49 protein-coding genes (2 of these 49 only partly in view) are annotated in these 56581 nt (G+C 67.9%); 12 read left to right on the top strand and 37 right to left on the bottom strand.

Going from position 1 to position 56581, the window contains the following annotated elements; translation table 11 throughout:
• Positions 1 to 158, bottom strand: partial view of a cysteine hydrolase family protein gene (locus tag AC1RTO_RS17715; RefSeq protein WP_493162130.1) — the 5' portion only. Its footprint begins 451 nt before the window's first position; the window shows 158 of its 609 coding nt (coding positions 1-158); the start codon lies at positions 156 to 158; its stop codon lies off the left edge, out of view.
• Positions 158 to 778: a cysteine hydrolase family protein gene (locus tag AC1RTO_RS17710; protein WP_493162129.1), complete on the bottom strand. Its 621-nt coding sequence runs from the start codon at positions 776 to 778 to the stop codon at positions 158 to 160. Before AC1RTO_RS17710 ends, AC1RTO_RS17715 begins: the two co-directional genes overlap by 1 nt.
• Positions 779 to 884: 106 nt before the next feature.
• Between AC1RTO_RS17710 and AC1RTO_RS17705 the strand changes: the two genes are divergently transcribed.
• Positions 885 to 1469: a TetR/AcrR family transcriptional regulator gene (locus AC1RTO_RS17705; protein WP_493162128.1), complete on the top strand. Its 585-nt coding sequence runs from the start codon at positions 885 to 887 to the stop codon at positions 1467 to 1469.
• Positions 1470 to 1921: 452 nt separating this feature from the next.
• Here the strand turns inward: AC1RTO_RS17705 and AC1RTO_RS17700 are convergent, their stop codons facing one another.
• From AC1RTO_RS17700 to AC1RTO_RS17655, 10 genes are all read right to left on the bottom strand, one after another.
• A complete protein-coding gene (locus tag AC1RTO_RS17700) occupies positions 1922 to 2257 on the bottom strand; it encodes a TfoX/Sxy family protein (protein WP_493162127.1) in 336 nt (111 codons plus the stop codon).
• A gap of 280 nt (positions 2258 to 2537) precedes the next feature.
• Positions 2538 to 3641, bottom strand: coding sequence for a helix-turn-helix transcriptional regulator (locus AC1RTO_RS17695; protein WP_493162126.1), 1104 nt, complete (start codon positions 3639 to 3641; stop codon positions 2538 to 2540).
• Between the two features lie 219 nt (positions 3642 to 3860).
• Complete coding sequence (locus AC1RTO_RS17690) at positions 3861 to 4001, bottom strand: entericidin A/B family lipoprotein (RefSeq protein WP_493162125.1); 141 nt, start codon at positions 3999 to 4001, stop codon at positions 3861 to 3863.
• A gap of 66 nt (positions 4002 to 4067) precedes the next feature.
• Positions 4068 to 4949 carry a hypothetical protein gene (locus AC1RTO_RS17685; RefSeq protein WP_493162124.1) on the bottom strand — a complete coding sequence of 294 codons (882 nt, stop codon included), beginning with the start codon at positions 4947 to 4949 and terminating at the stop codon, positions 4068 to 4070.
• 34 nt (positions 4950 to 4983) lie between these two features.
• Positions 4984 to 5178 (bottom strand): CsbD family protein, encoded by a 195-nt coding sequence (locus AC1RTO_RS17680; protein WP_493162123.1) that lies wholly within the window; start codon positions 5176 to 5178, stop codon positions 4984 to 4986.
• The gene (locus AC1RTO_RS17675) at positions 5175 to 6695 is read right to left on the bottom strand and encodes a PAS domain S-box protein (protein ID WP_493162122.1); all 1521 of its coding nucleotides are present in this window, start codon (positions 6693 to 6695) and stop codon (positions 5175 to 5177) included. The genes AC1RTO_RS17680 and AC1RTO_RS17675 overlap by 4 nt, the downstream gene beginning before the upstream one ends.
• A gap of 7 nt (positions 6696 to 6702) precedes the next feature.
• Entirely contained in the window at positions 6703 to 7068 is a 366-nt protein-coding gene (locus AC1RTO_RS17670; protein WP_493162121.1) for a CsbD family protein, read from the bottom strand.
• A gap of 36 nt (positions 7069 to 7104) precedes the next feature.
• The gene (locus tag AC1RTO_RS17665; protein WP_493162120.1) at positions 7105 to 7425 is read right to left on the bottom strand and encodes a hypothetical protein; all 321 of its coding nucleotides are present in this window, start codon (positions 7423 to 7425) and stop codon (positions 7105 to 7107) included.
• 175 nt (positions 7426 to 7600) lie between these two features.
• A complete protein-coding gene (locus tag AC1RTO_RS17660) occupies positions 7601 to 9184 on the bottom strand; it encodes a glycerophosphodiester phosphodiesterase family protein (protein WP_493162119.1) in 1584 nt (527 codons plus the stop codon).
• Positions 9184 to 11883 (bottom strand): TonB-dependent receptor, encoded by a 2700-nt coding sequence (locus AC1RTO_RS17655; RefSeq protein WP_493162118.1) that lies wholly within the window; start codon positions 11881 to 11883, stop codon positions 9184 to 9186. The genes AC1RTO_RS17660 and AC1RTO_RS17655 overlap by 1 nt, the downstream gene beginning before the upstream one ends.
• Before the next feature lie 113 nt (positions 11884 to 11996).
• Between AC1RTO_RS17655 and AC1RTO_RS17650 the strand changes: the two genes are divergently transcribed.
• Entirely contained in the window at positions 11997 to 12896 is a 900-nt protein-coding gene (locus AC1RTO_RS17650) for a DUF6528 family protein (protein WP_493162117.1), read from the top strand.
• On the opposite strand, the gene AC1RTO_RS17645 is transcribed toward AC1RTO_RS17650, so the two are convergent.
• Positions 12893 to 13138 carry a hypothetical protein gene (locus AC1RTO_RS17645; RefSeq protein ID WP_493162116.1) on the bottom strand — a complete coding sequence of 82 codons (246 nt, stop codon included), beginning with the start codon at positions 13136 to 13138 and terminating at the stop codon, positions 12893 to 12895. The genes AC1RTO_RS17650 and AC1RTO_RS17645 overlap by 4 nt on opposite strands.
• A gap of 232 nt (positions 13139 to 13370) precedes the next feature.
• Between AC1RTO_RS17645 and AC1RTO_RS17640 the strand changes: the two genes are divergently transcribed.
• From AC1RTO_RS17640 to AC1RTO_RS17630, 3 genes are all read left to right on the top strand, one after another.
• Positions 13371 to 14048 carry a hypothetical protein gene (locus AC1RTO_RS17640; protein ID WP_493162115.1) on the top strand — a complete coding sequence of 226 codons (678 nt, stop codon included), beginning with the start codon at positions 13371 to 13373 and terminating at the stop codon, positions 14046 to 14048.
• 5 nt (positions 14049 to 14053) lie between these two features.
• Positions 14054 to 15286, top strand: a complete 1233-nt coding sequence (locus AC1RTO_RS17635; RefSeq protein ID WP_493162114.1) for an ROK family protein — start codon at positions 14054 to 14056, stop codon at positions 15284 to 15286.
• Between the two features lie 340 nt (positions 15287 to 15626).
• The gene (locus AC1RTO_RS17630; protein WP_493162113.1) at positions 15627 to 15956 is read left to right on the top strand and encodes a DMT family transporter; all 330 of its coding nucleotides are present in this window, start codon (positions 15627 to 15629) and stop codon (positions 15954 to 15956) included.
• 406 nt (positions 15957 to 16362) lie between these two features.
• Here the strand turns inward: AC1RTO_RS17630 and AC1RTO_RS17625 are convergent, their stop codons facing one another.
• The 9 genes from AC1RTO_RS17625 to AC1RTO_RS17585 form a co-directional block, all read right to left on the bottom strand.
• Positions 16363 to 17682 carry an LLM class flavin-dependent oxidoreductase gene (locus AC1RTO_RS17625; protein ID WP_493162112.1) on the bottom strand — a complete coding sequence of 440 codons (1320 nt, stop codon included), beginning with the start codon at positions 17680 to 17682 and terminating at the stop codon, positions 16363 to 16365.
• A gap of 20 nt (positions 17683 to 17702) precedes the next feature.
• A complete protein-coding gene (locus AC1RTO_RS17620) occupies positions 17703 to 18632 on the bottom strand; it encodes an ABC transporter substrate-binding protein (RefSeq protein WP_493162111.1) in 930 nt (309 codons plus the stop codon).
• 32 nt (positions 18633 to 18664) lie between these two features.
• Positions 18665 to 21055, bottom strand: a complete 2391-nt coding sequence (locus tag AC1RTO_RS17615; RefSeq protein ID WP_493162110.1) for a TonB-dependent receptor — start codon at positions 21053 to 21055, stop codon at positions 18665 to 18667.
• 152 nt (positions 21056 to 21207) lie between these two features.
• Entirely contained in the window at positions 21208 to 21852 is a 645-nt protein-coding gene (locus AC1RTO_RS17610; protein ID WP_493162109.1) for a glutathione S-transferase family protein, read from the bottom strand.
• Positions 21853 to 21863: 11 nt separating this feature from the next.
• Entirely contained in the window at positions 21864 to 23111 is a 1248-nt protein-coding gene (locus AC1RTO_RS17605; RefSeq protein WP_493162108.1) for a rhodanese-like domain-containing protein, read from the bottom strand.
• Positions 23108 to 23692: a cysteine dioxygenase family protein gene (locus AC1RTO_RS17600; RefSeq protein ID WP_493162107.1), complete on the bottom strand. Its 585-nt coding sequence runs from the start codon at positions 23690 to 23692 to the stop codon at positions 23108 to 23110. The genes AC1RTO_RS17605 and AC1RTO_RS17600 overlap by 4 nt, the downstream gene beginning before the upstream one ends.
• Positions 23689 to 24801: an LLM class flavin-dependent oxidoreductase gene (locus AC1RTO_RS17595; RefSeq protein ID WP_493162106.1), complete on the bottom strand. Its 1113-nt coding sequence runs from the start codon at positions 24799 to 24801 to the stop codon at positions 23689 to 23691. Before AC1RTO_RS17595 ends, AC1RTO_RS17600 begins: the two co-directional genes overlap by 4 nt.
• Before the next feature lie 27 nt (positions 24802 to 24828).
• A complete protein-coding gene (locus tag AC1RTO_RS17590; RefSeq protein WP_493162105.1) occupies positions 24829 to 25587 on the bottom strand; it encodes an ABC transporter ATP-binding protein in 759 nt (252 codons plus the stop codon).
• Entirely contained in the window at positions 25584 to 26393 is an 810-nt protein-coding gene (locus AC1RTO_RS17585; protein WP_493162104.1) for an ABC transporter permease, read from the bottom strand. The genes AC1RTO_RS17590 and AC1RTO_RS17585 overlap by 4 nt, the downstream gene beginning before the upstream one ends.
• 115 nt (positions 26394 to 26508) lie before the next feature.
• On the opposite strand from AC1RTO_RS17585, the gene AC1RTO_RS17580 reads away from it, so the two are divergent.
• Positions 26509 to 27366, top strand: a complete 858-nt coding sequence (locus tag AC1RTO_RS17580) for a LysR substrate-binding domain-containing protein (RefSeq protein ID WP_493162103.1) — start codon at positions 26509 to 26511, stop codon at positions 27364 to 27366.
• Between the two features lie 454 nt (positions 27367 to 27820).
• Here AC1RTO_RS17580 and AC1RTO_RS17575 read toward each other — a convergent pair whose 3' ends face one another.
• From AC1RTO_RS17575 to AC1RTO_RS17555, 5 genes are all read right to left on the bottom strand, one after another.
• Entirely contained in the window at positions 27821 to 29122 is a 1302-nt protein-coding gene (locus tag AC1RTO_RS17575; RefSeq protein WP_493162102.1) for an APC family permease, read from the bottom strand.
• Entirely contained in the window at positions 29119 to 30582 is a 1464-nt protein-coding gene (locus AC1RTO_RS17570) for a S10 family serine carboxypeptidase-like protein (RefSeq protein WP_493162101.1), read from the bottom strand. The genes AC1RTO_RS17575 and AC1RTO_RS17570 overlap by 4 nt, the downstream gene beginning before the upstream one ends.
• 1 nt (position 30583) lies before the next feature.
• Complete coding sequence (locus tag AC1RTO_RS17565; protein ID WP_493162100.1) at positions 30584 to 31786, bottom strand: pyridoxal phosphate-dependent aminotransferase; 1203 nt, start codon at positions 31784 to 31786, stop codon at positions 30584 to 30586.
• Positions 31783 to 34854: a TonB-dependent receptor domain-containing protein gene (locus AC1RTO_RS17560; protein ID WP_493162099.1), complete on the bottom strand. Its 3072-nt coding sequence runs from the start codon at positions 34852 to 34854 to the stop codon at positions 31783 to 31785. Before AC1RTO_RS17560 ends, AC1RTO_RS17565 begins: the two co-directional genes overlap by 4 nt.
• Positions 34855 to 35021: 167 nt before the next feature.
• Positions 35022 to 36428, bottom strand: a complete 1407-nt coding sequence (locus AC1RTO_RS17555; RefSeq protein WP_493162097.1) for a S10 family serine carboxypeptidase-like protein — start codon at positions 36426 to 36428, stop codon at positions 35022 to 35024.
• A gap of 167 nt (positions 36429 to 36595) precedes the next feature.
• Here AC1RTO_RS17555 and AC1RTO_RS17550 point away from each other — a divergent pair, with 167 nt between their 5' ends.
• Both AC1RTO_RS17550 and AC1RTO_RS17545 read left to right on the top strand, forming a co-directional pair.
• Positions 36596 to 37831 (top strand): aminotransferase class V-fold PLP-dependent enzyme, encoded by a 1236-nt coding sequence (locus AC1RTO_RS17550; RefSeq protein WP_493162096.1) that lies wholly within the window; start codon positions 36596 to 36598, stop codon positions 37829 to 37831.
• Between the two features lie 23 nt (positions 37832 to 37854).
• Complete coding sequence (locus AC1RTO_RS17545; protein WP_493162095.1) at positions 37855 to 39390, top strand: S10 family serine carboxypeptidase-like protein; 1536 nt, start codon at positions 37855 to 37857, stop codon at positions 39388 to 39390.
• An 83-nt stretch (positions 39391 to 39473) separates the two neighbouring features.
• Here the strand turns inward: AC1RTO_RS17545 and AC1RTO_RS17540 are convergent, their stop codons facing one another.
• Entirely contained in the window at positions 39474 to 41540 is a 2067-nt protein-coding gene (locus AC1RTO_RS17540) for an amidohydrolase family protein (RefSeq protein WP_493162094.1), read from the bottom strand.
• The gene (locus tag AC1RTO_RS17535; protein WP_493162093.1) at positions 41540 to 42493 is read right to left on the bottom strand and encodes an ornithine cyclodeaminase family protein; all 954 of its coding nucleotides are present in this window, start codon (positions 42491 to 42493) and stop codon (positions 41540 to 41542) included. Before AC1RTO_RS17535 ends, AC1RTO_RS17540 begins: the two co-directional genes overlap by 1 nt.
• Before the next feature lie 130 nt (positions 42494 to 42623).
• Between AC1RTO_RS17535 and AC1RTO_RS17530 the strand changes: the two genes are divergently transcribed.
• Together AC1RTO_RS17530 and AC1RTO_RS17525 are read left to right on the top strand one after the other, a co-directional pair.
• Positions 42624 to 43097 carry an Lrp/AsnC family transcriptional regulator gene (locus tag AC1RTO_RS17530; protein WP_493162092.1) on the top strand — a complete coding sequence of 158 codons (474 nt, stop codon included), beginning with the start codon at positions 42624 to 42626 and terminating at the stop codon, positions 43095 to 43097.
• 124 nt (positions 43098 to 43221) lie between these two features.
• Positions 43222 to 44895 (top strand): M61 family metallopeptidase, encoded by a 1674-nt coding sequence (locus tag AC1RTO_RS17525; protein ID WP_493162091.1) that lies wholly within the window; start codon positions 43222 to 43224, stop codon positions 44893 to 44895.
• Between the two features lie 194 nt (positions 44896 to 45089).
• On the opposite strand, the gene AC1RTO_RS17520 is transcribed toward AC1RTO_RS17525, so the two are convergent.
• Both AC1RTO_RS17520 and AC1RTO_RS17515 read right to left on the bottom strand, forming a co-directional pair.
• Positions 45090 to 45806, bottom strand: coding sequence for a hypothetical protein (locus AC1RTO_RS17520; RefSeq protein ID WP_493162090.1), 717 nt, complete (start codon positions 45804 to 45806; stop codon positions 45090 to 45092).
• Positions 45803 to 47008 carry a glycosyltransferase family 4 protein gene (locus AC1RTO_RS17515; protein WP_493162089.1) on the bottom strand — a complete coding sequence of 402 codons (1206 nt, stop codon included), beginning with the start codon at positions 47006 to 47008 and terminating at the stop codon, positions 45803 to 45805. Before AC1RTO_RS17515 ends, AC1RTO_RS17520 begins: the two co-directional genes overlap by 4 nt.
• A 182-nt stretch (positions 47009 to 47190) precedes the next feature.
• Here AC1RTO_RS17515 and AC1RTO_RS17510 point away from each other — a divergent pair, with 182 nt between their 5' ends.
• Together AC1RTO_RS17510 and AC1RTO_RS17505 are read left to right on the top strand one after the other, a co-directional pair.
• Positions 47191 to 47865, top strand: a complete 675-nt coding sequence (locus tag AC1RTO_RS17510; protein ID WP_493162088.1) for a response regulator transcription factor — start codon at positions 47191 to 47193, stop codon at positions 47863 to 47865.
• Positions 47862 to 49205, top strand: a complete 1344-nt coding sequence (locus tag AC1RTO_RS17505) for an ATP-binding protein (protein ID WP_493162087.1) — start codon at positions 47862 to 47864, stop codon at positions 49203 to 49205. Before AC1RTO_RS17510 ends, AC1RTO_RS17505 begins: the two co-directional genes overlap by 4 nt.
• A 51-nt stretch (positions 49206 to 49256) precedes the next feature.
• Here AC1RTO_RS17505 and AC1RTO_RS17500 read toward each other — a convergent pair whose 3' ends face one another.
• The 6 genes from AC1RTO_RS17500 to AC1RTO_RS17475 form a co-directional block, all read right to left on the bottom strand.
• Positions 49257 to 49955: a FadR/GntR family transcriptional regulator gene (locus tag AC1RTO_RS17500; protein ID WP_493162086.1), complete on the bottom strand. Its 699-nt coding sequence runs from the start codon at positions 49953 to 49955 to the stop codon at positions 49257 to 49259.
• Entirely contained in the window at positions 49952 to 50695 is a 744-nt protein-coding gene (locus AC1RTO_RS17495) for a helix-turn-helix transcriptional regulator (protein WP_493162085.1), read from the bottom strand. The genes AC1RTO_RS17500 and AC1RTO_RS17495 overlap by 4 nt, the downstream gene beginning before the upstream one ends.
• Positions 50696 to 50757: 62 nt before the next feature.
• Positions 50758 to 52047, bottom strand: a complete 1290-nt coding sequence (locus tag AC1RTO_RS17490; RefSeq protein ID WP_493162084.1) for an MFS transporter — start codon at positions 52045 to 52047, stop codon at positions 50758 to 50760.
• A 54-nt stretch (positions 52048 to 52101) separates the two neighbouring features.
• A complete protein-coding gene (locus tag AC1RTO_RS17485; RefSeq protein WP_493162083.1) occupies positions 52102 to 53502 on the bottom strand; it encodes an FAD-binding oxidoreductase in 1401 nt (466 codons plus the stop codon).
• Positions 53503 to 53506: 4 nt separating this feature from the next.
• The gene (locus AC1RTO_RS17480) at positions 53507 to 55681 is read right to left on the bottom strand and encodes a TonB-dependent receptor (RefSeq protein WP_493162082.1); all 2175 of its coding nucleotides are present in this window, start codon (positions 55679 to 55681) and stop codon (positions 53507 to 53509) included.
• 136 nt (positions 55682 to 55817) lie between these two features.
• Positions 55818 to 56581, bottom strand: the 3' portion of a protein-coding gene (locus tag AC1RTO_RS17475; protein WP_493162081.1) for a carboxylesterase/lipase family protein. The gene runs 742 nt beyond the window's last position; the window shows 764 of its 1506 coding nt (coding positions 743-1506); the start codon falls outside the window, past its right edge; the stop codon is at positions 55818 to 55820.

The following is a 56581-nucleotide window of genomic DNA, read 5'->3' as shown; positions in this document are numbered from 1 at the left end:
ATCTGTCGATCACGTGCCGCCTCAAGAAGGGATCGTGCCTTTCCGATCATACCATTCGATAGCGCGACGTCTTTCGTCATCAGCCAGGCTTGGCCGCGGCGGGCCAGAAAATCGTTATGAGGGTCCACCAGGACCAGCGCCGTGCTGCTGACGTCCATCACTGCTGCCCCTCGAGCTGCGCGATCAGTTCCTCGGTCGTGAAGATCGCATGGGCGTAGGTGGGGCCGTTTATTGCGTGTGCTGCGTGCATGGCCTCGTGGCTGAATGCCGCGGTCGCATCCTTCACCAGCGTGACGTGATAGCCAAGTTCGCTGCCGAACCGGCCCGTTGCCTCGATACAGGTATTCGCGACCATGCCGATCAGCACGATACGACGGATGCCGTGCTGCTTGAGCTGCTGGTCGAGGTCCGTATTGGCAAAGCCGCTGGACTGCCAATGCTCGTGGACCACGACATCGCCCGGCTGCGGCTGAAAGTCGTCATGGAAAGTACCGCCCCAGCTTCCCTTGGCAAATGTCTGATGGAGCGAGATGTTCTGCTGGTACGGCGTGGCGTGCAGCCAGTCGGCGATGTCGCCCGGCTCGGCGCGGTGATGGGGTACGAAGAAGATCCTGACGCCGCTGGCCCTGGCCGTGGCGACAAGGCTGCGAAGGTGGTCCAGCAGGTGGACCTCTTGCGCCACCGCCTTGGCCAGGGGCCATGCCTTACCCTCTTCGCTCAGGAAGTCGTTATACGGGTCCACCAGCAGAATAGCGGTCGTCGACGGATCATAGGCCATGCGTTGAATCCAACATCACCGTGGCTTGCACCGTGCAGCCTATAGCGGTTGACCAACCTCTAAATGGCGCATAGATGTCGGTCAACCTCAATAACAAGGATCGCCCGTGGCGCGTTCGAGCAAGGAACAGGCAGCGTCGAACCGGCAGCGGATCGTGAAGGTGGCCAGCGAGCTGTTCCGCAGCCGTGGCTATGATGCCGTAGGCATTGCCGATGTGATGCAAGCTGCGGGCATGACGCAGGGCGGGTTCTACAAGCATTTCGCGAACAAGGAGGCGTTGGCCTGCGAAGCCTGGGCCGCAGGATTCTCGAGCGTCGACGCCACGTGGGCACCGCCTGAGGGGCAAGCCACGGGCGATAACGGTCCATCAATCGAGGCGATCGTTCAATATTACCTCTCAGCTCAACGACCCGAAGATCGCTGCCCGATGCAGGGACATGGTGAGGATGCAGCTCGGAGCGATAATGGAGGAGGGCTGCGTGCCGTCTATGCGGCCGGCGCTGGTACGCTTTATCGCACCTTCTTAACAAAGGTTGACGACGCCATGGGGGAGGATCGAGCAAAACTCCTATTTGCGGCAATGGTGGGAGCAAATATGCTTGGACGCGCATCCGGCGAGGCCGATTGGGTTCAGGATATCAAGCATGCTGTCGACGGCGCGGTCAGGATGTTTGGTCAAAAACTTGGTTAAGCACGGTTCCGGCAGTCGTAAAGTTTGTCCGTATTGACTAAATTTGTTTGAGATGTGCGCTTTCACCGGTTGCTGCTCGAAAATAAACGCAGTCAGTATGCAACGTCTGCTAGCTTAAACCTTGAGCTTATCTAATCCCAAAACTGTGATTTGGTCGTGACGTGCTCCCCGTCTTGACGCTGCTGATAACTTGGTTTCGGTGTCCGCCCTTGGCGGGGGCGGTTCGTAACCCGGCGGCCGCGACGCCTCCGCACCTCCGCACCTCCGCACCGTCAGCCGCTCCTCGCGATACAGCCGGTACACCTTCTTCAGGATCATGGCCTTGCCATCACGCTTGAGCATCGTTGCTAGCCGCCGGTAGGAGACGATGTGCGCAGATGAATGAAAGGCCGCTTACAAACGCGGGACCAGGCCGCCGAACGTACGGTTTGGGTCCGGTCGGCCGCGGGCGCTTACGTGCCTCGCTTTGGTTTTCGCAGCTTGGGTGTCGGCAACTCGGCCGCCGTTACGCGCAGCAGTTCGCAGAGCCATTCGGCGTCATCCCATCGATCGGCCGCAATGAGCATCTGCGGTTTGGCACCTGGATACGGCGGCGCGTCCGACACCGGTTCGGCATGGGCACGACCTGATACCGTCGGCTTGACGAAGAGCTGATCGTCGCAGACGGAGCCGATCATCTTGCCGTCGACATAGACGCCATACTCACCGAACATCGACTTGGCGGCGACCGCTCCGGCTCCGGTCGCCTGTTCAAGCAGAAAATCAATTGTGCGTTGCGGCGTTGCCATATGCCGAAGCTAGCAGACGAGCGCGGCCGCGGGCAACGGAACGACGACCGTCTGCGTCGCCGCTCGCGGCGAACGAGCGGCCGCTTTCGAGAAAGGTCAAGGTGCCGCTGAACGGCTGATTATGGGTCGTTTAGGAAAGGTAGCGGCCTGCTCCTATCCCAAGCCCTGGCAGCTCCTTCGGCAACCCCTGTCTCAGGCGATCGAACGACGCGATTTCGCGTCCGACGTGTGAACGGTCGCGTCTAATGGCGGAAGCTCTGCGTTCCGCCGCTGTGCAGGATCAAGGAAGGGGGGTGCCCGGCGGAGCGATAAATCCTCCGGCCATTCGTCCGTTTTCGTCGAGGACCGCAGACATCGATAGGCCACCGTTGGCGAAGACCAGGTCGTAGACGTCGTCGTTGATCCGTCCCTTCCCGCGATAGGTGACCGACTTCAGTTCGCCCATCGATTTGAACATGGGTTGTGACATCGGCATATCCTTACGCACCAGCGCACCGAATTGCGGTCCGAGTGTGTCGTAGTCCGGGGAGCCGCTCGCCAGACCGGCCACGAGGCGCCGCACTGCAGCCTCGGTGCCAGGTGATGGCGTCGCAGACGAGAGGCGCTTGCCTGGTCGCAATATCCCGCCGATCATCCTGCCCTCTGCATCGAGCGCCGCCGACATCAGGACCTCGCCGTTGGCGAAGACGAGGTTGTAGACGTCGTCGTTCTTCATGCCGCGTGAGCGGAACGTCACGGATTTCAGTTCGCCGAGTGCCTTGAACATGGGGTGCGTCATCGGGAGGTCGCGGCGAACGACATCGGCGAATTCAGGCGCAAGTTTTCCGTAATCGGGAGAGCCGCTGGCGAGGCCGGCGACGAGCTGCCGCAGCGCAGCTTCGGTGCCTGCGGATGGCGCTGCGGTCGCCGATGTTGCCGACGACGCAACGGCAGTGGCGGGCGGAAATGCCTGTTGACCACCAGTACCAGAGGCCTGAAGCCAGACGATGAGGGCGGCTGCCGCGACGAAGATCATAAGGATCGCTCCTGAAACCACATAGATGAAGGGGCGCCGATCGCCCCGCGTGATCGACGGGTGCGGAATGGCGGCGGGAACCTCCTCACCGATCGCGTCGGTTCCGGAAAGGGCGGACGTCTGGGGTACCAGACGGTCGGACTCGTCGGCTGCTGCTACCAGCTTTGCCGCCTCCAGCGAGGACGACATGCCCAGCTTGGCACGCGCCATCTTGAGGCGCTTTTCGACGGCGTGAGGAGACACGCCCAGGTCCAGCGCCATCTCCTTGGCGGTCTGATGATCCAGGCAACGCTTCAAGCATTCCCGTTCACCTGTCGTCAGGCGCAGGATCGCGGCCCGCATGCTGTCGTCTGGTCCGTCTGTCTTCATGCCGGCCATGGTAGCGCGTAAGGAGAAAGTACCAACCATGGCGTTCTGGTACCGCCCTGGTACTCTGACCGGGTACCAGCCCGGTCCGGCGGTTTTACACGCCCGCCTGCTGGCGGGATCGACCAGCCGATCGGTATTCGCAGATGACGCTGCTGCCTTACGTCGTGCGCCAGAAAGCGCCGCCCGATCACTTCCAGATCGCGCGGCGCTTTCAGGTTGTTACTTCTTGTCTTCGCCCGATGCGCTGGAGATCGCGGTGCCCGCGGACTTAACGTCCTTGCCGGCGCCGTTCACCGTATTGCAGGCGGCAAGGCCGATCATGGTCGTCAGTGCCAGCACCAGGCCGATTTTCTTCGTCATGACATTCTCCTTTACGTTGGGAAAACGGGGTGCGGCGGATGCACTATGCCGATCCGCCGCGATCGTTCAGCGCAGGCGGCGACGGGCTGCCGCGGTCGCACCGAAGCCGGCGGCAGCCGCACCGATCAGCAATGCGAACACCAGGACGAACGACGTGCCGGCCGCCGCGCCGGCGGCCTTGTCGGTCGCCGACCTGGCGGTGGCGACCGTCTCGTTCTTCGTCCGGACGAACTGCTGCTTGGCGCGCGTCACCTGGGCCTGGGCTTCGGGGCGGCCGATCTTGCGCTGGGCGGCGACGATATCGACGATACGGCTCTCGGCCTGCCGGCCATCGGCACCGCCGCGGGCGAGGGCGGGAAGCTCTTTGGCGATCTCCTTCTGCGCCTGCTCGGTGGTCATCTGCGTCGGATCGTTCGGGGCATCGGACAGATAGGCAGCGGCCTCGCTGCGCACGTCGCCTTCGTCGATCCCGGCAATCGACGCCGCCTGCGGTGCTGCGGCGCTCACCGTCGTGCCCGCCGCGCCAGCCACCGCACCGACGGTCCGGAACGCACCGCCGATGATTCCGCCGACTGCCGAGGTCAGCAGGTACAGGGTGAGGATCAGGGTGACGCCCCAAACGACCAGACCATGGACCAGCGCGTCGAACCGCTCGTGCACGCCGGCGACCCGCGCCGCGGCATAGCCACCGGAACCAAGCGCCAGAATGGTCGTGATCAGCCAGTAGATGCCGGCTCCGATCCCGAAACCGGCTGCACCCGGCGTGGTGCCCTCCACCGGATCGACCATCGTCAGGCCGATGCCCGCGCCGAGAATGCCGAGGACGAGCTGCACCGCAACGGCGATGACGACGCCGGCGAAGATCGCGCCCCATGACAGCCGGGTCGCGGTCTTGCCGACATAAGCATCATCGACCGGCGCGAGGCCGGTAGTTACGTTGGTCACCATATATACTCCTGTTGAAACTGTTGGGTCGCCGCGGTCAGGGCCGCGATGATGTCCGGATGTCGGCGGCATCGGCGGCGCCGGCTTCCTTCTCGGCCGTACCGCGCGCGGTCGCCGCGTCGTCTCCGATCAGCTTGCCGATCGCCTCCTGGACGGAGCCTTTGGCCTCCCGCGCCGCCGCGGTCTTCGCCCCGGCATCGGTCGGTGCCGCGTCTGAACGCTTGCTGGTCATGCTGCCGTCTCCTGTCCCGTCCGCTCCTGCATGACGCCTTCGCCATCGAATCCGCGCGCACGGGCCCAGGTGACCGCGGCGATGCGGCGGTTGACGCCGATCTTGGCGTAAATCCGGGCGACATGGTTGCGAACGGTGTTGCCGGCGACGTCAAGCGTCCGTGCGATCGTCTTGTCGTCATACCCGCGGCAGATCAGCGCCAGCACGTCGCGTTCGCCCGTCGTGAGATCATCCAGACCGGGGCCGGTGACGTCCGGCTGGGGCGCGCGAAGGCGTGCCAGCTTGTCCATGATCGAACGGCTGAACCAGCTCGTATCCTTCATCACCGCCTCGATCGCCTCGACCAGTTCGAGTTCGGTCGCCTTGCGCTGCGTGATGTCCTGAAACGCCCACAAGACGCAGGCCTCGTCACCCAATGTGATTGCCTCGGTCGAGACGATGCAATCGATGCTGGCGCCGTCCATGGCATGGATGCGTGCTTCGTGGCCCCGCAAATCCTGCCCGCCATGGATCGAGGCTTCGATCTCCCGGCGTTTCGCGTCGCTTTCCCACAGTTTGATGTCGCCGAGCGGGCGATCGATGATCTCGGCCGGATCGTAGCCGGTCATCTCGGTGAAGCTGGCGTTGACCTCGCAGAGCAGATGTCCGTCGCGCACGCCGATCGCCATCGGCACCGGTGCCAGCTGGAAGGTGCGGGTAAACCGCTCTTCGCTCTCCCGCAGCAGGCCTTCGGCCTTCCGGCGCGGTTCCAGATCGGCGAAGGTGAACAGCATGCAGGGGTGATCGCCCATATCGATCGGCTGCCCTGCGACGATGACGAGCTTGGTGCCGCCATCGGGCAGTTCGAGTTCCGCCTCCATCTGCGGAATGGTCCGCCCTTCGCCCAGCCGCGCCCTGGCCAGGTTGCGCTTCTCCGCCCGGCGTAACACGTCCAGGTCGTAGACCGTCTTGCCCAAGACCTGATCCCGATCGTGCCCGGTCATGTCGAGGAAGCCCTGGTTGACCTTGATGAAGCGCAGATCGCTCAGCCGGCAGATCACGGCAGGCGCCGGGTTGGCGTTGAAGGATTGCTCGAAGCGGTCCTCTGCCTCGAAGCGCGCCGATACGTCTTGGATCACCATCACCAGGCACGCGGGCTCCGCGTCATCGGCATCGTTGAGGACGAGACTGCGCACCTGATGAACCCAGCGCGGCGCGTCTTCCCCGGCGACGGTGACCTCCACGACGACTTCCGAAAAGGAATCGCCGGTGACCACGCGTTCGATGGGATAATCGTCCGCTTCGAGGCGGTGATTGTTGCGGTAGCGTAGCTGGAACCGTGAACGATATGCATCCACGGTCGCCCCTAGTTCGGCGATGTCGCTGACGCCGTGCATGGCCAGGGCAGCGTCGTTCGCCCAGAGCAGGCTCTGGTCGGGATCGATCAGGATCACGCCCTCGTCCAGACCGACGATGATCTGGCGCAGATGGCGCAGATCGGCGGTTTCGCGAAGGGATTTGAACGCCGCTTCGGCCATGACGAAATCAGGCGCGCCGCGCGTGGATGAACCAGGCCAGCCCGTAACCCGCCAGTGCCGCCGCGACCGCCCACAGGACGGGGATATCCTGAACGGTCTGCGCTGCGGCTTTCCCGTTCTTCTGCGCGGCATCCGCGATGCGCTCGCCGGCGTCCATCAGGCGGTCGCGTGCCTCGTCAGCCAACGCGGGCGCGCCGTCGATCGCATCGCCGACGATGGAGCGGGCGCGGCCGTAGGCGTGTTGCGCCCCGCCGGCGAACTGATCGACGATGCCATCGACCTTCCAGTCGCGGCTGTCGACGGCATCGCCTACGGTCTTTTCGACCTTGCCGCCCAGATAGCGGGCGCTACCCTGGAATTCGTCCTTGTTCATGATCGTACCCTTGCAGGAATGAAGATAGGTGAATGGTCAGGGGAGGACGCCGCAGCCCGCAGCGGCTTTACCCACGGCCAGTGCGATGGCCGGGTCCTTCAACTCACCGGCGACACGCAGGAGGTCGCCGACCGTCAGCACGCCGGGCGTAGAGTGGTCTTTGCGATAGGCGGTGGCGGCGCGGCCGAGTTGTTGAAGTTGACCGAGCGACAGATCGGTCTGAAGTCGCGTGCCGACGCAATCCGCGCGCTGGCTGTCGAGCCCGTAGCGCTGAAGCCCTGTCGAGATACGGGTGGCGGGCGCGGCACAGCCGGTCAGGGCCAGCGCGCCGAACATTGCCAGTGCAAACACCTTCATGGGGGTTCCTTCCCGGTCCGATCCGCAAACACGGCCGGTTCGGGCGGTTGAACAGTCCGGGAAGGTACCTGTTCCTGGTCTTTTTGCGTGGCAGACTAGTCGGTAAATACCATCAAGATGTCGGCGGCGCGTTCTTCATGGAGCCGCTGGAGGCGTTCGTAGATGTATGTCGTCGTCAGCGCCGTACTGGCTGGCCGGGCGGGCCACAGCGGCCGTTAGCAGCGACTTTGTTGTAAATTTGCTCAGCGATTATGTACCTGTGAAGGTCAGCGGGACGATCGGTTTGGATGATCGACACGCCGCCACGGATCAGCCGTCCCCAGACCGCGTCTGGCGTCACCAGGGCCTGCTCATCTCCTCCGATCTCGGCGACGAAGCCATCCCAGAGGCTGTTGGCCCACAGGCGCCCTCCCGCATGGCACGCCGCCGCGCTGACTGGCGCCAGCATCGCCAAGGAGATACGCGGAATCTCATAGCCGATCGGCCGGATCGCTCCCGAGGCCTGCCGGGCGATCACCTGCGGCAGGTCGTCCGTGCCGGACAACATCGGCATGAACGGCACATGGTCGAATGGAGCCCGCGCGGCGAGCGGCGGGCTCGCGATACCGGCGGTCGCCTTGACCAGCACGCGACCCTCGGCACCGGCGCTGCGGACGGCGGCGATGGTTTCGGCGTGAACCGCGTCCTTGATGTCGAGGTTGAGGACGATCCGTCCGGCCGCGGCAGTCAGCATCTCGTCCAGGGTTGAAACGTGCAGGTCGGTGAGCGATGCCGCCGGTCCGCCGAGGTCGTCGCGCAACCGTAGCGCCCGGACTTGCGCCAGCGTCAGGTCGGCGACCTTGCCGATGCCGTTGGTCGTGCGATCGACGGTGGCGTCGTGGATCATCACCAGATAGCCGTCGTGCGTCATCCTGACGTCGGTTTCCATCACGTCGATGCCGCTCGCGATGCAATGATCGAGCGCGGCAAGCGAGTTCTCCGGCGCGCTGCCGAGCCCGACGATGGCGGCGTGGCAACCGCGATGCGCGACGACGATCGGTCCGGCGGCGGGATCGGCGAGCCGCGCCATGATTGCGCGCGCGGCATCCAGTTCCGCTCTGGCGGCGTCGAGGTCGCGACGGAAGGCCGCGTCGCCATGCAAGCGCGCGACGACCGCCGCGGCCGCCTGTCGGCCGGCTGCGACGGCGCTGGCGTTGTGCGCGCCGCAGATCACGCGGCTGTCGCCATAATCGCGGCCGCGCGCCAGGATCGGCGTGGATCGCGCCGGTATCAGTTCGGCGAGCACCAGCGCGACCGACGTTCCCCAGCTTGTATGTCCGGAGGGATAGTCGAAGCTGTTGTCCAGCGCAGACCGCGGCTGACAGATCGCGCCGGGGTCGGCGAGGAACGGCCGTCTGCGGGCGTAGGCCGGCTTCACCGCGTTCACCGCCGCGGCGACATCGCCGCGCAGCCGGGTCAACAGCCGCGCCAGCGCCGGTGTGGTGGCGGGGGACAGCGGCCGGCCGGCGGCAGCGGCAAAGTCCGACAGCATCGCCGGCACGCTTTCGTCGACGTCCCCGATCGCTTGCTGCCAGCGCGGTGATCCCGCCAGCGTACGCGAGGCGCGGAACGCTGCGCGATCCGCCTCGTCCTCCGCCGAACCCGGTTTCGGGGCGGGGGGCAAGATGTCGATCAACCCCACGCCCGGTCCATCGAGGTATCGTTGCGCACCCGCGGGCGACGCCACCGCCGCCAGCAACAGCAGAGCCGTGGCGCGCATCAGTAGCGCACCAGCGCACCGATGTAGAAGGAGCGACCGTTGTCGATCTCCTCGCGCAGCAGGCCGAATCCAGGGCCGAACAGCCGCTGCGGGCGGAAATTGGTCAGGTTCTTGGCCTGTGCGACGATGGTCCAGTGCCGGTCCAGTTTCAGGCGCAGTTGCGCGTCGAACAGGTCGCTGGTCGCGTAGCGCCGGTCCTGCAGCGGGTCGCTGGTCGATACCGAATACAGGATCGGCGACAGGTGGTTCCACGCACCCTGCACCGTCACCGGACCGGCGGTGTAGAACAGCTTCACGTTGGCGACGGTGTTCGAGCTTTCGAACAGTCCCGACAGGCGACGACGGGTGACCCCGTCGGACAGCGTCACCTGCGGCGGGGTGGGATCGAGCAGCGTCAGGTTAGCGGAAAAGCCGAACCCGGCAAGCGGCCCGGGCAGGAAGCGCATGCGTGCCACGACCGCGTTCAGCTCGACGCCGCGACCGCGCGAAGCGCTGGCGTTGACCGGACGGATGCGGGTGACGAGCTGCGAGGTGCCTTCGAACACTTCGGTCGCCTGGTTGCGGGTGGTGATGATCTCGTCCGCAATGTCCTTCTGGAATGCGCCGACGAAGAACAGGATGTCGCGATTGACATAATATTCGAGGCTCAGGTCGTAATTGTCCGACCGGCGCGGGCGCAGGTCCGGGTTGCCGCTGACGATCGAGACGCCGCCGTCGGGGTTGTTCGCGGTGATGCCGACGTTGACGGTCTCGCGCGCGGCTAGATCGTCGTAATTGGGTCGCCCGAGCGTACGGCTGAAGGCGGCGCGCATGCGGAGCTGGTCGCTGATATCCCAGTCCGCCTGTGCCGACGGCAGCCAGTCCCGATAATGTTGCCCCTGCTGTCCATAGACATAGGCACCGCTGCGAAGGCGGTTGGACCCGGTGGCGAGTGTCGTGTCCTCATAACGGACGCCGGCCGACAGCCGCACGGTGTCGGTCGCGTAGCGTGCCATCGCATAGGCTGCGATCACATCCTCGGTCAGATTGTAATCGGATTGCAGACTGCTGCCCGCATTGGCGGCGTTCGCCGCGAAGCTCGCACGATTGGCGTCAAAGGCACTGCGTGCGGCGGTCGGATCGACCAGCAACACGGTCTGCCCACGGCCATTGTACGGCGCGTAACGCTCCCCCGCCAGCACCGGCGCCAGCAGGAGCGTCAACGCGGCGGTGTTGCGGTAATTGTCGACCTGGAAATCGTAGCGGCGGTCGAGGAACCGGGCGTAGGCGCCCGTCGCGATCCCGAAGCCGCGATCCTTCGCCGCCATGTTGACGTCGAGGTTGATGCGCGCGGTCAGCGTCTCTTCGCGATTGTCGTCGCTGTTGGTGCCGTATTCGAACTGGCGATAATTTGCGGCATTGGCGACGAAGCCGGGGTTGGCGACGTCGAAATAGGGGAAACTGCCCGGCGTATAGTCATAACGATAGGCGAGGTTGGTGGTGTTGGCGATGCGATAGGTCGCCAGCCGCGCGTCCTGCCGGTACGTGGCGATCGCATAATTGACGCCGACGTCGAGGCGGACGGAGTCGTCCGGCGACAGCTGGCCGTTGACGTCGGCGTAGCGCATTCGGCGCGTCTGGTAGAAACTGGACAGATCCGCCTGCGCGTTCGCGTTGGCGACATTGCCGCTGGTCGCGGTGACGTTGCTGAAGTTGGTGTAGCGGTTGGTCGCTGCGGTGACCGCCGTATTGGCGATGACGATGTTGGACTGGCGTTCTTCATCGTTGATGTGACGGAAATTGGCCAGCGTCACCGCCGCCTTGAACATCGAGTGATCGTCGAATTCCAGCTTGCCGAACACGCCATAACGCTGGCGCACGTTATCGTAATGCAGCCAGCGACGGCGATCGGGGGCGGCGAAGGCGTTCGACACGTCGCTGGCGGGTGACAGCAACCGCCCGCCTGTCGTCTGGTCGAAATACAGATAATTGTCGGTCGCCGAGTTGAGCGAGGCGGAATCGCGGCGGAAATAGCTTCCCGACACCACGGCACCGAACTTGCGGTCGGGGCCGAAGGTGGTGGAGGCGACCAGTTCGGCCTGACCCGATGGCGCGCGATTGCCGCGTGTGCGCCTGAAATCCCATTCCCCGATATCGAAACGCCCGCCGACGAAGGGTTCGCCGCGTCCGTCGAAGGCGCTGCGGGTGCGCAGATTGGCGATGCCGCCGATCGCGTTGCCGTTCATCGCCGCGGTGACGGACTTGTATACCTCGACCCGCGACGCCAGCGACGATGGGATGATGTCGAGCGACACGTTGCGTCGCCCGATCTCGTTGGCGGGCAGCGTCATGCCGTCGATCTGGACGAGGTTGTAATCGGCGTTGAGGCCGCGGATCGACAGGAATTGCGCCTCGCCGCGCCCGTTGTTCTGGATGGTCGAGACACCCGGCACGCGCTGCAACGCCTCGCCCAGCCCGAAGTCGGGCAACGTGCCGATCTCGTCGGCGCTGATGCTGTCGGAGATGACTGAAATCTGTCGTTTCGCCTCGATCTCGCGAACCGCCTGGAGGCGCGCGCCGGTCACGACGATCTCGTCGGCATCGGGCGTCGCGGCCACGGCAGAAGCCTCGCCCGCGGGCGTCGGGGCCTGTTGCGCCTGCGCCCCCACCGGCAGCGCAGTCGAAAGCAGAAGCGCGCTGCGCCAAGTGACAAGCCTCATGATATCCCCCCTGAAAGTCCGGCATCAACCGTGCCTGATCATTTATGCACCTAAGGTGACATACTTATGACGATGGTTTAGAAGGTTGGCAATCGTCACGAGAGGATCATGAAATGCCGTTGTTGTTCACATACTTGACCGCGGCGGTTTTTGCGCCGACCGCCGTCGAAGCGCCGGAACGGCTGTACGCCTGCGGTGACGATCAGGTCCGTGAGTATCGAATCACCGGCGCGGGGGCGGTCGAGGCTTGGCGCTGGACGGCGGCCGGGGCGCAGGATCTGCCGCTCGCCTATCGCACCACGCTGCTCGGCCATATCGACGAATGCAAGCCGGTGGACGGCGGTCGCGCGATTCTGGTCACCGCCTCGACCGGCGGTGTTGTCCTGATCGAGCGGAGTACGGGCAAGGTGACGTTCCGGGCGACCGCACCGATGGCGCATTCGGCCGATGTGTTACCCGGCGGGCTGATCGCGGTGGCACTGTCGCTTCACAAGGATGGCAACCGGTTGGACGTGTACGACCGACGACGCAGCGAGGTTCCGCTGCTGTCGCTGCCGCTGCCCTCCGGTCATGGCGCGGTTTGGGATGCCGGCCGACGGCGGCTGTTCGTCCTGTCGCACGACGTCATCCAGGCGTATCGCGTCGCCGGCCCGCGCCGTGGGCCCGCGCTGATCGAGGCGGCGCACTGGACATTGCCGGGGCGGCGCGATGGCCACGACCTGTCGCTTCGGCCGGACGGGCGCTATCTGGTGACGACCGACGACGGCGTCTGGACGTTCGATCCGGCCGGCGATTTCGCGCCGCTTCCCGCGCTCAATCCCAAGCTGCGCGTGAAGGCGGTCAGCATGACAGGGGATGCCGCAGGGGGTAAGGGAACCGGGCGTCTCGCCTGGGTGCAAGCGGAGGAGAGCTGGTGGGCAACGGGCTTCACGATCGCGCGTGCGGACGGCAGCGATCCGGTGCGCATCCCGGTGGACGGCCTGCACCTCTACAAGGTGCGCTGGCTGCGCTAGGCGGGACCAGCGACGGTCGGCTGGACGGGCCGGCGTGGCGGCGGGCGTGGATCGCCTATGCCACGGCGCATTTCGGCAAGAGCCTGTTGTGGACGGCGAGCGACCTGCTGACGCTGTACCTGCTGGTGTCCGTTCACGCAGTCGACCCGATCGTCGCTGGTGCGCTCTTCCTCGCCGGGCTGGCCGCCAATGCCGGCGCCGATCTCGGCGTCGGCCTCTGGCTGGAAAAACGGCCCCACCATGCCGCGGCGCTGGTGCTGGCGGCGGTCAGCTTTCCGGCGACGGTGCTGCTGGCGCCGTACGGACCGTGGATGCTGCTGGCGGCCACGCTGGCGTTTCGCGTGTCTTATGCGGGGTACGACGTGCCGCATAACGCGTTGCTGACACGGCTGGGGTCGGATCCGGGCCGTGCGACATGGCTGGCGCGCTGGCGAACGATCGGCACGGCGTTGGCATCATTGTCGGCCGCCCTGGGTGGCGAACAGCGACGCCGTTGCGATCACGCCATTGCTCTGCGGCATCGCGGTGGCGGCGCTCGTCGTCGGATCGGCGATGGTGCCGCTGCTCGCGGCATTCCCGCTCGATCCGGGGCCACGTCGATCGGGCACTGCGGTCGGTTTGCCCCTGCGGTTTCTCGGCGCGAGCATCATCGGCATCGTCGCGCTGGGCGCTCTGCCCAAGGCGGTGCTGCACCTGCCTGCGCAGGCGAGCGGCACATCGGTCCTCATGCTGCTGATCGCGGGCCGGACGCTATCGGCGTTCCTGCCGATCCGCATCGGATCGCTACGCCGCGGGCTCATGCTGTTGGCCGCCGCCTATGGCGGAGCGGCGGCGGTGGCTGCCGGATTCGCGTTCGGTGCCGCGCCGGGCATGCTGGTGCTGCTCGGATTGTCGCTGGGGGCGACCAACCTCGTTGGTTGGGCATTGCTGCCGGCGCTGGCGGGCAGTCCGGGCGGCTATGGCCTGTACACGATGACGTCGAAGCTGGCGCTCGGGGCGGCCGGGCTGGCGCTGGCGGGAGGATTGGGGCGGTCACCGGCGTTCTCACCCGACGGCTTTGCGCGGTTCGCCTGGATTGTCGCGGTCGCGTGCATCGTCGCGGCGCTGCTCGCAGGGCTCCGCTTGACTTCACCGGCGGTGCGACGCTTCTGACCGACATGAATGGCATCACAGCGGGCGCATTCCCGCCCCGATTCCTCCGCGATGACGGCCGGCGCACGGCCACCACCAACGAACGGCTGGTGGTCGACCTGCTGTCGCGATGCGGGCCGGCGAGCCGTGCAGACCTGGCACGCTGGACCGGCCTTGCGCCGCATTCCATCACGCGGCTGGTCGAACCTTTGCTGGCGCGGGGACTGCTCAGCGAGAGCGCGCCGGTCGCGATGGGACGCGGCAAGCCCGCGACCAAGATATCGCTGGTTGGCGCTGCCGCCTTTTCGGTCGGGGTGTCGGTGATGACCGATGCCGTGTCGCTCGTGCTGCTCGACCTCGCCGGGACCGTATCGGGCGCCTGCGCCGAGCGGCTGGACGATACGGACCTGCCGACGGCCTGTGCGCAGATCGACCGGATGATGCAGGGCGCGATCGCTGCAATGGGGCGGAACCCGTCCACGCTGGTCGGCATCGGCGTGGGCGTCACCGGATATTTCATCGGCGACGGCGCACGGCTCAATCCGCCGCGGCTGCTCGATCCATGGGCGCTTTTGCCGCTCGACACGATCCTTGCAGATGCCCTGGGCCACAAGGTGTGGATCGACAACGACGGCAATGTCGCGGCGATCGGCGAGGCGATGCTGGGGCAGGGACGCGCGGCGCGGGATTTCGCCTATCTGTATTTTTCCGCCGGGTTCGGCGGCGGCGTTGTCTCCAACGGTCAGTTGCTGCGCGGTCGCCACGGCAATGCCGGCGAATTTGCCTCGATCCTGCCGGTCGACTGGCAGCAGCCCAATCTGGAGGCATTGCGCACGGCGTTTGCCGATGCGGGGATCGTCTATCCCGATCTGCACGCCATGCTGGGCGGGTTCGATCCCGGACATGCCGCCGTCGATGCATGGCTCGACGCGATCATGCCCTCGCTCGATCTGGTCGCCTCCTCCATATCCGCGACGCTCGATCCCGAGGCGATCGTGCTGGGCGGGCGCCTGCCGGACGAACTGGCACGGCGGATCATCGAGCGCATCACCTTCATCAACCCCGACCGGCGAGGGCACCGCCGTCCGTCCGCGCGGGTCGTCGCGTCGATGATCGATGGCGACGCGGCCGCGATCGGCTCGGCCACGCTCCCGCTGAAGGCGGCCTTCTTTCCGTTACTCGACACGTCCGCCGGGGGCGGGAGCGCAGATGGTCTGGTCGGCGGACCTGCAAGGCCCGGCATGGCGACCGGAGGCTGATGTACGCTTATTGTTTAGCCCGCCTGTTAGTGCGAGAAACAACCCTCCTCGTCGGGCGGCTTGCTGCGTCTCGTGTGCTACCGACGGCGTCAACGGCGTGCTGCTGTTGGGCCGGTCGGTGGCTTTCCTCGTCGCGGAACTATAGCATGTCCGGCGCCGCTGCTTGAGATGCCGGCAGAAACGCGAATGAGCGAAATGAGACAGGTGCAGACCGACGCTAAATATCTGGATCTGGGTCGTTCCAGCGCCGTCCGGCCGGGCGGCGTCGCGCAACAGTGGACTGCGCTTAGGGGTGTAAGTATCCAAGATTGGCCGCGTTTTGTATGCTAGCAGATCGTCCATGAACTATCTCCTGCTAGCAATCGCGATCGTCTCCGAGGTTTGCGCAACGACTGCCATGAAGCAGTCGAATGGTTTTACGCGCATGCCTTGGACGATCGTTACCGTTATCGGTTACGGTCTTGCCTTCTACTTCTTGTCGCTGACGCTTCGAACGATCCCGACACGCATTGCGTACACTATCTGGTCAGGCGTCGGCATTGTTCTGATCTCAGCCGCTGCATGGGCATTCCAGGGTCAAAAGCTCGATGCCGCCGCTGTCATTGGCATGAGCCTGATTATCGCTGGCGTCATTGTCATGAACGTGTATTCGAACGCTGCGAGCCACTGAGGCAGGGATGGCTTCCTCCAGTAGCCCTGCAGACGGCGGATTTTGCAGCCGGGAGCTGCCATCTATCTGCATGAACGAACGGCTAAAGCTGCAAAGCGAAAAAGGGTGCTCCAAGGCCGGGTATGGGCTGCAGACGACCGATATGGCCACCCGGCCACGTCGCTGATCCTGATCAGCGGATGACCCTCACATGCTTGATGAGACGCAGCGGGGTTTCGGCGCCTCGGATCCGCGAGATGCGGAAGCAGGGCAGCCGCATCTCGCGGAGCATGGCGTCATAGACTGGTCGATGCAACGAGCTTCGAGTGCAACTTCTCGATTTTTTGCGTGAGCAACGCGATCTGGCCCAGGTAGAGGCGAGGGATGTCACGAACGGCATCCATCCCATCAGTTCAGGTCACCTCGCTCACCGATCATAAGCTAACACTGGCAGGCCAAGATTGCCTCGCAGGGTGGTATCTTCATAATTCGACCGGAACAGCCCGCGTAGTTGGAGCAGCGGGACGACTTCCTGTGTGAAGCGCCGGAACTGATCAGGGTGTCCCGCGTGGACGTTGATCCCGTCGAAGGCGCGGCCTTCGAACCAGCGGGCGATTTCAGCGGCTACGGTTTCGGCCGATCCGACGAACGGGCTAGTGTGTTGATCACGAACGAGGTTGATGGTTTCGCGTAGGGAGTGGCGATGTACAACGGCGGTGGTGGTGATCGATTTCGCCTGTGTAAAAAAGCTGCTTTTCCCGTGTTCCAGCGCGGCGGCGGGGAACGGCGCGTCGAGATCATACTGGCGGAAGTCATGCCAGCCGAATGCCCGTCCGAATTCGGCCAGGGCCTGTTCGAAGCTCTGGTCCGCGCGCCGATAGGCACGCTGGATCGCCCGGGCGTCCTCGTCGGTGTCGCCGACCGTGATCGTGAAACCGGGCAGGATCACGATCTCGTCGGGATTGCGACCAAGCCTGGCGGCGCGCCCTTTCAGATCCGCGTAAAAGGCCTGGCCCTGTTCGATCGTTTTCGCGTGCGTGAAGATCGCGTCAGCCACCGTCGCGCCGAGATCGCGCCCCTGTTCGGAATCCCCGGCCTGAAATATCACGGGCTCGCCCTGCGGTGAGCGCTGGATGTTGAGCGGGCCGACGACGGAGAAATGCTCGCCCTTGTGGTTCAGCGCGTGCAGCTTCGTCTTGTCGAGGAACACGCCGGTCTCGCGATCGCGGACCAGCGCGCCCTTTTCGTACGAACGCCACAGCCCGCGCACGACGTCGAGATATTCGAAGGCGCGTCCGTAGCGCGTCGCGTAATCATAATGCTCGTCGCGACCATAATTGCCGGCGGTGCCGGCGTCGCCGGTCGTCACCACGTTCCATCCGGCGCGGCCCTTGCTGATCAAATCGAGCGAGGCGAGGCGGCGGGCGAGATTATACGGGTCGTTGTACGACGTCGTCAGCGTGCCGACGAGCCCGATATGGCTGGTCGCGACGGCGAGCGCGGAGAGCAGCGTCAGTGGCTCCAGCCGGTTGAGATAATGCGGCGGGGAGTCGGCGGTGATGAACTGGCTATCGACGATGAAGACCAGATCGAACTTCGCCGCCTCCGCCTGGCGTACGATATCGATGTACCAATCGATGCTCACGCTCGCATCGACGGGTATCTCGGGATCGAGCCACCGGTTGCTATCGCCGGGGCCGCCGACGCCGGTCGTCACCAGCCCGAGCTTCAATTGTCGCTTGGTCATCGAAAGATCTCCGGCGTCGATTACAGTTGCGCGAGATGCGGCGCGACCTGGACGGGTTGCGCAAGCAGCCCGGCGGTGTGGAACAGGTCAGCGATGCCCTGTTCCTCGGCTATCAGTCTGGCATCGATCGGCACGGGCACGTTGACGCTGCGGTTGATGTAGCGCTGCGTCGCGGCGATCGGGACGCCGGTCTGCTGCGTCAGCATCTGTGCATAAGCCTCGCGGTGCGTTTCGGCCCAGCGTCGCGCGCGGGCAAAGCGCGCGGCGAGATCGGTCAGTTGTGCACGCTTGTCGCGCAACGCGCTTTCGGTGCCGAACACGAAGCCGATCCCCGGTGCCAGCCCGCGGTCTATGGGAAGGATGCGCAGGCCGTCGCTCAATTCGCCGATCGCGGCATAGGGATCCCAGATCGACCAGGCATCGACCGACCCGCTGGTCAGCGCGGCGCGACCGTCGGCGGGCGACAGGAACGTGATGTCGATCGCGTCGAACGGCTTGCCGAGACGCTGGAGCCCGGCGAGCAGTAGATGATGGCCGATCGATCCGCGCGGTGTGGCGACGCGCTTGCCGATCAGGCCGGCGAAGTCCCGGATCGGCGATTTGCCCGGCACCAGGATCGTGGTCGACGGACCCTGTGAGCGGAACGCGGCGATCGCCTTTACGCCGGCATTCGACTGCAGGCTGAAGATGAACGGGGCGTCGCCGCCAACGCCGGTATCGATGGCCCCGGCCGCCAGAGCCTCGATCAGCGGCGCCGCGTTGGGGAATTGCGCCCATTCGATCGGGTAGGGCACGTCCTTGAGTTCGCCCGAGGCGGCGAGCAGCGCCTGGACCCCGCCACGCTGGTCGCCGATCACCAGCGTCCTGCCCGCCGCCTTGCTGCAGGCGGCCAGTAGTCCGGCGCCGCCGATGGCCAGCGCGGTGCGGCGGGTCAGCAATGTGTGAAGCATGGCGGTGTCCTTGGTCAGGGAAGGGGACATGGTCAGAAACGCGTGCGCAGCGTGAGGCCGTACGTGCGTGGTTCGCCGACGCCGACCTGCGTGATGCCCCAGGTGGCGTTGACCGTGGAGGTGAGCAGATAGTCCTTGTCGAACAGGTTGCGGCCCCAGATCGAGACGTCCCACGGACCGTTCGCGGCGCGCAGCCCGAGCTGTGCGCCGACCAGCGCATAGCCCTTGATGCGCGAGAACGGATCGTCGTTGACCGCGGAGTAGAAGGTGGAACGGTAGGTGGTGTCGGCTGCCGTGTACCCGACCAGTCTGTCGCCGAGCGGGGCCTCGTATCGCAGCTGGACCGCGCCCGCCCATTTCGACGTGCCGGACAGGCGCTGGCCGGAGATGTCGCACGACGTCCGGAACGACTGGAGGAACGGGCAGATCGCGTTGGTGTAGCGGACGTACTTCGCGTCGGTGAAGCTGCCCGAGGCGCTCAGCGTGAGGCCCCGTGCGAGGCCGGCGCGAAGGTCGACCTCGACGCCGCGGCTGCGCACCTTGCCGGCGTTGCCGAGATAGCCGACCCGGTTTGACACGTCGTACAGATTGGCCTGGTAATTCCGGTCGATCGTCCAGAACAGCGCGGTGTTGAACTGGACGCGGCGATCGAGCAGCTGGGTCTTGAGTCCGACCTCATAGGCGTCGACCGTTTCCGGTTCGACGAAGATGTTTATCCCGACGTTGCGGCGGACGAGATTGATCCCCGCCGATTTATAGCCGCGCGAGTAGCTGGCATAGGCGTGGGCGTCGTCGCCGATATTCTGATTGGCGCTGAGCAGCCACGACAGCGTCCCCTTCGACCGGCTGGCGTCATACGCGCCACCGGACGGGGCATAGGCGGCGCGGATCGCCGCCGCGGTCGCCTGATAGGCGACGGGCAGGCTGGCGATCGGCGCGGGCGTGCCGACCTGGACGGCATCGTAGCTCCCGGCCTTTTTCTCATAGGTGTAGCGCAGGCCGCCCGTCAGGCTGGTGCCGGGCGTGACGTGCCACGTCGCCTGGCCGTACGCGGCATAGCTGTTGGTGGATGGATCGAGGTAGCTGAACGTGTCGAGGCCGTTCAGCAGCGCATCGGGCGCGTTGGGGCCGAAATACCATTTCGCGGCGTCCTTCCTGAACGAGAGCTCCTGCTTCAGGTCGGCCTTTTGCCAGAAATAATACAGGCCGGCGGTATATTCGATCCTGCCGCCGCTCGGGGAGGTGAGGCGGAGTTCCTGGCTGAACTGCTTCTGGTCGGTGGCGACCGTCGCCTGACCGAGCACGTCGGCGCCGAACTGGTCGCCGTCCCAGTTGGGGATCCACTTCCAGAAGCGTCCGGCGGTGATGGAGGTCAGCGTATGTCCGCCGAGCGTCGCATCGATCCGCGCGGTGACACCGCCACTGGGCATCTGGATCGCCTGCGATCCGTTGATGTCGGTCCTGCGCCGGTACGGATCGACCGGGATCGGCACGTAACCGACCTCGGCCGCGTGCTGGTAGAAGCCCTTGACCGGCGCCCCGTTGGCGAGCGTGGTGGGAAGCACCTGCCCCGACAGATAGAAGCCCATGTTGCCGGTCTGGCGCGCATAGTCGCCGGTCAGCCGGACGGTCAGTGTGTCGCGGGGCTTCCACAACAGGTCGGCCTTGACCGCGACGTTCTCGTAATTGTCCCAGTCCTTGCGCTGCGTCGTATTGTAGACGATCCCGTCGCGGCCGCTGACGAGGCCGCTGAGGCGGATCGCCAACGTATCGGTCAGCCCGCCCGAAGCGGACGCCTGCGCCCGCATGTAGTTGTAATTGCCGTAGGTGATGTCGGACGTGAATTCGGGCGCGAAGGTCGGCAGCCGGGTGCGCACGTCGATCGCACCCGCGACGGTGTTCTTGCCAAACAGCGTACCCTGGGGCCCGCGCAATACCTGAACCCCCTCGACGTCGAGCAGGTCGTTGATGACGGTCCCGGTGCGGGGTCGGTATACGCCATCGATATAGAGACCGACGCCCTGGTCGAGCCCGTCGTTGGTGCCGCCCGAATTGGTGCCCAGCCCACGGATCGTGATCGTCTGGTTGCGACCGCTGAAGCCCTGGATGCTGACGCTCGGGGTGAACGCCGCGAGGTTCTTGAGGCTGGTCTGGCCGCCGATCGCCTCGATCTGCGCCGACGAGAGCGCGGTGATCGCGATCGGCACCGTCTGCAGCGTCTCGTTCTTGTAGCGGGCGGTGACGACGATGTCGTCGGCGGGCGTTGCCGGCGCGGCGGCGGGCGCAGCGTCCGCCGCAGGGTCTGTTGCAGCCGGCTTGATCGGCTCCCGCGGGTCCCCGGCGGCCTGTGCGGGGCCGGAAGCGGCAATGGCGAACAGCAGCGCAAGGCCGGAGGATGCTGAATGGAAGAGGCGAGCGTGCATGGGGATCCCTGTCTGAATGCTGGGAGCGCCGCCGTTGATCGGACGTGCGTCTCCGTTCCCCGCCGCGGCTGCGGCGAGGGGGTATGTCGGTCAGTGGCGCCGCGCGGCGGTGCTAGTCGGCGGGTCGGGCGGGGCCGGTCATGCGCGTCCTTTCAGGCGGCGGCGGCAAGAGTGAGCGCCTCGCGGTCGAGAGCGCGGCGCACCGATGGCCGTGCGAACAGCCGGTCGGTGCGTTCGGCGAAATCCGGAAAATGGCTGCGGTCGATCCCCAGCCCGTCGGCCCAGCGGCGGACGACCAGCGCATAGGCATCGATCGCGCCGAACCGGCCGCCGATCAGGTAGGGCGACGCCGTCGCGATCGAGCGCGTTTCCAGCTCGCCGAGCGCGACGGCGAAGGCGGCGCGGCCGGGTGCATCGAGCGCGCGGCGGATCGCGGGATCGTCGGCGTAGCGTTCGGGGCGGCGGACCTGCGCGAGCGCGACATGCACCGTCGTCGCGATCCAGCTCATCAGCGCGATGGCCTGCGCCCGTTCGACCGGGTCCGCGGGCAGCAGTCCGGTGTCGGCATAGCGATCGGCGATCCAGTGCAGGATCGCGATCACCTCGGGGATCGGCGTGCCGTCGACGACGAGCGTGGGGACGCGACCCCGCGGATTGATAGCACGATAGGCGGCGCCATGCTGTTCGCCGGCGGCAAGGCTGACGGGCACGGCGCGATAGTCGGCGCGTGCCTCCTCGAGCGCGACGAGCGGCGCGAACGCCGAGCTGTTCGGCGCGAAATAGAGTGAGATCGTCATGGAATGTCTCCTCAGATCACGTGGAAGCCGTGCGTGTCGTCACGCGCGAGCTGGTCGACGAGGCCGTATTCCCAGTCGAGATAGGCCTGCATCGCCGCGGCCGCGTTGTCGGTGCCTTCATAGGGGCGCTTGTACCGTCCCTCCGGACCGCGCGGCGGGAGCGCGGTCGAGCCGGTTTCCAGCGGACTGCCCGAGCTGTCGTCGAAGCCGCCGTCGAGCACCAGCACGTCCCAGCCCATCTGGGCGAGCCATGACGCGGTCATGTCGGCGCGCGGGCCGATGTCATCGGCCAGTACGATGCGTGCGCCGCGCACCGGGGCGAATACATCGGTTTCCTGTACGAGCTGCCCGCCCGGCGCCTCGACGAACCCCGGCGGATGGCCGGCAGCATGCTCGGCGGGCGTTCGCACGTCGAACCGGTACAGCGTCCGGCCCGGATCCGCGGCGAGTGCGCGCAGATCGTCAGGCCCGATATGACGGACGCCGGCACGATAGGCGACCGACCGTGCAGCGGCGCGCGCCTCGTCGCGCCGTTCGGGATCGATGGTCGCGACGGCGCGGCTCTGGCCGTGTTCCAGAGCCTGCCCGGCAAGCGTCCAGCCGATCGTGCCGTTGCGCAGCGCCACGACCCGGTTCGGCACGCCAGCGTTGAGCAGCGATTGGGTGCCGATGATGCTGCGGGTTCGCCCGGCGCAGTTGACGACGATCAGCGTGTCGGGATCGGGGGCGACGGCGCGGGCGCGCAGGACCAGCTCGGCGCCGGGCACGCTGGTGCCGGTCGGGATGCTCATCGTCGCATATTCGTCGAACCGGCGCGCATCGAGGATCGCGATGTCGGCCTTTTCGTCGATCAGCGCCTGCACGTCGGCGGCGGGCAGCGAGGGCGTGTGGCGTCGCGCCTCGACCAGTTCGCCGAACGCCTTGCTGTAGGAATTGACGTCCCGGAACAGCTCGTAGCCCGCCGCCGTCCAGCCGGCGAGGCCGCCGTCGAGCGCGGACACGTCGGTGTAGCCGAGCGCGCGCAACCGGGCGATCGCTGCGTCGACAAGGTCGTCTGCGGGCCCTTCGGCATGGCCATAAACGACGATCGGCGTGGCGAGGCGTGGTACGCGGCGCGCGATCTCGATGGCGATGCGGTCGGGCGGAAGCTGTGCCGCGAACAGCGGGTGGCCTCCGGCGAAGGCATGTTCGTCGCGCAGGTCGAACACCGCGATCTCGTTGCGGGCGAGCCAGGCGTGGCGGATCTCCTGCGGGGTCATGCGGCAACCGCCGAAGGTTCGGTGTAGCCGGACACGAAGGGCCGGGCGGTGCCGGCCTCGGTATAGGTCGCGCGCTCGACGCGGCCGATATCCGCACCATAGACATGGATGCTGATCGACACGCGGTCGTCATGGGCATTGGCGACGCGGTGGATGTCGCCGGTGTCGGGAGACAGCGTGGCGACCGCCCCGGCATCGAGCCGGACAGGCGCGCCGACCGGAACGAGCGTGCCGTCGTCGGTTTTCGCATAGCGCTGGTCAATCTCGGCGCCGCGCAATACGCCGACCAGACCCCAGACGCGGTGGTCGTGGATCGGCGTCGCCTGTCCCGGCCCCCATATGAAGCTGACCACCGAGAAGCGGTTCTCGGGATCGCGGTGAAGCAGGTACTGGCGATAACGGTCGGGATCGGGCGCGGCGAAGGCGGGGTCGATCCAGTCGTCGGTGGCGACGAGGGCGGCGAGCGGCGCCGCCACCCGGGCGACGATGGCATCGTCCGGGGTGGCCTTGTCCCGACTGGCGACGATCGTCTCGATCGCCGCGACCAGCCGGCGAACCGCACGGGTGTGCGCCGACGTCATTCCGCCGCCACCGCCAGCGGCCGTTCGCGTTCGGCGACGGCCGCGCGCAGCTTCGGCAGCAGGTTGCGGCCGTAGTCGATCGCATCCTCGAGCGGATCGAAGCCGCGGAACAGGAAGGTCCGGACGCCGAGGTCGTAATAGTCGAGCAGGGCGTCGACCACCTGATCGCCGGTGCCGACCAGCGACGTCGAATTGCCCGGCGCACCCGTCAGCTTGGCGATTTCGGTCCATAGCCGCTTGTCGCGCACCTTGCCGCCCGCTGCGGTTTCCAGCAGGCGCCGCGCGCCCTCGGATTGCGAGGTGGCGCCGCGAAAGAGCGATGCGCCGGTTTCCTTGATCGCGCGGGCTTCCGCCAGGATGTGTTCGGCGCGGCTCCACGCCTCTGCCTCGGTACGGCCGAGGATCGGGCGGAACGACACGCTGAAGCGGGGCGCCGGGCGGCCGTTCTCGGCAGCGCTGGCGCGCACCCGGTCGATGATCTCCGCGGTCTGTTCGAGCGTCTCGCCGAAGAACGCATAGGTTTCGGCATGGCGTCCGGCGACGCGGACCGCCGCGTCCGAGGCGCCGCCGAAGAAGATCGGGATATGCGGCTGTTGCAGGGGCTTGACGCCGGACACGCTGTCGCGGACCCGATAATATGGGCCGTCGTGATCGAACGGCGTGGTCTGCGTCCAGGTCTTCTTGACGACGTCGAGATAGTCGTCGGTGCGCGCATAGCGTTCGTCCTTGGTCAGGAAGTCGCCGTCGCGCTGCTGTTCGGCGTCCGACCCGCCCGAGATGATATGCACCGCGAGCCGCCCGCCGCTGAACTGGTCGAGCGTGGCGAGCTGTCGCGCGGCGACGGTGGGCTGGACCACGCCGGGCCGGTGCGCGAGCAGGATCTTGAGCCTCGTCGTATGCTGGGCGACATAGGCCGCGACCTGAAAACCGTCGGGCGCGGCGCTGTGATAGCCGATGAGGATGCGGTCGAAGCCGGCCTGTTCGTGCGCCAGCGCAAAGGCCGCGGTGTAGCTCGGATCGATCTGCGGGCCGGTCGGCACATGCGTTTCGGAGGCGTAGTTGGTCGAGATCATGCCGAGGATTTCGAGCGCGTCGGGATGTAGGCTCATGGTTCGACTCCTTTCAGGAAAAGCGGATCATTCGGCGGCGTGGGCCCATTCGTCCGGCACGGCCGGTGGCGGCGCGGGCGTGACGCCGAGGCGGGCGAGCAGGCGATGGCGGAGGGCCGCGTCGGGCGTGCGGGGCCGTGCGTCGGCGATCCGCTCCTCGGCGACGATACGGCCGCCGTCGAGCACCAGCACGCGGTCGGCCAGCGCGATCGCCTCGTCGATGTCGTGCGTGATCAGCAGCACGGCGGGGCGGTGCCGCCGCCACAGGCCGAGCACGAGGTCGTGCATCTGGATCCGGGTCAGCGCATCAAGCGCGGCGAACGGCTCGTCGAGCAGCAGCACGTCCGGCTCGCGGACCAGCGCGCGGGCAAGGGCCGCACGCTGCGCCTCGCCACCGGACAGCGTCAGCGGCCAGGCATCGGCGCGGTGGTCCAGCCCGACCTCGGCCAGCGCCTTTTCCGCGCGCTCGCGTGCATCGTGACCGCCGAGGCCGAGCATGACGTTCCGCCAGACCCGCTGCCACGGCAGCAGCCGGGCATCCTGAAACACCACCGCGCGTGAGGCCGGCACGCGAACCTCGCCTTCGCTCGGGCCGTCCAGCCCGGCGAGCGTGCGCAGCAGCGTGGTCTTGCCCGATCCGCTGCGGCCCAGCAGCGCGACGAATTCGCCCTCCGCGATTTCCAGGTCGAGCCCGTCGATCACCGTGTTGCGACCGAACCGGCGGGTGAAGCCGCGCAACGCGACGACCGGTTGCGGGCGGGTGGGAAACGGGATCGGTGCGGTCATAAGCGGGCCTCCAGGATCGTCGGGCGCCAGGCGAGCGAGCGTCGCTCGATCAGTCGCACCGCTGCATCGGCGCCGAGACCGAGCGCGGCGTAGACCATCAGGCAGACGACGATGATGTCGGTCCGCATGAAATCGCGTGCGTTGTTGATGAGGTAGCCGAGGCCCGACGACGCGTTGATCTGTTCGGCGACGACCAGGATCAGCACCGAGATCGACAGGGCGTAGCGCAGGCCGACCAGCAGCGCGGGCAGGGCGCCGGGCAGTATGACGTGGCGGACGATCTGCCCTCGCGACAGGCCGAACGCGCGCGCGGCCTCGATCAGCCGCGCATCGACGCCGCGGATGCCGTTGTAGAGATTGAGGTAGACCGGGAACGTCGTCGCGACCGCGATCAGCACGATCTTGGGCGTCTCGCCGATCCCGAACCAGACGATGAACAACGGCGTCAGCGCCAGCGTCGGCAGGGTCCGCAGCATCTGTACGGGCGAGTCGATCGCCGCCTCGCCGCGACGGGACAGTCCGGCGGCGACCGCCAGCAGGCCGCCGATCAGCACGCCGATCGCCAGGCCCACGCCCGCGCGGCCGAGCGACACGAGCACATTGTGCCCGAGCTCGCCCGACGCGATCATCCCGCCCATCGTCGCCAGCACCGCCGAGGGGGCGGCGAGCGTCCGTGCCGGGATCAGGCCGGTGCGCGCGCCGATCTCCCACAGCAGCAGCAGCACGAGGGGCGACACCCAGCGCGCACCGCCGATACGCGTAAGGAGCGGCCGTCGCGCATCGTCAGGGGGCAGGATCGTGGCCATGTCGTCTCCGGCCCCGGCGGCATGCCAGCGGGCTGACGACAAAGGACAGCTTAACTCCTACCCAATCAATATAGATTTGCTCACCTGCCTGATTGGTTGAGCTTATAAGGGCGTCATGGCTCTCAATCTTCCCGTCGATGTCCTGCGCAGTTTCGTGGCGGTGGTCGACGGCGGATCGATGCTACGCGCATCGGAACGCGTGTTCCTCAGCCAGCCTGCGATCAGTCTGCAGATCAAGCGCCTGGAAGAACTGCTGCAGATCCCGCTGTTCCGGCGGGAGGGGCGGCGGCTCGCGCTGACGACGCAGGGCGATGACGTGCTGGTCCTCGCGCGCGAGATGCTGGCGCTCAACGATCGCATCGTTGCGACGCTGACCGGCGAGGCGCTCGCCGGGCCGGTGCGGATCGGCTTCGTGCAGGATTTCGCCGAGACGCTGTTGCAGGGGCTGCTCGCGCAGCTCGTCGCGCTGCATCCGGACGTTCGGCTCGAGGTACGCGTCGGGGGGACGCCGCAGCTGCTCGATCTGCTGGAGAGCGACCGGCTCGACGTGATCCTCGGCATGGGCGCGGCGGGCGATCCTGCGGCGATCCGCGAGGAGCCGATGCGCTGGTTCGGCAATGCGGGGCTGCCGGCGCGGGACACGATCCCACTCGCCGTTCTCGAACGCCCCTGCCGGTTTCGCGACGCGGCGATCGCGGCGCTGGAGGCGGCGGGCCGTCCGTACCAGCTGGTGGTCGAGACGCCGAGCCTCTCGGCGCTGCGCGCCGCGGTGCGCGGCGGTGTCGGGATCACCTGCCGAACCGACCTGTTCGGTGGCCTTCCCGAAATCGGCGGACCGTCGCTGCCGGACCTGCCTTCTGTCACCTATGTCCTGCACCGGCGCGAACGCCTTGCACCGGCGCTGATGAACCTTTGCGGGCTGATCTCGGAACGCGTGAACGATATCGACGTGCTGGACGCCCAATCCGCCTGACGCGGCCCGTTTGCGCATCGTCACGACCGCTCAACGGCACGCCGTCATTCCAGGGTTCGATCGGTGCTTCGAATCGGCGAGGGCATGTCATCCCTGCTGGGATACGGCCGGTTATCGGCAGACGCGGGTAGGCCAAGCGGAACTGTCTGTTGCAGTCCGCTGGAAAAGCGAACGCGTCAGATCAGAAGGGCGCGTTCGAGGGGCATGAGTGCGGCGCCCAGCGCGACCGCGTCGCCACCGACCAGCGCGCGGCGGAGGGTGGGGGTCGGTGGAGCGAGGCCATGCCGGTTCGCCGCGCGGGGCAGGCGGATTCGCGCGACGAGAACGTCCGCGATCCGGGGCGGCAGACGGCCGCCGAGGACGATCGCGGCGGGGTCGAGCGCGTAGCCGAGGATCGCACAGAGCGACGCGAACGCCGGTACTGCGCAAGCACGGTTCCGGGCGGCGATCGTCGCTAGCTGATCCGATCTCGCGTTCCGAAAAGCCTCAAGTAAAGCAGGCCGCAGAGCATCCAGCCGAGGAGTAGCACGTACGGCCGCCAATCCGCCTCCATGCCGACGAAGATCAGGACCGTGGCGCAGGCGGCGCCGGCATAGCCGAGGCTGCGCATCGTCCGTCGGCCGAACTTGAACGCGGCGGCGTCATACAGGTCCGGGTGTCGTTCGACGACACGGGCGGCGGCGAGGCAGACGCTGCCGTATTTCAGCAGGTTGGGGATGTTGACCGCGAGGAACAGAAAGGTCAGCTCCATCGGCAGCAGCATGCCGACGCAGCCGAGCAGGAAGACGGCGATCAGCGCAATATGCGGCGTCTGCCAGCGCGGGTGGACCCGGCCGAGCGCGCGGGGCAGCATGCCCGCCACACCCATCGCATAGAGGCTGCGGCTGAACATCGCGAACAGCGCGTTGAGCGACTTGCCGATCGACAGCACCGCCGCGAGCACGATCAGCGGCGTGGCCGCCGGACCCATGAACCGCTTTGCCGCGTCGAGGATCGGCGCCTCGCTGGCACCCAGCGCATCGCCGCCGAGCACGCCCAGCGCGACGAAACCGACCGCCAGATACAGCAATGTCGCCGAACCGATCGACAGCGCAATGCCGAGCGGGATCGTGCGGCGGCTGTCGGTCACTTCCGCCCCGGCCTCGGTCGCGGCCTCGATCCCGAAGAACAGACCCATCAGCAGCGGGGTCGCTGCGATCATGCCGTGGACGCCGTGCGGGAACAGCGGTTGCAGCCGTGCCGTATCGACGGCGGTCGTGCCGCCCCATATGATGAAGACCGCGAACAGCAGCAGCATGCCGACCAGCAGGATCTTCTGCACGCGCGTGGCGATATGCACGCCGAACAGATTGGCGATCAGGGCGAGCAGCAGCACGCCAAGCATCGTCGGCCGCGTCGGCAGCGGCACCAGCATCGACGCATATCTGACGAGCACCAGCGCCAGCACGACGATCGCGCCGACGTTGGCGACGATCCGTGCCCAGCCGATGTAGAAGCCCCACGCCGGGTGGAGGAAGCGCGCGGGCCAGACGAAGGACGCGCCCGACGCCGGACAGGCGGAGCCGAGGAAGGCATAGCTGACCGCGATCAGATACATGGGCAGGGCGGCGAGCAATGCCGACAGCAACATCGCGGGCCCGGCGATCCGCGCGGCGGGCGCGATCGCCGAGAAGATCGATACGCCGACCGCCGTGCCGAGGCCGAGCGCGACGACGCCCCACAGATCGATTCCCCTCGCGAGCTTCGCGTCGGTCAATGCGCGGCTCCGGTGGTAAGGAAGGCGCGCAGGTCGCGCATCAGGAGCCGCCAGCTGGCATCGTCCGAATAGGCGACATGGCCGGCGGGATAGCGCGCGTTGTGGTAACGCCCGGCGTCCAGCGTGCTTTGCGCGAACAGATAATCCGCCGCGCCGACCGTGGTGGTAAGGTCGTAGAGGCCGGTGCCGACGAACAAACGCAGGCCGGGCGTCGCCGCCATCGCCTGTTCGAGCCGCGCCATGAACGGCCAGTCGTTGAACGGGGAGTCGCCCGATCCGTAGCGCCAGTCGTCGCCGCCGCGGACGATCACGCGATAGGCGGCGGCATCGGTCACGCCGATCCGCGTCAGCTGGCCGGTCACCGCCTTGCCGTAGAGATCGGATACCGCGGAGAAGGCGTCGGGGCCGACGGTGTCGCCGGCGTCGGGCGCGCGGGGGGCGGTGTAGCGCGCGTCGTAGCGGCCGAGTACTTTCCCCTGCGTGCGAAGCAGTTCGACACGGAAGCGTTCCTTCGAGATGCGCAGGTCATGCGCGAGATAGAAGACGCGGGGGATGCCGGTGAGGGCCTCCAGTCTCGCGGCCACCGCCGTGCGGCTGGCGGCGTCGAGGGCCTGCCCGCGGAACAGCGCGGCGAGATAGATTTCGGCATAAGCGGAGGCCTCGCGCGCGCTGTCCTGTGGTGTGCAGGGCGCAGGCCGGACGTGGTGGTAGCAGGCGATCGCGGCCAGCGTCGGCAGCGCGACCGGATAGGTCACGACATTGTCGGGCCGCTGCGACGTCTCGATCATGTTGAGCGCCTGGCCGAGCAGCAGCACGCCGCGCAAGGTCAGCGCCGGGTCCTGTTCGCGCAGGGCATCGACCATCGCGGCGGCGCGGATCGTACCATAGCTTTCGCCGAGGATGTACAGCGGCGCCTGGCTCCGGCCATGCGCGGCGAGCCATGCGCGGGCGGTCTGCGCGACCGCATCCGCATCGCCCCGCACCGAGCGATAGAAGGCCGTATCGGCATCGGCGGCGAGCGTGGAGAAGCCGGTGCCGGGCGGGTCGAGGAAGACGAGGTCGGCGACGTCGAGCAGCGTGTCGGGATTGGCGACGACGGGCGCGGCGACGGGCACCGGCACGGCCGGGTCCTGCGGCACCTGCGCGCGGAACGGGCCGAGCGCGCCCATCTGCAGATAGGCGGAGGCGGCACCGGGGCCGCCGTTGAAGACGAACAGCACCGGACGGTCGGCGGGGCCGGTACGGCTGTACGAGATATAGCCGCCCGTCGCATCCTGTCGGCCCGGCGCGCTGGCGACCGGTATCAGGCCCACTTCGGCGGTATAGGCGAGGCGCCGGCCATGGATCACCGCGGTCTGTTCGCTGCGCGCCTTGATCGTCAGCGCCGTCGGCAGATTCTGGGCCGAGGCGGTGGCCCCGGCGAGCAGCATCGCCAATCCCCAGACCGCCCGCACCATCATCCTATGCCATCCCCCCTTTATGCTGATCGCGGTAGCGGATCAGCCCATCGGTCAGCGCCTGCAAGCCGTAATCGACATCCGCCGGCGCGCGCGCGAAGCCGATGCGGATATGGCCGGCTGCCCCGAAATATTCCCCCGGCGCGACGATGACGCCGCAGCGATCGGCGAGCCATTCGGAAAAGCGCACGGTATCGTCGATCCCGACCAGCCGTGGAAAGGCGATGCAGCCGAAGGGGGGCAGCGTGCCGGTGACGAGGCCCTGTTCGCGCCAATGCGCGTGGTAGGATTCCATGATCGGCCGCGCGCGGCGCAACATCCCGGCGCGATAATCCTCGAAGGTCTCGGGATGTTCGAGCACCAGCGCGGCGACGGCGTGCGACAGGTTGGAGATGCTGAAATCAATCTCTTCGGCCAGCGCGCGGATGCGCGCGATCGGCCCCGGCGCGGCGACGATCCAGCCGCAGCGCAAGGTGCTGAGGCCGTGCGATTTGGTGAGGCTGCTGATGCTGATGCAGGCGGGGGACAATTGGACCGCAGGCGGCGGGCGACGGTCTGCGTCGATGTAGTCGCCATAGACCTCGTCGGCGACGACGTGGATGCCGCGCGCCTCCGCCAGCGCGCCGATCGCGGCGAGCGTTTCGGCGGACAGGGCCATGCCTGAGGGATTGTGGAGGTTGGACAGGACGATCAGCCGCGTGCGCGGGGTGATCCTGGCAGCCAGCGCGTCGATGTCGATCGCGAAATCGGCGCCGTGGCGCTGGAAGCGGTCGACGCCATAGCCATAGGTTTCAGCGATCTTGTGGAACAGGTCGAAACCGGGGTTTTCGACCAGCACGCGGTCGCCCGGTTCCAGCAGGGCGCGATAGATCAGCGACAGCGCCCCGGTGGCGCCGGTGGTGCAGACGATCTGCTCCGCCGGCACCGCATAATGCCGTGCGAGCTGCGCGACGACATAGGGGTTCCCGCTGGTGAAGGCGCTGGTGTAGCGCGAGGTGAGCGTCTCGCCGAACCCCTCCGCCATGATCCGGCGCAGATGCTCGACGGGTTCGGGGACCGAACTGTCGAACAGCCCGACCAGCAGGTTGCGTTCGGACCGGACGGCGCGGATCACCCGGCGGACCCAGTGCGAATAGGATTCGGCGACACCCGGCGAACCGGTCGGATCACCGACCGGTTCGCGGCACAGGCCGGGCGATCGTGTCACCGCAACTTGATCCGCGCACCGGCGTAGAAGCGCCGGCCGAGAATGTCGCCATAGGCGATCTGCGGATAGGACGGATCCTTGTCGGTCAGGTTGTCGACACCGAAGCGCAGCGCGATGCTGCCCAGATCGACCTGCGCCGACACGTCGTGGACGATGTTGCGGGCGAGGACGGGGTTGGGCGTCGTTTCGATCGACACATTGGCGCCCGCCGCGGTCCGGTCGCGATATTGCAGCTGGTAGGTCAGGCGCAGCGGTCCCTTGCTGTAGGCGGCGTTGAAGCGCCCGACCCAGGTCGGCGACAGATAGGTGCCGTCGGTACGGACGAAGGTGGTGCCGGTGACCGAGGTGGTGAGCAACGTGTTGTGCGTCGCCGAGGCGGTCAGCTGCAACCGGCCGAGATCGCCCGCGCGCAGCAGGTCGCCGAGCGCGAACTGATAGTCGACCATGTAATTCTCGCCGCGATAGCGGATCACGCCGGCGTTGAAGGTGGTCGTGGTGCCGGTCGCGATCGTACCGCCGGGGCTCAGCCCGTCGGTGGTGGCGAGGCGGGTGAAGGCGCTGCACACACCCGCCGCCGGATTGGGATCGTCATAGCAGGCGGCGGCGAAATCCTGCGTCGTGAAGGCGGACAGGCCGTCCTTCAGGTCGATCTCGATCCGGTCGGCGCTGATCGTCAGGCCGGGGACGACGCGCGGCTGGAGCAGGATGCCATAGGTCCAGGTGTTGGAGATTTCGTTGCGCAGCGCGGCGTTGCCGCCGGTCGTGACCGTGGCGCGGGCGAAATTCTCCGACGGGTTCTGGAAGCGGGCGAGGCGGGCGGCGGGGCTGAGGCCCGCCCCGGTGCCGTCCGCATCGACGCCATAGCCGGGATTGGCGGTGAACAGCGCGAGGCAGCTGGCGCGGCGCACGGCGGGATTGGGGCCGCTGGCGATCCGGTCGGCATCGCACGGATCGAAGCCGGTCGAATTGAGCCCGCTGGCCGAGGGCGCGAGCAATTGCGTCAGCGTCGGTGCGCGGAAGTTGCGGCTGCGCGACCCGCGCAGCGTCACGCCGGGCACAACCTCCCAGCGCAGGCCGAGATCCCAGACGTTCTCATGCCCCGCATAGCTGTTGTCGACGTAGCGGAACGCACCCTTCGCCTCGAGCAGGCGGACCAGCGGCAGCTGGAAATCCTTGCCGACCAGCGGGACGATCAGTTCGGCGGACAATTCGTCGGTGTTGTAGCCGCCCGACTGCGCGACCTGGCGGACGCCGGTGCCGAAGCTGCCCGCGCGATTGGCGTCGAGCGGGTCGAAGCGTGCCTGTTCGTCGCGATGTTCGTAGGCGATGCTGAAATCGGCATTGCCCATCGGCAGCGTCGCGAGCGTGCCGCCCAGCGTGGCGAGCAGGTCCGCCTGTTCGTTGGTCCAGTCGATCCCGGCGCGGGTGCTGACATAGTTGCGCGCGGCGGCGCTGACGTTGCCGTCGCCGAACGGGTTGATCGGCGCGCAGGCGGTGTCGTTGTTGTTGGGATTGGCATCGGCGTTGATCGCGCAGACGATCTGGCCGCCGCTCGACACCGCGTTGATGGCGTTCTGGAAGCGGCTGTTGACCACCTGCCAGCTGCGCTGCGACCCCTCGACGCGGGCGTAGCTGCCCGCGATCGACCAGTAGAAGTTGCGGGTGCCGAGGTCGAAATCGCCCTCCAGTGCCAGCGCGGCGCGATAGGTGTCGGTGCGCGTGGTCTGGTCGTTGGCGGGCGTCAGGTCGTAGAAATATTTCGAGAGATAGAGCGGCGCACCGCCGGCGAAGGCCGGGTTGGCGCCGCTCAGCAGGGTGCGCGCCTGCGCCGTCAGATAGGGGTTGGCGATGGTGAAGGCGATCGGGCCGTTATACGCGCCGGCGTTGAGCGTGGTGTAGCTGTTGCCCTGCGGGATCTCGGTGCCGGTGGTGCGTGCATAGAGCAATTCGGTCGAGACGCTGACGCGGTCGGTCAGGTCGTAATGCCCGACCAGATTGGCGGTGTAGCGTTCGACGCCGGTGCGCAGGCCGGCGAGCGCCTGATATTTGAAGCCGTCGCCGCCCGCCGCGAAGGGAATGCCCTGCAACACGCCGGTATTGTAGGGAATGACGCTGCCGTCGGGTGAGAATTGCAGGGCGTTGCCGCCGCTGCGCGCGAGGAACGGGCTGACCGGGGCGGGGCGGGTGAAGATCACGCCGTTGCTGTTGAACGGCCAGAAGGCCGCGTTGAAGATCTCCTTCACCGCCGGAATGCCGTCCGCCGGGCCGGTATCGGCGGCGTTGCTGACGGTGAGCCGGCCGAGGTTGGAGAGCGGGCGCGCGCTGAACATCAGCGTCGGCGACTTCGAATAGCCGAGGTCGATCGCGACATTGCCGCGGCCGCCGGCGAAATTGACGCCCGCGGTGCCGCGCAGGCTGTGCGTCGCGTAATCGCCGCGGCTCGAGATGCCGTTCTGCGCATCGAGTTCGAGGCCGGAAAAGTCCTTCTTGACGATGTAGTTGACGACGCCGGCGATCGCGTCCGATCCGTAGACCGCCGCGCCGCCGCCCTGATAGACCTCGACCCGGTCGAGCAGCCCCAGGGGGATGATATTGGCATCGACGAAGGCGTTGCCGACGCCGTCGGCCGACCCGATCCCCGATCCGGTGGTGACCATGCGGCGGCCGTTGAACAGCGTCAGCGTGCGGCCCGGCCCGAGGTTGAACAGGTTGGGCGCCTGATAGCCGGGGCCGCTGGCGTTGCCGCTGCCGTCCGCCTGATTGAGCACGGGGGCGTTTGACGGCAAGTTATTGAGCGCGTCGGCGGCGGTGATGAAGCCGCGGTCGGTGATCGACTGGGTGGTGATCTCAGCGACCGGCGCGGCATTGTCGAGCCCGGCACGGCGGATGCGCGATCCGGTGACGACGATCGCCTCGTCCGTATCGGCGGCGGCATCGACGCTGGTGGCGATCGACTGGTCGGCCGGGGCGGGGGCCTGCTGCGCCAGCGCGGGCATTGCGACCAGCGCGGCGAGCACCGCCGTCGATGCCATCAATCCCCGGATCGTGCCGTTCTGTACGTGCTGCATGAAGCCCCCTTGTCGTCGCTTGTGCCGACCGGTGCGGCTGCTGCCGTCTGCGATCGATCCCTGCCGCGGAAGATAGCGTGGCGGGGCGGGGAATTTTCGGCGTTGATCGGGCCGGAGCGGGAGGTTCGGGTTCGAAATGGCGCGGGCCTGGCGCTCCTGCGCAAAATTTATGCGCCGGCTCCGAGAAAGTCGGCAAGCTCGTTGCCGAAGCGGCGGGTTTCGCGCGGATCCTCATACATCATATGACCGCCGGCATAGCAGCGCAGCGTGAAGCGGCGCGGCAGGCCGTCGGGCAAAGCGGCGACGGTGGCGGCATTGCCGGCGCAGCTGTTGAGCGAATCATACAGGCCGGTCGCGACCCAGACGCGCAGCGCGCGGTCCTTCGCCATCGCGCGCTGGATCCACGGCTGCGATGCGCTGGGCGGGCCTTCGCCGGCCATCGCGCGGGCGAGCGAATCCTTCGTGACGGGCGACTGGTCGTAGCGCCACCCGCCGCCGACGTCGTCGGCAGGCAGGTCGATGCCCGCGTAGCGGCCGGCGCCATAGCCGAGCTGCGTGCGGTAATAAGCGAGCGCGACCGCGTCCTCGCCCGGCGTGGTGCGCGGGGTCGTCCGGCGCATGTCAAAGATGCCGAGCGTCTTGCCCTCCGCCGCCAGCAGGCGGGTGCGGAAGTCGCGGGGCGATACCCAGAGCGTCTTCGCATCGATCGTGGCGGGGTCGAGACCCTGATAGCGGGCGAGGTCGGCGACGACGGTGGCGCGTCGGGCGGTGTCGAGCGCGGCGGGGTCGGCGAGGGCGGGGGCGTAGACGGTGTCGGCCCAGCGTTGCGCCGCGGCGAGGGTGCTTGCCTGATCGCGTTGCAGGTCGGACGCCAGCTTGCCGAGCGCGAAGGCGGTGGCGGTGCGGTTGACCAGCGACAGCGCGCGGCGGCGTTCGCCGTGCCGCTCCTCGCCAAGCGGAATCCCGCCGGAGATGAGCGCGACGCCGGCGACGGGAATGCGCTGGTCGACGAGCGCTTCGGCGACGCCCGATGCGCGCCAGGTGCCGAAGCTTTCGCCGACGAGGGCGAGCGGGCTGGCGGTGCGGCGATAGCTCGTGCGGAAGTCGCGGACGAAGGCGGCGGTGGCAGCAATATCGGCGACGGTGCCGTAGAAGGCGCTGGCCTGGGCAGGGTCGATGGCGCGGCTGAAGCCGGTGCCGACCGGATCGACGAAGACGAGGTCGGTACGGCCGAGCGGGCTGGCGGGATTGTCGGCGAGCGCACCGTCGCGGATCAGGCGCGGGCCGATCGCGTGGAAGTGGAGCGTGCGCGAATCGGCGCCGGGGCCGCCGTTCCAGACGAAGCTCAACGGCCGGCGCGCACGGCCGGGGACCAGATAGGCGGTGTAGACGATCTGCGCCGCTGCCGTTCCGACGCGGACCGGGATCGCGCCGACGCAGGCGACATAGGCGAGGCGCTTGCCGGCGATCTGCGCGCTGTGCCGCGTCTCGACCGCATCGGATGCGCAGGTGCGCGCCGCGGCAGGCGTCGCCACCGCCGCCAGAACCATGGCCGCCAACGCCGCTCGGATCATCGCGAATACTCCCTCGGCGTCATGGGTTAGCGGCGAACATGCGGCATATTTATGCGCAGTTCGGGACGTGGGGACGATCGATCGGTACGGGTGGCTGTCGGCATGTCCGGAAGGACGCAAGATCTATGCGGGGCGGTTGCGCTAGGCTGGGACGCGACAGGGGGACGATGGTGACCGACGGGGTGACACGGCGCAACGTGCTGGCAGGGGCGGCGACCCTACCCCTGGCAGCGCGTGGTGCGGCCGCACCGGCGATGCTGCCGGACCGGGCGAGCTTTGCCGCCATGGCGGGGACCTATCTCGATTCGGGGACGATGCATCCGCTGCCGATCGGCGCGCGCGATGCGGCGCGCGCCTATCTCGACCAGCGGGCGACGATGGACGGCTACTTTCCGACCGATGCGGTCGAGGGGCGGGTGAAGGCGCAGTTCGCGCGGCTCATCAACGCGACGCCCGAGGAGATCGCCTTCGTCCAGAGCACCACCGCGGGCGAGCAGGCGATCATCGACGCGCTCGGCTTTCCGCGGGAAAAGGGGCGGATCGTCACCGATACGCTGCATTTCTTCGGGTCCTTCTACCTCTACGAGGAGCTGGCGAAGCAGGGGGTGGAGGTCGTCTGGCTGCGGCCGCGCGCGAACCGGATCGCGATCGACGATATCGAACGCGCGATCGTGCCGGGGACGCGGCTGGTCGCGCTGTCGCTGGTGTCGACCTACAACGGGTTCGAGCACGACCTGAAGCGGGTGTGCGAGATCGCGCACGCAAAGGGCGCGTTGGTCTATGCCGACATCATCCATGCCGCCGGTGCGGTGCCGGTCGATGTGCGCGCGAGCAACGTCGATTTCGCCGCCTGCGCCAGCTACAAATGGCTGATGGGGGATTTCGGGCTGGGTTTCCTCTACGTCCGCGCCGACCTGCACGACCGGCTGCGGCGAACGCGCTACGGCTATTACCAGGTCGCCGGATTCGACCCGCACGTCTACCCGTTCGATCCACCCGCGACCAAGGCGGATTACCGCATCGCCGACGTGACGCCGCGGCCCGATATGGAGGGGCTGTTCGCGGGCGGCACGCATGCGCATGTGGTGTCGGCGATGCTCGACCGGTCGCTGGAGCATATCCTCGCGCTGGGTGTCGATCGCATCACCGCATACCGGCAGCCGCTGCTGCGCCGCCTGCATGCCGGGCTCGTGAGCCGTGGCTATAGCGTGGTGACGCCGTCCGACAGCCGAACGCCGCTCGTCACCTGTGTGCTGGAGGGCGCGCGGGAGCGGCTCGCCGCGCCGCTCAAGGCGGCGAAGGTGCAGATCACGCTGTCGCGCAACCGCTTCCGCGTCAGCCCGTCGGTGTTCAGCACGATGGACGATATCGAGCGCCTGCTCGCCGCGCTGCCCCGCGCGTGACCTCCGAACGAAAGCCCCTGCCGATGCGCCGTCTCGCCCTTTTCGCCGCGCTGTCGCTCACGCCCGCCGCGCTCCATGCACAGGATGAGGGCGAGGCGCCGATGTCGCCCGCCTTCCTGCGCGCGATGGAGCCGATGGTGCCGCGCGATACGGCGAGCGCGCGGGTGGTGACGACGCGGCACCGGATCATGCTGGGCGGCAAGCCGTTCGCCTATCGCGCGATCGTCAGCGAACAGCCGATGCCGGGGGCGGACGGAACGCCGGTCGCGGTCGGGGTGAGCTATGCCTATGTCGCGGATGCGCCGCGCGGCGGGGCGACGCGGCCGGTGCTGTTCGTGTTCAACGGTGGGCCCGGCGCGTCGTCGTCGCCGCTGCACATGCAGGCGTTCGGGCCGCGGCGGATGGTCGGCAGCGGCGATGCCGCGCATCTGGAGGACAATCGCTTCACCTTGCTCGACGTCGCCGATCTGGTGTTCATCGATCCGGTCGGCACCGGCGCATCGATGCCGGTCAAGGGCAAGGATGCGTCCGCCTATTTCGGTGTCGGCGGCGACGCGCGCGGCGTTGCGGCGATGATCGCGCAATGGCTGGCGGCGAACGGGCGGACGGGCGCGCCGGTGCTGCTGGTCGGCGAAAGCTATGGCACCGCGCGGGCGCTGGCGATCCTGAACGAGACGATGCAGTCGAAGACGGCGCAGGCGAAGACGGCGCAGGCGGAGATGGCGCTGCCCGACGGCGTCGTGCTGCTGTCGCTGGCGATCGGCGATAGCGACGGGCCGGTGGTGTCGGACGTGGTGCTGTTCCCTACGCTGGCGGCGGTCGGCTGGTATCACGGCGCGGTCGATCGTGGCGGCAAGAGCGTCGCGCAATGGTATGACGATGCGCTGCATTTCGCGCAGACGGACTATGCCGCGGCGCTGATGCAGGGACCGGCGCTGCCGCCGGCGGAAAAGCAGCGGGTCGCGGCGCGGATGGCGGCGCTGACCGGCCTGCCGGCGGCGACGATCGAGGCAAAGGACCTGCGGCTGGAGCGGCGCGATGTCATGCTCGGGCTGCTCGCGGCGAAGGGGCTGCGCACCGGGCAGCTCGACGGTCGTGCGACGCGAGCGATTGCGGACAGCCGGCTGCGTCCGCCGTTCGACGACCCGTCGATGTCGCTGGGCTCGGGGACCGCGACGGTGATCGAGACCTATCTGAAGCAGGAATTGGGCTATGCGCTGCCGAGCGCATATCGCAGCCTGAACCTCGGCATCAACTTCGCGTGGAACTGGGACAAGGCCTATGGCGGCAGCTATCGCGCCATGGCGTTCGCGCCCTATCTGAAGGCGGCGATGGCGGCGAAGCCGACGCTGCGGATGTTCGCTGCGGGCGGCTATTACGACATCACCACGCCGGTCTATGCCGGGCAGTTCGCGATCGAGCAGCATGGCGTGCCCGCCGACCGCGTGGCGTTTCACCGCTATGCCGCGGGCCATTCCGCGTTCGAGGACAAGGAGGCGCTGGCGGCGCTGAGCGGTGACCTGCACGGGTTCGTGGCGGAGGTCGTCGCGGGCCGTTGACGGCGGCGACGTGCGGGCGTCGCGAAGCAATCCATGGCGTCAGGGGGAACCCGGGATTGCTTCGCTACGCTCGCACCGTTGGATCAGAATTCGTCCATCGCATCGTGCGCCGGGCCGGAGCCGGCCGGTTTCGGCATGGCCTTCGGCAGCGTCAGTGTCGGCGCGGCGGCGAAGGGTTTCACGCCGAACGCCGGGTAGATTTCGGACGGGAAGTAAAGCGTGCCGTCCTTCACCACCATCGCGATACGATGCAGTTCGCGCAGGTCGCGGGTGGGATCGCCGGGCAGCAGGATGAAATCGGCGAGCTTTCCCCGCGCGATCGAGCCGAGCTGCTGGTCGCGGCCGATGTATTGTTCGGGCGCGAGCGTGGCGAGGCGGAGCACCTCGGGAACGGGAATGCCCGCCTCGGCATAGATCTGCAGCTCGCGATGGACCGATAGGCCGGTCTGGTCGTCGGTGCCGGGCAACAGGCGGATGCCGCGGTCGTGGAGCAGTTTCAGCACCTGCTTCACCTTGGCCATCGCGCCGTCATAGGCGGCGGCGTCGGCAGGGCCGGCGATCGGTGCGATCGCCTGGCGACGGCGGCGTTGCAGGCCGATCGGCAGGTGGTCGATATAATCGGCGACCGCCGGATTGGCGGTGCCGTCGCGGCCGCCCATCAGCAGTTCCAGCGTCACCGCGGTCGGATCGTGCGCGATATGGCCCGCGGCCATCCGGTCGATCGTCCGCTGCACCCGCGGCGCGGCGAGATCGAGCGTCGCGGTGCGCTTCATCGCGGTCAGCCGCAGCGGCGTGCGCGTGTCCTCCTTCGGATCGAGCACCCAGCCGAGCATCAGCTGGTTGACGTGCGTCACCTCGTCATAGCCCGCGGCGATCATCGCATCGGCGTTGGTGAAGGCGGGGATATGGCCGGTCACGGTCATCCCCAGCCGGTGCGCCTCGCGCGTGATCGCCGGCACCCAGGCGGGATTCATGCTGTTGTAGATCTTGACCTGTCCATAGCCGCGGGCGGCGTACCAGCGCACCGCGTCGAGCGCCTGCAGCTCGCCGTCGGCGACGATGCCGAGCCGGGCGGAATAGGGACTGCGCCCTTCGAGGAAGCCGTTGGGGGTGATGCGCGGGCCGGCGACCTCGCCGGCGGCGATGCGGCGGACGAGGTCGGGGAGGAAGGCATTGTCGTTGCCCATGTCGCGGACCGAGGTGACGCCCGCGGCGAGGTAGAGCAGAGCGGATTCGAGGCTGACATGCGCGTGCATGTCGTGGAGACCGGGCATCAGCGTTCCGCCCGCGCCGTCGATCGACGCTTCGCCGGGCGAGGCGGGGGCGTCCAGCGGCTGGATGCCGGTGATGCGGCCATCGGCGAACACCACCGACACCGGATCGCCGCGCGTGCCGGTGACGGGATCGAACACGCGGACGTTGCGGATGCGGACCGGCGCATCGACCCGGTGGGCGAAGCGCTGCTGGAGCGCGGCATAGCGCTGCGCGGTCAGCCGGGTGGCGAGCGCGGCGAGCGCCGGCACCTCGCTTTCATGCCCCTCGCGCACGGTCGCGCCGCCGGTGTCGAGCACGGCGAACAGCGCATCGTCCTTGTCCAGCAGGATGAGGTCGGGTGACAGGTCGATGCCGCTGATCGCGAAGGCGCGATAGTCGACGCCGCCGATCGTCGCGGGACCGAGCGGATCGAGGCGCAATTGCCCGCCGGGCCAGGCGGGCAGCGTCGCGCCGGGCGCCTTGAGCAGCGCGCGGGCATAGAGGCCGAGCGCCCAGGGGCTCGCCGACTGCCCGATATAGAGCCCGGTGCCGCGTGCGGGTGCGGTGCGTGCGCCCATCGCATCGGTCCAGCGTGCGGTGGCGCCGTCGCGGACGAAGCGTTCGTGGATGTCGCCGCCGAACGTCGCCTTGCCGTCGAGCGTCCAGCGCACCGGCAATCCGTCCGCGCCGAGGTCGATCGCCTCGTCCATCGTCGGGCCGCGGCCGTTGTTCTTCACGTCGTAATGGATCGCGACATGGTCGTGGTCGCGGACCGCATCGACGCTGCCGACCTTTTCGCCATTGGCGATCACCGACAGGCGTTCGTGGGTTGCGACCGGGACGGGCGCGGCGGAGGCAAGTGTGGTGGAGGCGAGCAGGGCGGCGAGAATGAGCATCAGCGACGCGAACTCCGATAGAGGTGCGCGGCGGCGGCGAGGTCCTGCACCGCATGGCCGAGCGATTTGTAGAGGGTGATGTCGTCGGCTCCGGTGCGGCCGGGGACGCGGCCGAGCAACACCTCGCCGATCTCCGCGACGATATGGTCGTCGGTGACTAGGCCGGCGTCGCGCGCGACGAGGAATTCGGCGGCGGCATCGCGCGCCGAGACGGTGCTGTCGGCGATGTAGCGGCTCTTCACCACCAGCGCGCTGTCGACCTCGACCGGGCCGGGACCGCTCGATCCGACGAGGTTGACGTGGGTGCCGGGCCGGACCCAGTCGCCGAGGACCACGGGGTCGGCGGCGGAGGTCAGCGTGCAGATGACGTCGGCGGCGCGGGTGGCGGCGGCGAGGTCGTCGGCGCGTTCGCAGGGGAGGTGGGGGAAGGCGGCGATCAGCCCATCGACCCTGGCCGGTGTGCGGCCCCAGATCAGGATGCGGTCGAACCGGCGGACGAGCGGCAGCGCGTGGAGATGCGTATGCGCCTGCCCGCCGGTGCCGACGATCAACAGCGTGGCGGCATCGGCGCGGGCGAGCGCGTCGGTGGCGACCGCGGTGGCGGCGGCGGTGCGGATATGCGTGATCTCCTCCGCATCGGCGATCGCGACCGGGCGTCCTTCCGTGGGCTCGAACAGCACGACGAGGCCGCGGTGGCGGCGCTTGCCCGGTGCCTGCGGGTCGGCGAAGACGCTGATCGTCTTGGTGCCGAACATGTCCTGATCGCCGAGCGCGCCGGGCATCTGCGCGAAGGTCCGCCCCGGTCCGAGCGACAGCATGGTGCGCAGCAGCTGGCGGGTGGTGCCGGCGGACAGCGCCTCCATCGCGTCCCGCACGACGCGGATGCAATCGGGATAGGAGAGGCCGGCGCGCACCGCGGCGCTGTCGAAGATCGCGAGGTCGTCGCGCGTCATGTCCCGTTCTCCGCCAGCCTGTCCGGTGACCAGCCTAACGCGATGGTGCCGCAAAAGCTTGTCGATAGGGGGCGTCCGTGGTGGAATGGCCGCAAGTCCAATCCCCATTTCGCCGGAACGGTGCATAATCATGGCTGACGCCCTCGACCGCCTCGACCTGAAGATCCTCGACCGGCTGCAGATCGACGCCTCCGAATCGTCGAGCGAGATCGCTGATCGCGTCGGCCTGTCGCAATCGCCGTGCTGGCGGCGGATGCAGCGGCTGAAAGAGGAGGGCTATATCAAGGCGCAGGTCGCGGTGCTCGACCGCGAGAAGTTCGGCGAGAGCATGTATATCTTCGCGCAGCTCAAGATGGGGCGGCTGAGCGACGAGGCGCGCGACCGCTTCCTGCGCGCGGTGGAGGAGATTCCGGAGATCACCGAGGCGTATACCCTGTTCGGCGAGATGGACGTGATGCTGAAGGTGCTGGCGCCGAGCATGGGCTGGTATCAGAACTTCACCTTCCGCACGTTGCTGCGCCTGCCGGGGGTGGAGGACATCCGCTCGATCGCGACGCTGTCGGAGATGAAATGCACGCACCGGCTGCCGCTGCCGTCCGCATAGGCTATGCGCGTTGCGGCGTTGTGGCAGGGGCATGCGACAGAAATTTGCAGGCGGCCGCGGCTAGGCTGATCGCCTGAACCGAGGAGCTATCATGACCGGCCGAATGTCGTGCATATATCCGGCGATGGCGTCGCTGCTGTTGCTGACCGGGGCTGCCGCCCCCGCAGCCGACGGCGGACCGCGGCTTGTCATCCGCCTCACACCCGGGGCGCCCGATGCGGCGCAGCACGTCCCCTTCGTCGACGTGACGCTGATCGCGCAGGACGTGCATGCCGCGGCGGGCGAGGCGCTGTTCGAACTGGCGATGGTCGCCAACACCGTCGTCACCAGCGGCAAGGACCTGCAGGGGCTGACGCTGACCGATGGCGCCGGGCCGATTGCGGTGACGACGGAGGACAAGGCGGAGGATGGGTCCAACACCACGCGGCGGTGGCGGGCGGCGCGTGCGGTCGATGGCGTCGTCACCCTGCGCTATCGCGTGCCGATCGACGCCGCCGCGCCGCCGCTGGCCCTGCCGCAATATGAGATGCGCACCGAGGGCGGCACCTTCTCCGCCGCGGGCAACGCCTTCCTGCTGTTGCCGACCGACGAGCGGCCGCGCCGGGTCGAGGTGCATTGGGACCTTGCGGCCTTTGGCAAGGGCGGCACGGGCGTGTCGAGCTTCGGCGTCGGCGACGTCACGACCGCGGCGGCGATCCCCGCGCCGCAGCTCGCCTCCGCGTATTACATGGGCGGCCGCCCGGGCGTGGCGGGGCCGGAAAAGGACGGCTTCTTCGCGGCATGGCAGGGTCAGCCGCCGTTCGCGATGGCCCCGCTGATGACCTGGGCGGGGACGCTGCACCGCTTCTACGGCACGTTTTTCGGCTATACGCCGCCCCGCTTCGGCGTGTTCGGGCGGACCAACACGCGCAATCCGGGCAGCGGCATCGGGCTGACCGACAGCTTCGCCTATACTTTCAACCAGACCTCGAAGCCCGACGACCTGCGGACATTGCTCGCGCATGAGATGCTGCACAGCTGGGTCAATTCGCTCGACGGGTCGATGGACAGTGCCGGCGGGCTCGACCGGTCGTGGTTCGGCGAGGGGCTGGCGGTGCATTACCAGCGGGCGCTGCCGTTTCGCGCCGGCATGATCTCCGCCGACGATTTCCTGAAGGATCTCAACGAGACGGCGGGGCGCTATTACACCAACATCAAGATCGCGACGCCCAATGCGGCGATCCCCGAGGGCTTCTGGCGCGACACGCGGGTGCGGGTGCTGCCCTATGATCGCGGTTCGCTGTATTTCGGGACGGTGGATGCGCAGATCCGGGCGCGGTCGGGGGGCAGGCGCTCGCTCGACGATATCGTCCGCGCGATGCTGCAGACGCGCCGCTCGGGGGGCGCGATGAACGAGGCGCTGTACCGGTCGCTGCTCAGGGCGGAACTGGGGGAGAAGGGCATCGCCGATCTCGACGCGATGCTGGCCGGCGTGACGGTGCTGCCGCCGTCGGACGCCTATGGGCCGCGCTTTCGCCGGGTGCCGCGGCCGCTGCGACGCTACGATTTGGGGTTCGACATGGCGTCGCTGCAAACGAAGCCGAAGATTGTGCGCGGGCTGGTCGCCGGATCGAACGCCGCCGCCGCCGGCCTGCGCAACGGCGACACGATCCTGAACGGCTTTCCACAGGACGCGCTACAGGGCGACCAGCAGGCCTATGTGACGCTGGACGTCCGGCGGGCGGGGCAGACGCTACAGCTGCGTTATCAGCCGCGGGGCGAAGTGGTGCAGGCCTATCAGTGGGTTGCGGTGCGGTGACGCGGTGATGAATGACTGGCGGATGTCCTGGGCGATAGAAGACGCCCGCTATGGTCGCGGCTCCCAGTAGAGCCTGCACCATGCGTGGGATGGCGACAGTCTGTATCGCGGCTATTCCGGCAACGGATGCTTCGACTGGCATTCTTAGGACTGGCGGTCGGGCCGCCCGGGGGTGACGCCAAGGCGGACCGTCCTCACAGCTGACGCACCAGTCGGACCCCGGCGCGGGGGCGCCATGTGCTTCCCGCGTCCTTCGTCGCGCCGACGCCAGCCTGCAGCTGCATGCGCTGGCCGAGCCCTTGCTGGATCTGCGGCATCAGCAGCGTCGATCGTTCGCGTCCTATCCGCAAGTTGATCTCGATCCCCGCGGTGGTGGCGGGGGCGATGTCGTAGAAGCTGGTATGGTTGAGCAGCAATGCCCGGGTTTCGGCACCCGCTGCACCGACGTCGCCGACGCCGATCATCGTCAGCGTGCTGGCGTCGCGACCGAAGCGGTTGCCGATCACGTACAGCAGCGAACTCTGGAAGCGGCGATGTTCGCGATTCCACAGGCCGAGATATTGTACGCCATGGATACCGCGGCCGTGATTGAGCAGGCCGAACGTGCCTTGCAGTCCGAGCTTGTAGTCGGTGACCCGGCGGCCTTCGAACGGCAGTTCCAGCTCGACCGCCATATTGTCGGCGAAGGCATATTCGATCTCGGGCGCCCATTCGACCGTCGAATGCGGACCGGACAGATTGCGCTGCGCCAGCGTGTTAACCTCGAGCTCGCCGCGTCGCGCACCGAGCGGGCGGACGAGGTCGAAGACCATCGGTTCGGCGATGGCGGGCGCCTCCTGAGCCGCGGCAGGGCCTGCAAGGGCGGCGGGGAGGGCGGCGAGCAGCAGCGGACCGAAACGCAGCCGCGTCATCGCGTCGTGCCGCCCGCGAGCAGTTCCATGTAGACGTCCCACACCATGGCAGAGGCGCCGTCCCAGCCATAGGCGGCGCTCGCCTCGCGCGCCCGTCGGCCTATCGCGCGACGGCGATCGGGAAAGGTGACGAGGCGGGCGAGCGCCTCGGTGGCTGCATCGAGGTCGCCGGCGCGATAGAGAATGCCGCTGCCGCCGCGCAGCAGGGCCGCGGCGCTCGTTACGTCGGCGGCGACGGTCGGCAGTCCGCTAGCCATCGCCTCCAGCGTGACGTTGCCGAAGGCTTCGGTTGTGCTGGGGTTGTAGAAGATGTCTGCGCTGGCGATGGCGCGGCCGAGCGCGGCGCCGTCGAGGTGGCCGGTCAGCCGCGCATCCGGCAATCGCTGCCGCAGCCATTCGCGCTCCGGCCCTTCGCCGACGACGAGCGGCTTGACCGCGAGGCCGGCACCGACGAGCCGGTCGATGACCGCAACATAGTCCGCCAGCCCCTTTTCCTTCACCAGCCGGCCGAAGAACAGGATCGCGCAGGCATCCCCGGCGATCGCGTTGACCCGCCGCCACGATGCGTCGCGGCGGGCCGGATCGAACTGCTGCCGGTCGACGCCGCGGCTCCACAGGCGCACCGCGTCGCCGAAACCGGCAGCGGCGAATTCGTCGTGGATCGGCTGCGTAGGGACGAGCACGCGGTCGCTCCGGCGGTAGAAGCGCCGGAGGTGGCGTTCGATCGTCGGGCGGACGAGGCCCGCGCCGTAGAATTGCGCATAGGTTTCGAACCGGGTGTGCAGGCTCGCCACCAGCGGCAGGCCCATCGACCGCGCGAGGCGCTGTGCGGCGAGGCCGGTCCAGTCGGGCGCCGAGACATGGATCAGATCCGGCGCGAACGCCTGGATATCGGCACGCAACCGGGCGGGCAGGCCGAGGCCGAGCCGATAGTCGCCGCGCCCCGGCAGACGGATCGACGGCACCGAGACCAGCGTGCCGTTCGGTGCGAACGCGGGATCGGGGGTGGTCGGCGAATAGACGCGGACGCAGGCGCCGCGCCGTTCGAGATCGTCGACGAGGCGGTTGAGCGCCCGATTGGCGCCGTCGCGTACGTAATTGTAGTTGCCGGAGAACAGCGCGATGCGGACCGCACGCCGCGGCGGCGCGGCAGGCATGGGGACGAGTGGAACCGGACGCGCGCGGGGGGCGGCGATCGCCATGACAGGAATCTCCATCTCGAGGGCGAGGGATGATGGATGGCCCGTCGCCGCCAGGAGGGGCGGCGCGGGCGCTGGAGATCGGCTATATCCGCCGGCTTACGTGAACCTTACGCCGCGGTGATGAAGACACGGGGACGACCCGGGAAGACACGGGCAGGATAGCTGGAGTAGCCGGACCGACCATGCGATTGCTGATGATCGAGGACAATGTCGAGCTGGTGCGGATGCTGCGCCGCGTGTTCGAGGGGGCCGGGTTCGCGCTCGACCATGCCGGCACCGCGGATGACGGCCTGCTGATGCTCGAGCTCGGCCATTACGCCGCGGTCATCCTCGACGTCGGTCTGCCCGATCGCGACGGGCGCGAGGTGGCGCGGACGATGCGGATGCGCGACGATCCGACGCCGGTCATCCTGCTGACCGCGCGCGGCAGCGTGGCCGATCGCGTTTCCGGTTTCGATGCGGGCGGCGACGATTATCTGGTCAAGCCGTTCGCGCCCGAGGAACTTGTCGCGCGCGTCCAGGCGCTGCTCCGCCGCAGCGGGATGATCGCGCACCGCGAGGTCACCTGCGGCAACGTCGTCTTCGATCCGGCGTCGCGCGACGTCCGCATCGCCGGCGTCGTGACGGTGCTGTCGGCGCGCGAACGCAACGTCTTCGAAGCGCTGATCCACCGGTACGAGCGCGTCGTCGCCAAGAGCCAGCTTGAGGCGCAATTGTTCGGCATGGGCGACGAACTGGGCTCGAACGCGGTGGAGGTCTACGTCCACCGGCTACGCCGCCGCCTGGCCGAGGCGGGTGCGCGCGTGCAGATCGTCACCGTGCGGGGCGTGGGGTACATGCTGGTCGCATCGGCGTGAGGATCGTTGCGCCCCGGTCGCTGCTGTCGCGCATCCTGTGGTGGCATGGGGTGGCGGTGGTGGTGACCGCGCTCGCCGTATCGCTGGGCGTCTATCTGTTCCTCGATGCCACCGCGGATCATCTCGAACGGCAGACGCTGCGGTCGCAGGCGTTGGCGGTGCAGGGCGCTCTGCGCGTCGATGGCGAGGGGCGTCCGGGGATTGCGCCGCTGCGCGATACGGTCGCGCCCGGCGCGGCGGCGGGCATGGGGTATATCGTGGTCGATCGCGCGGGTCGCGCGCTGCTGACCTCCTCGCCCGCGCCGCCGATCGCCGTCGACCGCATCCCGCGCAAGGGTGAAGCGGCCTATTTCTCCCGGCGGTCGCGGCGCAGCGTCTATGCCGGGCTGAGCGTGCCGATCGTCGCGCGGGGACGGCCGCTCTGGGTGGTCGCGACGCAGAATCTCGACCATCCGGCCAACATCGTCGACGATATCGTGCGGCAGTTCCTGCTGTATGGCGTGCTGATCGTCCTGCCGTTGCTGCTGACCCTGCTCGGCATCGATGCGCTGATCGTGCGCCGGGCGCTGCGGCCCGTGCGTCGCGCCTCCGCGCTGGTCGGCACGATCGCGCCAACGCGGCTGGACGTCCGCCTGACCGATCCGGAGATCCCGATCGAGGTCCGTCCGCTTGCCGAGGCGGTCAACGTCGCGCTCGACCGATTGACCGACAGCCTGCGGATGCAGCGCGACTTCACCGCCGATGCCGCGCACGAATTGCGCACCCCGATCACCGTCGCGCGTATCCGCGCCGGCGAGGTCGCCGACCCCGCACTGCGCAGCGCGCTCATCGACGATCTCGACGCGCTGGCGCGGACGGTCGGCCATCTGCTCGATATCGCCGAGCTGGACTCGTTCGATACGCTGCCGATGGACGAGGTCGATCTGTCGGCGCTGGCGCGGCAGAGCGTCGCGGCGATCGCGCCGCTGGCCTTCCGCACGGGCAAGTCGATCGCGCTGGACGAGGACGGCCGGCACATCGTCATCCGCGCGCAGCCACAGTTCGTCGCCCGCGCGCTGGGTGCCTTGCTCGAAAATGCGGTAAAGCACACGCCGGCCGGGACACGGATCGAGGTCGGCGTCGGTGCCGCCAGCGTGTCGGTCACCGACGACGGCCCCGGCATTCCGCCGGCGGAGCAGGATCAGGTCTTCCGCCGCTTCTGGCGCCGGGATCGTAGCGCATCGGCCAATGCCGGGCTCGGCCTCGCGATCGTGCAGCGCGTCGCCGCGGTCCATGGCGGACGGGTGACGCTGGAATCGCAGCCCGGGCGGACGCGCTTCACGCTGCACTTTCCGGCATGAGCGGTGAAGGCCGTCGACCCGCGGCACCACGACGGATCGCGGCGCCGGCGGTTACCGGCGGCCGGCGAAGATGTCGCTGATCGACGTGTCGAAATGGGCCTCCATCAGGGTCGCGGCGGCGGCCGACGCGCGATCGGCGATCGCGGTGGCGAGGTCGCGGTGGACGGCGAAGACGGCGTCGCGCTCGTCCAGCGTCTCGCGCGTATCCCAGGCGGTGGGGACGGCGATGCGCATGAGATGTTCGAAGGAGCGGACGATCTGATGGAAGAGCGCGTTGCCGCCGGCGCGCGCGATGGCCTGATGAAAGGCGATATCGTGGCCGATGAGGCGGTCGAGGTCGTCGGCGTGGACCGCCATCTGACGCGCATGGTCGGCGATGATCCGCGCGTCCTCGTCCGACCGGTGCTGCGCCGCCAGCTCCGCGGTGCGCAATTCGAGCGTGCGGCGCACGTCCCAGACCTGCGCCGTGGTGACCTGCGCCGTTGCGACGGCATGGTCGATCGAGGCGGCCATCACCGAACCGTCGATCGCGCCGACCCGCGCCTTGCGACCGTTGCCGACGTCGATGACGCGCAGCGCGGCGAGCGCGCCGAACGCCTCGCGCATCACCGCACGGCTGACGCCCAGATCGGTCGCGAACTGGCCTTCGCCGGGCAAGGTGTCGCCGACCTTCAGGTCGCGATCGCGGATATGATCGCGGACGCGGCGGACGGCATGGTCGACGAGCGATCCGGCCAGCGGGGCGGTCATGCCGCGAGCTGCCGGCTGCGGAACTGCGTCGGCGCCTGGCCGAAGCGGCGCGAGAAGGCGCGAGTGAAGCTGGCGTTGTTGAGATAGCCGCAGCGATAGCCGATCGACGACACCGGCAGGTCCGTCGCAAGCAGCAGGTCGCGCGCGCCGCCCAGCCGCCGGTCGGCGATCGCGTCCGCGACGCTCATCGCGAACATCGACCGGAAGCCCCGCGTCAGCTTGGCGCGGTTCAGCCCGCAGGCGCGCGAGATCGAATCGAGCGTCAGCTTCTCGTTCCAGCGTTCGTCGATCAGGCGCCGTGCCTCGGCGATCCGCTGCGCCTCCACCGCGGACAGCGTGCCGGCGCCGTCGGCGGGGATCAGCGTTCCGTCGCCGATTCGTTCGAAGGTGACGCACAGCAGTTCGACGCATTTGGCGACGCGCAGCGTGGTCGCGGCATTGCCCGGCAGGCGTTCCTGCTGGACCGCGAGTGCGATGGCGCGCAGCTCGTTGGGCAGGTGCCAGCGCCGCGTTTCCGGCGGCACCGCGCCGAAGACGCGGACGCATCCCGCCGCGGCGACGACGAAGACGATGTCGAAGGGGGCAAGGTCGGGGGCCTGCGGATCGGGCAGGAAAGCGAAGGTCGCCGGTGCGAAGCGATAGCCGAACGCGACCGCCCCGGCGGGCCAGCCCGCCGCCGGCACGGCGCCGCCACCGATGAACGCCAGCATTTCCGGCGACACGTCGATCCGAGTCTTCATCGCATCCTCTCGTTTTATTATGCGGGGATGTTGAAGCTATCCGATAGCTGATGCAAGAGCTTTCAGATAGGTTGAGCCGTTGCCGACGCAGGGGCGCGGCGCATCGCGACGATGAAGGCGGCCAGTGACAGGGCGCTGGTGGCGACGCCGACGCTGGCCAGACCGCGGTCGAGGTTCTGTTCGCCGCCGAGCAGGCTGCTCGCCGCGGCGACCAGGGTCGGCGCGAGCCCGAAGCCGATCATCCCGGCGACCGCGATGAAGGCGCCGATGCACAGCCCGCGCAATTCGTTGGGGATGAAGACGGTGAGCGCGACCGAGGTGACGACACCGGTCACCGATCCGCACAGGATCAGCGTGCCGAGCGCGACCGCGAACAGCGGCACCGACGGTACGATCGGAAAGACGGCGGCGGGAATGCCGATCGCGGCGGCGGCGACCGCGGCGATCAGCAGGCCGCCCCGGCGACCGCTCTTCTGCCCCCAGTCCGCCGCGAGTCCACCGACGATGGCGCCCAGCAGCCCGGCGGCGAAGATCACCGATCCCATCCAGCCAGCGAACTCGTCGGGCCGCAACCCGAAGCTGCGCGACAGCACCGGCGCGGCCCAGATCGCCGCCGCGGCATCGGCCATCACGACGCTGACCTGCCCCATGAACAGCGGGATCAGGAAGGCGCGCCGCGCCCACAGTTCGGCTGCGATGACGCGGAAGGGCGCATGCGTGCTCGCCGCCACCTCCTGCCGTGCCGGTTCACGCAGCAGCAGGAGCGGGATCATGCAGAGGCCGCCGAGCATCGCGAGCGCGAGGTGCGCGCTGCGCCACGGGGCGGCGTGCCAGAACCAGTCGGGCGCCCGCCCGTGCAGGAACAGGCCGAACAGCGCGCCGGTCAGCCCGAACGCCAGCGCCTGCCCCAGCGACTTGCCGAGGTTGACGACCAGCAACGCCCGCCCGCGCTGTTCCGGCGCGCACAGGTCGGCGCACAGCGACAGCGCCGCGGTGAGCGCGCCGGTGGTGCCGATCCCGACCAGCATCCGCGCCACGAACAGCAGCCAGACGCTCTGCGCCACCGCGGTCAGCATCGTGCCGACGACGAAGATCGCGACCAGCCCGGTCATGATCCGCACCCGGTTGTGACGATCGACGAGGATGCCGATCGGGATCGAGAACAGCGCGAGCGGCAGCGCGGCGCTCAACCCCTGGATCAGGCTGAGCGCATAGTCGCTGAGCCGCATCTCCGCCTTCGCGCCCTCTTGCACCGTACCGAACGAGGCCAGCATGGTGAAGCCGAGCATCATCGCGAGCGCGAGCGCGAGTAGGGGCAGGAGCGAACGGGCGAAGGGGCGGGTGGTGGCCATGGCGGCTCCTGTTCGGGATGGGCGCCCCCTGCCCGGCGGGAGGGGGGGCGATGGCTAGAGGCTGAAGATCTTGCCCGGGTTGAACAGGTCTTTGGGGTCCAGCGCCCGCTTGAGCGTGCGCATCACGTCGACCGCGTCGCCCAGTTCCTCGACCAGCCATTGCTGCTTGCCGATGCCGATGCCGTGTTCGCCGGTGCAGGTGCCGTCCATCGCCAGCGCCCGGGCGACGAGCCGGGCGTTGACCGCCTGCACCTCGGCAAGGTCTTCGGCGGAGGCGGGGTCCATCGCAAAGATGACGTGGAAATTGCCGTCGCCGACATGGCCGAGGATCGTCGCGGGGACGCTGCACGTCGCGAGATCCGCCTTGGTCGCGGTGATGCATTCGGGCAGACGGCTGATCGGCACGCACACGTCGGTCGCCCAGCCGACTGCGCCGGGGCGGAGCGCGACGGCGGCGTAATAGGCCTCGTGCCGCGCCTTCCACAGTTTCGCGCGATCCTCGGGCAGGGTCGACCAGGCGAAGGCGCCGCCGCCATTCTCCGCCGCGAGCATGCCGACCATCTCGACCTGCTCGGCGACGCCGCCGGGCGAACCGTGGAATTCGAAGAACAGGGTCGTCACCTCGGGCAGCGACAGTTTCGACCAGGCGTTGACCGCGCGGATCTGCATGTCGTCGAGGATCTCGACGCGGGCGAGCGGCACGCCGGCCTGGATCGACTGGACGACGGTGTCGACCGCGCCCTCCAGCGTCGCGAAGCCGCAGACCGCGGCCGAGATCGTCTCCGGGATCGGGTGCAGCCGCAGCGTCACCTCGGTGATGATGCCGAGCGTGCCCTCGCTGCCGACGTAGAGGCGGGTGAGGTCGTAGCCCGCCGCCGATTTGCGCGCGCGGCGCGCGGTGGTGATGACGTTGCCGTCGGGGGTGACGACCTTGAGGCTGAGCACCGCCTCGCGCATCGTGCCGTAGCGGACGGCGTTGGTGCCGCTCGCCCGCGTCGACGCCATGCCGCCGATCGTCGCATTCGCGCCGGGATCGATGGGAAAGAACAGGCCGGTATCGCGCAGGTGTTCGTTGAGCTGCTCGCGGCGGCAGCCGGCCTCGACGACGCAGTCGAAATCCTCCGGGTTGACCGCGACGATGCGGTTCATTTCGCCCAGATTGACGCTGACGCCGCCGCGCACCGGCACCGCATTGCCCTCGATCGAGGTGCCCGCGCCGAACGGGACGATCGGCACGTCGGCGGCGACGCACAGTTTCACCAGATCGACGACATCCTCGGTCGAGCGGGCGAAGACGACCGCATCGGGCAGGACGACGTCGAAATGCGCCTCGTTCGCGCCATGCTGCTGCAGCATCGCGGGCGAGGTGGTGAAGCTGGCGCCGAACCGTTCGCGCAGCCGCCCGACGAACGCCGGGTCGAGGGCCGCGCGTGCGATGCTGGTGTCGATATGCATGGGATCAGAACCTGAAGCCGAGGCGCGCGCCGATGCGGCGGCGATCGCCGATGATGCCCAGATCGGACGCGGGCAGCCCGGCGAGCTGCAACGTCGTCTTTTCGATATAGGCGTCGAAATACTCCTTCTGGAGCAGGTTGTTGGCGAACACCGCCAGCTCCAGCGGGCCGCTGCGATAGGTGATCGCGGCGTTGACCAGCGCATAGGGGCGCAGGATCGTCGGCACCGTCTGGTTGAGCGTGCCGGCGAGGCGGCTGCCCTTGGCGACGACGCCGCCGGTCAGGGTCAGGCTGTCGGTGCCGCCCAGCGGGATCGTGTAGTCGGTGTAGAGATTGCCGGTCCAGTCGGGCTGGAAGGTCAGCCGGTCGGACGACAGCGTGCGGCCAGTGACGCGCGTATAGGGCGAAGAATCGGTCAGGCGTGCGTGGATGTAGGTGACGCTGCCGTTGATCGACCAGTTGCTGACCGGGCGGATCGTGGCTTCCAGTTCGGCGCCATAGCTTTCGACGTCGCCGGAATTGAGGTCGACGGTGACGAGGCCGCCGCCCGCGGCCGGCGCGATCGAGTTGAGGCCGATATAGTTGCGATAATCGTTGTAGAAGACGTCGCCCGACAGGCTGAGCTTGCGGTCTGGCGAAACGTATTTTGTGCCGATCTCATAGGTCCAGGCGCTGTCGCCCTTATACTGGCGGATTGGCGCGGTCGGCGCGTTGAAGCCGCCGCCGCGATAGCCGCGCGCGACCGAGGCATAGGTCATCAGCTGGCTCGACCAGTGGCGCGTCACCGACAGGCGGGGTTCGACCTGATCGGACTTGAGCTGCGCGGAGGTGAAGGTGGTCGGCAGCGTCGCCGGGCCGACGCTGATCGACACGTTGCCGTCGGCGCTGCGCTTTTCGTGATCGTAGCGCAGGCCGAGCGCGACCTCCCATGCGGTGGTCGGCTTCCAGAACAGCGTACCGAAGGCGGCGTAGGTGTCGGCTCTGGTCGCATTGTTGGTCAGGCGGGTAAGATTGGCGGGCAGGATGCGCGTGCGGTCGAAGGCACCGGTTTCCTCGCGGCTGTAGAAAAGGCCGATCAGCGAACTCAGCGTGCTGCCGATCTCGGTATCGAGGCGGGTTTCAACCGTCTTGGTGCGCAGGCGGTCGGTGCCGTTGCTGCGGGCGATGTCGGCAGGGCCGAAATCGGCATCGGTATCGGGCGAGACGCCGTTGCGGGCGTCGTACGAGCCGACGAGCGTGAATTTCGAATTGATGCCCTCGATCGGCGTTTCCAGCCGCGCGTTGACGCCGCGATAGCGATATTCGACGCGGCTCGGCACGTTATACTGGACGATCCGCGAGTAATCGGTCGGACCGGCGACACGCGCATAGGGCGTGTTGGCGCCCTTCACCCAGTCGTAATAGCCGTTCACGGTCAGCACCACGTCGCCGGTGGGGACGAAGCGGATCGTGCCGTTGAGCGAGTCGGTCTTGAACGGGCTCGCGTCGATGCCGAGGATGGTGTTGCGCAGGAAGCCGTCCTGCTGGCGATGCCCGGCGGCGAGGCGGACCTGTAGCACATCCTTGATAATCGGCCCGCTGACCGATGCGCTGGCGAGGAAGCTGTCGTCGGGGCCGGCGACGCTGAAATTGCCGCGCGCCTCGGTCTCGTTCGACGGCTGGCGGGTGATGACGTTGATCGCGCCGCCCAAAGTATTCTTGCCGTACAGCGTCCCCTGCGGGCCGCGCAGCACCTCGATCCGGTCGATGTCGAGCAGCGGGTTGTTGAGGTAGGACGTGTTGGGTTGGTAGATGCCGTTGATGAACAGGCCGACGCCGGGCTGGACCGACTGGACCAGCGTCACGCCGACGCCGCGGATCGAGACGAAGGCGCGGCCCGATCCGTCGCTGGTGATGTTAAGGCCGGGGGTCAGCGTCGCCGCCTCTCGCACCGAATTGATGCCGCGTTCGGTCAGCGTGTTGCCACTGATCGCGGTGGCGGCGATCGGCACGTCGAGCAGGGTTTCGGCACGCTTGCGGGCGGTGACGACGATCTCCTGATCGCCGGTCTGCGGCGCGGGGCCGGTTGCCCTGCCCGGGGTGGTGTCGGTGGCGTCGGGCGCCTCGGCGACCTGCGCCTGGGCGGCGGCGGGCAGCACCAGGAACGCGGTGGTGGCGACAAGCAGGGTGCGAAGGCGCATCATGGGATCCTCTCTACGGCCGGTGAGTCTTCGCCCACCTGTCAGAAAGGTTTTGCGCCCTCCTAAACCTATCGGAAAGGTCGTGCGGCTGTGCCGATCGGCATTTCGACTTGGCCGATGGCGGGCGCAGGGGCGGTCATGGCAGGAAGGCGGCGGCGGGCATCACCGGCTCGGTGACCGTCTTGCCCGCGGCAAGATGGTAGACCTGTCGCGTCTCGCGATCGAACGGCGCCCAGGGCAGCGATCCGTCGCGGGCGAACTGCACCCAGATCGCATGGACGCGCGTCGCGAGATCCTGCGGCGGCGCGGTGCCGCACAGCCCGTCCTCGCCGGTGCAGGTGGCGAGGCTATCGAACACGAAGGGCAGCTCCATGCCGTGCGACGCGCCGAGCCCATCATCGTACCGCGGCGAGCGCCATTCGAATTCGTACAGATGGGTGACGCCGCGATGCGCCTCGGCGAAGCGGCGGGCGGGCCAGCGGAAGACGAGGTCGGTCATCGCGTCGGTCAGCGCCTGCCCCGGGGTCTTGCCGCGGCCCATGCCATAGGCGCGGAGGACAGCCCAGGCGCGGGGTTGCGACTTGCGCAGCACGAACCAGGCGAGCAGCGACCCCATCCGGTGGCGCAGCCGGTCGCGGACTCCCGACGGCACGAGATACAGGTTCATCTCCTCGGCATTGCTACCGATCAGCAGCTGCACCCCGGCGCCGGCGCCCCGTTCGAGCGCGTCGAGCGGCGGGAGCGGCAGGACGTCGTCGCCATGGACGGGGACGAAGCGGCTGATCCCGAACACCGGCTCGCGCCCGTTGTCATCGCGAAGGTCGAGGCGGGTGGTCGGCTGCGATACCTTTTCCACCGCGTCGAGCAGCGCGTTGCCCGGCGCCACGCCTTCGAAGCCGG

The organism is Sphingomonas sp. GW821-FHT10F09, from assembly GCF_058809195.1.
Note: the sequence above shows the minus strand (reverse complement) of the source record. Positions and strands in the feature narration are given on the sequence as shown.

What these genes read in the sequence shown, in the direction of transcription:
- AC1RTO_RS17480 (WP_493162082.1), bottom strand. Translation starts at nt 55,681, where the DNA reads ATGCGCCTTCGCACCCTGCTTGTCGCCACCACCGCGTTCCTGGTGCTG.
- AC1RTO_RS17610 (WP_493162109.1), bottom strand. Translation starts at nt 21,852, where the DNA reads ATGACGATCTCACTCTATTTCGCGCCGAACAGCTCGGCGTTCGCGCCG.
- AC1RTO_RS17580 (WP_493162103.1), top strand. Translation starts at nt 26,509, where the DNA reads ATGGCTCTCAATCTTCCCGTCGATGTCCTGCGCAGTTTCGTGGCGGTG.
- AC1RTO_RS17630 (WP_493162113.1), top strand. Translation starts at nt 15,627, where the DNA reads ATGAACTATCTCCTGCTAGCAATCGCGATCGTCTCCGAGGTTTGCGCA.
- AC1RTO_RS17600 (WP_493162107.1), bottom strand. Translation starts at nt 23,692, where the DNA reads ATGACGTCGGCGCACACCCGTGCGGTTCGCCGGCTGGTCGCGGCGATC.
- AC1RTO_RS17665 (WP_493162120.1), bottom strand. Translation starts at nt 7,425, where the DNA reads ATGAAGGTGTTTGCACTGGCAATGTTCGGCGCGCTGGCCCTGACCGGC.
- AC1RTO_RS17545 (WP_493162095.1), top strand. Translation starts at nt 37,855, where the DNA reads ATGCGCCGTCTCGCCCTTTTCGCCGCGCTGTCGCTCACGCCCGCCGCG.
- AC1RTO_RS17500 (WP_493162086.1), bottom strand. Translation starts at nt 49,955, where the DNA reads ATGACCGCCCCGCTGGCCGGATCGCTCGTCGACCATGCCGTCCGCCGC.
- AC1RTO_RS17540 (WP_493162094.1), bottom strand. Translation starts at nt 41,540, where the DNA reads ATGCTCATTCTCGCCGCCCTGCTCGCCTCCACCACACTTGCCTCCGCC.
- AC1RTO_RS17685 (WP_493162124.1), bottom strand. Translation starts at nt 4,949, where the DNA reads ATGGTGACCAACGTAACTACCGGCCTCGCGCCGGTCGATGATGCTTAT.
- AC1RTO_RS17535 (WP_493162093.1), bottom strand. Translation starts at nt 42,493, where the DNA reads ATGACGCGCGACGACCTCGCGATCTTCGACAGCGCCGCGGTGCGCGCC.
- AC1RTO_RS17650 (WP_493162117.1), top strand. Translation starts at nt 11,997, where the DNA reads ATGCCGTTGTTGTTCACATACTTGACCGCGGCGGTTTTTGCGCCGACC.
- AC1RTO_RS17690 (WP_493162125.1), bottom strand. Translation starts at nt 4,001, where the DNA reads ATGACGAAGAAAATCGGCCTGGTGCTGGCACTGACGACCATGATCGGC.
- AC1RTO_RS17515 (WP_493162089.1), bottom strand. Translation starts at nt 47,008, where the DNA reads ATGGCGATCGCCGCCCCCCGCGCGCGTCCGGTTCCACTCGTCCCCATG.
- AC1RTO_RS17680 (WP_493162123.1), bottom strand. Translation starts at nt 5,178, where the DNA reads ATGACCAGCAAGCGTTCAGACGCGGCACCGACCGATGCCGGGGCGAAG.
- AC1RTO_RS17530 (WP_493162092.1), top strand. Translation starts at nt 42,624, where the DNA reads ATGGCTGACGCCCTCGACCGCCTCGACCTGAAGATCCTCGACCGGCTG.
- AC1RTO_RS17525 (WP_493162091.1), top strand. Translation starts at nt 43,222, where the DNA reads ATGGCGTCGCTGCTGTTGCTGACCGGGGCTGCCGCCCCCGCAGCCGAC.
- AC1RTO_RS17625 (WP_493162112.1), bottom strand. Translation starts at nt 17,682, where the DNA reads ATGACCAAGCGACAATTGAAGCTCGGGCTGGTGACGACCGGCGTCGGC.
- AC1RTO_RS17605 (WP_493162108.1), bottom strand. Translation starts at nt 23,111, where the DNA reads ATGACCCCGCAGGAGATCCGCCACGCCTGGCTCGCCCGCAACGAGATC.
- AC1RTO_RS17710 (WP_493162129.1), bottom strand. Translation starts at nt 778, where the DNA reads ATGGCCTATGATCCGTCGACGACCGCTATTCTGCTGGTGGACCCGTAT.
- AC1RTO_RS17555 (WP_493162097.1), bottom strand. Translation starts at nt 36,428, where the DNA reads ATGATCCGAGCGGCGTTGGCGGCCATGGTTCTGGCGGCGGTGGCGACG.
- AC1RTO_RS17635 (WP_493162114.1), top strand. Translation starts at nt 14,054, where the DNA reads ATGAATGGCATCACAGCGGGCGCATTCCCGCCCCGATTCCTCCGCGAT.
- AC1RTO_RS17595 (WP_493162106.1), bottom strand. Translation starts at nt 24,801, where the DNA reads ATGAGCCTACATCCCGACGCGCTCGAAATCCTCGGCATGATCTCGACC.
- AC1RTO_RS17645 (WP_493162116.1), bottom strand. Translation starts at nt 13,138, where the DNA reads ATGGTGGGGCCGTTTTTCCAGCCAGAGGCCGACGCCGAGATCGGCGCC.
- AC1RTO_RS17615 (WP_493162110.1), bottom strand. Translation starts at nt 21,055, where the DNA reads ATGCACGCTCGCCTCTTCCATTCAGCATCCTCCGGCCTTGCGCTGCTG.
- AC1RTO_RS17510 (WP_493162088.1), top strand. Translation starts at nt 47,191, where the DNA reads ATGCGATTGCTGATGATCGAGGACAATGTCGAGCTGGTGCGGATGCTG.
- AC1RTO_RS17675 (WP_493162122.1), bottom strand. Translation starts at nt 6,695, where the DNA reads ATGGCCGAAGCGGCGTTCAAATCCCTTCGCGAAACCGCCGATCTGCGC.
- AC1RTO_RS17700 (WP_493162127.1), bottom strand. Translation starts at nt 2,257, where the DNA reads ATGGCAACGCCGCAACGCACAATTGATTTTCTGCTTGAACAGGCGACC.
- AC1RTO_RS17560 (WP_493162099.1), bottom strand. Translation starts at nt 34,854, where the DNA reads ATGCAGCACGTACAGAACGGCACGATCCGGGGATTGATGGCATCGACG.
- AC1RTO_RS17550 (WP_493162096.1), top strand. Translation starts at nt 36,596, where the DNA reads ATGGTGACCGACGGGGTGACACGGCGCAACGTGCTGGCAGGGGCGGCG.
- AC1RTO_RS17495 (WP_493162085.1), bottom strand. Translation starts at nt 50,695, where the DNA reads ATGAAGACTCGGATCGACGTGTCGCCGGAAATGCTGGCGTTCATCGGT.
- AC1RTO_RS17520 (WP_493162090.1), bottom strand. Translation starts at nt 45,806, where the DNA reads ATGACGCGGCTGCGTTTCGGTCCGCTGCTGCTCGCCGCCCTCCCCGCC.
- AC1RTO_RS17490 (WP_493162084.1), bottom strand. Translation starts at nt 52,047, where the DNA reads ATGGCCACCACCCGCCCCTTCGCCCGTTCGCTCCTGCCCCTACTCGCG.
- AC1RTO_RS17590 (WP_493162105.1), bottom strand. Translation starts at nt 25,587, where the DNA reads ATGACCGCACCGATCCCGTTTCCCACCCGCCCGCAACCGGTCGTCGCG.
- AC1RTO_RS17570 (WP_493162101.1), bottom strand. Translation starts at nt 30,582, where the DNA reads ATGATGGTGCGGGCGGTCTGGGGATTGGCGATGCTGCTCGCCGGGGCC.
- AC1RTO_RS17485 (WP_493162083.1), bottom strand. Translation starts at nt 53,502, where the DNA reads ATGCATATCGACACCAGCATCGCACGCGCGGCCCTCGACCCGGCGTTC.
- AC1RTO_RS17660 (WP_493162119.1), bottom strand. Translation starts at nt 9,184, where the DNA reads ATGCGCGCCACGGCTCTGCTGTTGCTGGCGGCGGTGGCGTCGCCCGCG.
- AC1RTO_RS17620 (WP_493162111.1), bottom strand. Translation starts at nt 18,632, where the DNA reads ATGCTTCACACATTGCTGACCCGCCGCACCGCGCTGGCCATCGGCGGC.
- AC1RTO_RS17585 (WP_493162104.1), bottom strand. Translation starts at nt 26,393, where the DNA reads ATGGCCACGATCCTGCCCCCTGACGATGCGCGACGGCCGCTCCTTACG.
- AC1RTO_RS17655 (WP_493162118.1), bottom strand. Translation starts at nt 11,883, where the DNA reads ATGAGGCTTGTCACTTGGCGCAGCGCGCTTCTGCTTTCGACTGCGCTG.
- AC1RTO_RS17695 (WP_493162126.1), bottom strand. Translation starts at nt 3,641, where the DNA reads ATGAAGACAGACGGACCAGACGACAGCATGCGGGCCGCGATCCTGCGC.
- AC1RTO_RS17670 (WP_493162121.1), bottom strand. Translation starts at nt 7,068, where the DNA reads ATGAACAAGGACGAATTCCAGGGTAGCGCCCGCTATCTGGGCGGCAAG.